Here is a 57671-nt window from a genome sequence, read left to right as displayed (position 1 = left end):
ATTACCATTCTGTACCTCAAGGGCATCGTACACGCGTGGTACGGCATCCTGAGGGAACTCGACGTCGACCACGGCGCCGATTACCTGGACAATCTTTCCAGTAGCCATCTTAAATCCTCTACGAAATAACCTGGTTAAACCGCGGCGGCCCCCGAGACGATCTCGGTGAGTTCCTGAGTAATGCTGGCCTGACGAGCTTTGTTGTATACCAACTGCAGCTCTTTAATCAGGCTGCCGCCATTATCGGTCGCGGCTTTCATCGCCACCATACGGGCGGCCTGCTCGCTGGCCAGGTTTTCTACCACGCCCTGATAAACCTGAGATTCCACATAACGACGCAGGAGGGTATCCAGCAGCGCTTTCGGATCGGGCTCATACAGGTAATCCCAGGACTTACGTTTCAGATCATCATCTTCTGAAGCCGGTAATGGCAGCAGCTGAGTGATGGTCGGAGCCTGAGACATGGTGTTAATAAATTTGTTGCTGACAACGTAAAGCTTGTCCAGACGGCCTTCATCGTAGGCCTGCAACATCACTTTTACCGGGCCGATCAGTTCGGACAGGGACGGGTTATCACCCATACCGGTCACCTGGGCCACAATATTGCCGCCCACGGAGTTAAAGAAAGACACGCCTTTAGAGCCGATCATTGCGAGGTCGCACTGAACGCCTTTATCGGACCATGCTTTCATATCCGCCAGCAGTTTTTTGAACAGGTTAATGTTCAAGCCACCGCACAGACCACGGTCGGTCGACACCACCAGGTAGCCCACGCGTTTAACGTCGCGTTCTTCCAGGTACGGGTGCTTATATTCCAGATTACCGTTCGCAAGGTGACCAATCACTTTGCGCATAGTATCTGCATATGGACGGCTGGCCGCCATGCGATCCTGCGTTTTACGCATTTTGGAGGCGGCGACCATCTCCATCGCTTTGGTGATCTTTTGCGTGTTCTGGACGCTTGCGATCTTACTACGTATCTCTTTTGCGCCGGCCATGAGCTTCTCCTCAATGCCTTGCGGCCTGCCCTAAGGCAAGCCGCCAGACTTTACCAGGACTGGGTTGCTTTGAAGGAGTCGAGGATGCCTTTCAGCTTGCCTTCGATCTCGTCGTTATAGCCACCGGTCTGGTTAATCTCTTGCATCAGCGGAGCGTGGTCACGGTCAACGTAAGCCAGCAGAGCGGCTTCGAAGCTACCGATTTTCGCCAGTTCCACATCTTCGAGGTAACCGCGTTCAGCAGCGAACAGTACCAGGCCCTGCTGTGCTACAGACATAGGTGCATACTGTTTCTGTTTCAGCAGTTCGGTCACTTTCTGACCGTGGCTCAGCTGCTTACGAGTCGCTTCGTCCAGATCGGATGCGAACTGAGAGAACGCAGCCAGTTCACGATACTGCGCCAGCGCGGTACGGATACCACCGGACAGTTTCTTGATGATCTTGGTCTGAGCAGCACCACCAACACGGGATACGGAGATACCCGGGTTAACCGCCGGACGAATACCGGAGTTGAACAGGTTGGTTTCCAGGAAGATCTGACCATCGGTAATGGAAATTACGTTGGTCGGAACGAATGCGGAAACGTCACCCGCTTGCGTCTCGATAATCGGCAGCGCAGTCAGGGAGCCGGTTTTACCTTTAACTTCACCATTGGTGAATTTCTCAACGTATTCCGCGTTAACGCGGGATGCGCGCTCCAGCAGACGGGAGTGGAGGTAGAACACGTCGCCCGGGAATGCTTCACGTCCTGGCGGACGACGGAGCAGCAGGGAAACCTGACGGTAAGCAACAGCCTGTTTAGACAGGTCATCGTAAACGATCAGCGCATCTTCACCGCGGTCGCGGAAGTATTCGCCCATTGCGCAACCGGCATACGGCGCCAGGTATTGCAGCGCAGCAGATTCAGAAGCGGTCGCCACAACAACGATAGTGTTGGACAGCGCGCCGTGCTCTTCCAGTTTACGCACCACGTTAGAGATGGTGGACGCTTTCTGGCCGATAGCTACGTATACGCATTTGATGCCGGAATCACGCTGGTTGATGATCGCATCGATTGCCATCGCGGTTTTACCGGTCTGACGGTCACCGATGATCAGCTCACGCTGGCCACGGCCGATTGGAATCATGGCATCAACAGATTTGTAACCGGTCTGCACCGGCTGGTCTACGGATTGACGATCGATAACGCCCGGAGCGATAACTTCGATTGGCGAGAAGCCATCGTGCTCAACAGGACCTTTACCGTCAATCGGCGCACCCAGGGTGTTCACCACGCGGCCTAACAGACCACGACCGACCGGAACTTCCAGAATACGGCCTGTACACTTAACCTTCATGCCTTCGGCGAGGTCAGCATACGGACCCATCACAACCGCACCAACGGAGTCGCGCTCCAGGTTCAGTGCGATAGCGTAACGGTTACCCGGCAGGGAAATCATTTCACCCTGCATACAATCGGCCAGGCCGTGGATGCGGATAACACCGTCACTTACAGAAACAATAGTACCTTCGTTGTGAGCTTCACTCACAACATTGAACTGAGCAATGCGCTGCTTGATCAGTTCGCTGATTTCGGTGGAATTCAGTTGCATGCTCCAGTCCCCTTAAGACTGCAAGACGTCTGCCAGGCGATCAAGACGGCCGCGTACGCTACCATCAATGACCATATCACCCGAGCGGATGATAACTCCTGCCATAACAGACTTATCGATTTTGCAATTCAGCTTAACTTTGCGTGACAGACGCTTTTCCATCGCGCCGGAGATCTTCGCAAGCTGTTCTTCACTCAGTTGGTTGGCAGAAATAACATCTACCTCTGCGATGGCCTCGCTGGCTGCACGCAGGTGAATGAACTGCTCAAGAACATCCGGGAGCACCTTCAAACGACCATTTTCAGCCATCACCCGAATCAGGTTCTGACCATTTTCGTCGAGTTGCTCGCCGCAGATAGCGATAAACGCATCTGAGAGCGTTTCCGGCGCCAGGGCACCGGAGAGAAGCTCTGCCATTTGTTCGTTTTTAGTCACTTCAGCGGCAAACGCCAGCATATCCTGCCAGCGCTCAACACTTTTGTGTTCGACGGCAAAGTCAAAAGCTGCTTTGGCGTAGGGGCGAGCTACCGTTACAAATTCAGACATCAGCCCCTCCCTCCTTACAGTTCAGCGACAAGTTTATCCACGATGTCGCTGTTAGCAGCTTCATCCACGGAACGTTCGATGATCTTCTCGGCGCCAGCAACAGCCAGGATAGCAACCTGCTTACGCAGTTCTTCGCGAGCACGTTTACGTTCGGCATCGATTTCAGCCTGCGCCTGTGCAACGATTTTAGTGCGTTCCTGTTCTGCTTCAGCTTTAGCTTCGTCCAGAATCTGAGAGCGACGCTTGTTCGCTTGCTCGATGATTACCTGGGCTTCCGCTTTCGCTTTTTTCAGCTGGTCGGTCGCGTTGGCCTGTGCAAGGTCCAAATCTTTCTTAGCGCGTTCTGCAGAAGCTAAACCGTCAGAAATTTCTTTCTGGCGCTTTTCGATGGCAGCCATTAACGGCGGCCATACGTACTTCATGCAGAACCATACGAAGATAACAAACGCGATGGCCTGGCCGAGGATTGTTGCGTTCATGTTCACAGCACAATACCTCTTAAATTAACTCTGTGGCTTAGGTTTCTTTCGAACAACTTACTACGCGACAGCAAACATCACGTACAGACCCAGACCTACAGCGATCATCGGGATAGCATCCACCAGACCCATAACGATAAAGAACTGAGTACGCAGCAGAGGAATCAGATCCGGTTGACGCGCTGCGCCTTCCAGGAATTTACCCCCGAGGATGCCGATACCGATCGCAGCACCGATTGCCGCCAGACCCATCATCACAGCGGCAGCCATGTACAGCAGATCCATATTCAGGTTTTCCATGACAGTCTCCAGTTTGTTTCAGTTAAAACGTAGTAGTGTTGGTAAAAATCAATGCTCTTCGGATGCCATCGACAGATAGACAATCGTCAGAACCATGAAGATGAAGGCTTGCAGCGTAATAATCAGGATGTGGAAAATGGCCCAAGGCACATTCAGAATCCACTGTGACCACCACGGCAACAGACCAGCAATCAGAATGAAAATCAGCTCACCGGCATACATGTTGCCGAACAGTCGCAGACCGAGAGAAACCGGTTTGGACAGCAGGCTTACCCCTTCAAGGATTAAGTTGACAGGAATGAACGCCCAGTGATTGAACGGCTGCATGGTCAGTTCTTTAACGAACCCACCAACGCCTTTCATTTTGATGCTGTAGAAAATAATCAGGATGAACACGCCAAGCGCCATCGACAGGGTGATGTTCACGTCCGCAGACGGAACCACGCGCAGTGCAGGCAGGCCGAAAATGTGTTCGCCGATATAAGGAATCAGGTCGATTGGCAGCAGGTCCATCAGGTTCATCAGGAATACCCAGACGAACACGGTAAGCGCCAGCGGCGCGATGACCTTGCTCTTGCCATGGTACATGTCTTTGACGCTGCCATGGACGAAGCCGATGATCATTTCGATGAAGGTTTGGAATTTCCCTGGTACGCCGCTGGTCGCTCTCTTAGCAACGCTACGGAACATGGCAAGGAACAGCAGACCGAGAACCACCGAGAAAAACATGGAGTCAATATTGAGCGTCCAGAAGGTGGCTGGGGGGTTGTGCGGATCCACCAGCGAGAATGTACGTAGGTCCAACTGAAGGTTGTTCAGATGGTGTCCTATGTAATCCTGCGGCGTCATATTTTCTGAAGCCATGATGCCTTTTACCCTTTGTTGTTAATTACAGCTGGAGCCAGAATTTGTACCACCAGCACCAAAACCCACGTCACTATCAGCGGCAAAAATACCACTTCAAAAACCGCCAGCGCCATCGCCAGTAGGGCGAAGGTCAGCAACACCTTGAATGCTTCACCGAAGGCGAAGGTCCAGGCCACTCGGCCTTGTGCTGGTGTATGCGCCTGATGGCGCCAGGCAAAAATCATAAACAACGCGTTTGGCAAAACGACCGCCAAACCTCCGCATATGGCGGAGATGCCCCAGAAGGGGTCTTTGAGGCTGAACAGCAGTCCGCTTGCTATTACTGCCAGTAACTGAATAAACAGAAGCTTTCGAGCAACGTTTCGACTCACGAGCGACATAGACATCACGTTTTTACTCCTGCTCCCTTCGAGGTATGCCGCGTGTCGTATAAAACGTTCTTTAAGACCAAGAGTCAAGCGTCAAAAAGCGGACAAATTATACGGTGACAACACGTGATTTCAAACATTAAGTAGCAAAATAGTGAATAAATGTTTAATTATTTTCTGAGCGGCAATTTTTCATGCATTTCGTCAATCAGTGAGGGATCAACCAGAAGTGCAAATAATGAGAAAACGCGGCCATTAAAGCGTGCATTAGATCACATAATAAACATTTTCGGTGCAATCGAATTAAATCTGTACAGAATCAGTAAGTTTTCATCTTTTTGATATTCAAGATAAAAAGTGAGGTCTTTTTGCAAAACAACCCCACATACAATAAAAACCTTTTATTGACATTTATAATAAAAATTTAACATCAATATGAACTGACAGTTCATCGATTTTTAGCACCCTGATATTTTCAAAGTTGACTATTCAGCCAGTAAACCACCACGCTAAAGTTAAACGCTAGAAAAGCCATAGTAAAAGCAAGGTTAAAAGTGGCCAGATAATACCCGCAGGTAACTTTGATTTTTGTAACATGCGCAGGCCACATTTTTTCCACATTTTTTGATAAAAATTATAAGGCGTTTGGCTTAATGACCACCAAATGTCTCTCCCCTTCCAGCTGGGGGACATGCAGTTCAATCACGTCACAAACCTGGTAACCTTCTGGCAGGTTTGCCATTTCACTTTCCTGCGCCTGTCCTTTCAACGCGTAGAAATGTCCGTGTGGCGCCGGCAGGTGGTGGCACCAGCTCACCATATCGTTCAGCGAGGCAAAAGCACGGCTAATGACCCCATCAAACGGCGGCTCTGCGGGAAACTCTTCCACACGGCTCTGCACAGGGGTGATGTTATCCAGTTTTAGCTCATGCTGGACCTGGCGCAGGAAGCGTACACGCTTGCCAAGGCTATCCAGTAATGTGAAATGAGATTCCGGGCGCACGATAGCCAGCGGAATCCCCGGCAGGCCAGGGCCGGTTCCCACATCGATAAAGCGGGAGCCCTGTAGATACGGCGCAACGATAATGCTATCGAGGATATGGCGAACCAGCATCTCGTTAGGATCGCGAACAGAGGTCAGGTTATAGGCTTTGTTCCACTTATCCAGCATCCCGACATACGCCACCAGCTGATTTTTCTTGTGATCGGTGAGCGAAATACCCGCTTCGTCCAGCAGACGAGAAAGTTTGTTGAGCACGGTGAATACCTTCTAAAAATAATGAGCCCGGAGGCGCTAACGCTTACCGGGCTGTGAATTATAAAGGCGATCGCTGATTTTGCATCCGCCAAATTAACGCGCTCTGACGGCTATCAGGCGCTGCGGCGCAGCATCCCCTGCTTTTTCAGCCACACCAGCAAAATAGAAATTGCCGCCGGAGTAATCCCGGAAATACGCGATGCCTGACCGATAGATGATGGTTTATGGTCGTTTAGCTTGGCAATAACCTCGTTGGACAAGCCGGATACCTGACGGTAATCGAGCGTTGCCGGCAGCAAAGTATTCTCGTTGCGTTGCTGTTTTTCGATCTCGTCCTGCTGACGAGCGATATAGCCTTCGTACTTAACCTGAATCTCAACCTGCTCGGCCGCCTGTTGATCCTGCAGGCCCGGCGCGAACGGAGAAAGCTGAACCAGCTGTTCGTAGGTCATTTCCGGGCGACGCAGCAGATCTTCGCCGCTGGCTTCACGCGATAACGGCGCGGTCAGATGAGCGTTCACTTCGGCTGCGCTTTCCGCCAGCGGGTTAACCCAGCTGGTTTTCAGGCGTTGGCGTTCACGCTCAATGCTTTCCAGTTTCTCGTTGAAACGCGCCCAGCGCTCATCGTCCACCAGCCCCAGCTCTCGTCCCTGTTCGGTCAGGCGCAGATCGGCGTTGTCTTCACGCAGCATCAGGCGATATTCAGCACGGGAGGTAAACATACGGTACGGTTCTTTGGTGCCGAGGGTGCACAGATCGTCCACCAGAACGCCAAGATAGGCCTGATCGCGACGCGGCGCCCACCCCTCTTTTTCCGCTGAGAAGCGGGCGGCATTAAGACCGGCAAGCAGACCCTGCGCGGCGGCTTCTTCATAGCCGGTAGTACCGTTGATCTGGCCGGCGAAGAACAGACCCTGAATGTATTTGCTTTCCAGCGTCGGCTTCAGGTCACGCGGGTCAAAGAAATCGTACTCAATGGCGTAGCCAGGGCGAACGATCTTCGCGTTTTCCATCCCCTGCATTGAGCGGACGATTTGCATTTGCACATCAAACGGCAGGCTGGTGGAGATACCGTTTGGATAAATTTCGTTTGAAGTCAGCCCTTCCGGTTCAAGGAAGATCTGATGCTGGTTGCGATCGGCAAAGCGCATGACTTTGTCTTCGATCGACGGGCAGTAACGTGGGCCGATACCTTCAATCACCCCGGCGTACATTGGGCTGCGATCGAGGTTGCTGCGGATCACATCATGGGTTTTCTCGTTGGTGTGAGTGATATAGCACGGTACCTGGCGCGGATGTTGATCCGCGGATCCCATAAACGAGAAGACCGGCATCGGGTTATCGCCGTGCTGTTGCGCCAGCACGCTAAAATCGATGGTGCGCGCGTCAATTCGCGGCGGAGTACCGGTTTTCAGGCGGCTTACGCGCAGCGGCAGTTCACGCAGACGGCGAGACAGCGGGATTGACGGCGGATCGCCGGCACGGCCGCCGCTGTAGTTGTCCAGACCGATGTGGATTTTGCCATCCAGGAAGGTGCCGACGGTCAGCACCACCGACTTAGCCCGGAACTTGAGGCCCATTTGGGTCACGGCGCCGACGACGCGATCGTTTTCGACAATCAGATCTTCTACTGCCTGCTGGAAGATCATCAGGTTTGGCTGGTTCTCCAGCGCGGTGCGTACCGCCTGACGATACAACACCCGGTCGGCCTGGGCGCGAGTCGCACGGACAGCCGGGCCTTTGCTACCGTTTAGTATCCTAAACTGAATACCTGCCTGATCGATCGCCTTCGCCATCAGACCACCGAGCGCATCCACTTCTTTTACCAGGTGTCCCTTCCCAATACCGCCAATCGCCGGGTTGCAGCTCATCTGCCCCAGCGTATCGATATTGTGTGTCAAAAGCAGGGTTTGTTGGCCCATTCGCGCTGCTGCCATCGCGGCCTCAGTGCCTGCATGACCCCCGCCAATGATGATGACGTCAAAAGGATCCTGATAAAACATGGTGATCTGCCTCGCATAACGCGGTTTGAAAATGGATTGAAGCCCGGGCCGTGGATTCTACTCAACTTTGCTCTTTCGAGAAAGGGGCCGGGATCCTGAGTATTAAAAAGAAGATCTTTTATTTAGAGATCTGTTCTATTGTGATCTCTTATTAGGATCGACTCTCTTTGTGGATAAGTCGGATCCACTATTTAAGATCAAACGCTTAAGAAGGATCACAATCTGTGAATGATCGGTGATCCTGTTCCGTATAAGCTGGGATCAGAATGAAGGGTTATGCACAGCTCAAAAAGCATACTCCGGTTATTCTTTGGATAACTACCGGTTGATCCAAGCTTTTGAGCAGGGTTATCCACAGAAGATGCTGCGGATCTTTACAAAACTCAGAGTAAATTTTTCCAGGATCCCACCCAAACCTCGGCTGGATCTTCAGGAATCTCGTGTTCGAGGACATTAATTTTCAGCGTTTCGCCGATCTGTTTTGCCCCGTTGGCCTTTAATGCCGCTTCCAGTTTGTCGATTGCGCCGCAAAAAGTGTCATATTCGCGGCTACCGATACCCACCGCGCCAAAGCGAACGGCAGAAAGATCGGCCTGCTTCTCCAGCAACGCTTCATAGAAAGGGACCAGGTTGTCCGGAATATCGCCGGCGCCATGGGTAGAAGAGATAACTAACCAGATCCCTTCAGCCTGCAGATCGTCAACCAGCGGACCGTGCTGGATATCAGTGCTGTAGCCCGCTTCTTCCAGCTTTTCCGCCAGATGTTCTGCTACATATTCCGCACTGCCCAGGGTGCTGCCGCTGATAAGTGTAATGTCTGCCATGATCGCCGATCGCTCGCTCAACTATTCTGAGTGGCGTATTGTACGCTGTGAGCGAGCTGGGATCTACCTGTGGAAAAATGTGGGATTAAAAAAAACGATCAGGGCTTGATGGTGCGCATGATCGGGTTCTGCAGCACGATCAGGGTTTCAGTGGACTGAATTTCATCGATTGTTTGGATCTTGTTGATAAGTACCTGCTGCAGGGCATCGATAGATTTACACATTACCTTAATAAAGATGCTGTAGTGGCCGGTGGTGTAGTAAGCCTCGGTCACCTCTTCCAGGCTCTCCAGCCGGGCGAGAGCGGAAGGATAGTCTTTGGCGCTCTTAAGAATAATGCCGATGAAACAGCCGACGTCATAACCGAGCTGTTTCGGGCTGACGTCGATTCTTGCCCCCGTAATAATGCCCGCCTGTTTCATTTTCTCTACGCGTACGTGAATCGTACCTGGGCTAACGCCGAACTGTTTGGCCAGTTCGGCGTAGGCGGTGCGCGCATTCGCCATTAAGGCATCAAGAATGCCGCGGTCCAGATTGTCGATCTGATAATTTTCCATTGTTTTTTCTTATGATGTTTGATGATTCTTACTATTTTAGCTTGTTAATTTAATGAATCAAAACTCAGGACGTCTTTTTATTGATTGATTATTGAATTCAGTGCCATTTCTGTTGCTTAATCAATATCAACAGGACGCAGGAGTGATAAAAAATGAAAACCGCATACATCGCAAAACAACGCCAGATTAGTTTCGTTAAATCCCATTTTTCCCGTCAGCTGGAAGAGAAGCTTGGCCTGATTGAAGTGCAGGCGCCGATCTTAAGCCGCGTAGGAGATGGGACGCAGGACAACTTGTCCGGCTGCGAGAAAGCGGTTCAGGTAAAAGTGAAAACACTGCCAGACGCCCAATTCGAAGTGGTTCATTCACTGGCGAAGTGGAAGCGTCAAACCCTGGGACAACACGACTTCAGCGCGGGCGAAGGGCTATACACGCACATGAAGGCCCTTCGCCCCGATGAAGACCGCCTCACCCCAATTCATTCCGTTTATGTTGACCAGTGGGACTGGGAACGCGTCATGGGCGACGGCGAACGCCATACCGGCACGCTGAAAGCGACGGTTGAGGCGATTTACGCTGGGATCAAAGCCACCGAGCTGGCGGTAAGTCAGGAATTTGGTCTGACGCCATTCCTGCCGGAACAGATCCACTTTATTCACAGTCAGGAACTGTTGAGCCGTTATCCGGATCTGGATGCTAAAGGCCGCGAGAGGGCGATCGCTAAAGAGCTTGGCGCCGTCTTCTTAATCGGTATCGGCGGTAAACTGTCTGACGGTAAGCGCCACGATGTTCGCGCGCCGGATTATGATGACTGGAGCTCGCCATCGGCGGAAGGTTTTGCCGGCCTGAACGGCGATATCCTGGTGTGGAACCCGGTGCTGGAAGACGCTTTTGAGCTTTCCTCTATGGGGATCCGCGTTGACGCCGAGGCGCTGAAGCGCCAGTTGGCGGTGACCGGCGATGAAGACCGTCTGCAGCTTGAATGGCACCAGGCACTGCTGCGCGGCGAGATGCCGCAGACCATTGGCGGCGGTATTGGCCAGTCGCGTTTAACCATGCTGTTGCTGCAGCTTGACCATATCGGCCAGGTACAGTGCGGCGTATGGCCCGCGCAGGTGCGGGAAAGCGTCGCCGCTCTGCTGTAAAGATTAACGCCGCCAGCGACGCAGCAGGCGGCTACGCAATCCGGTATCAAAGCGCCAGATATGATCGAAGATGCGCATGATGCCGGGTTTGCCGTGTACCGACATCGCCACCGCGTGAAAACGATGCTGATGTTTATGCTGCAGCTCCCCCACCTTGTTGACCACCTCATCCGGCAACCGCTGGGCGATAAAATCGGAAATCACCACCGCATCGGCATCGACCCACTGCGGGCTTTGCAAACGTTCAACGATCGCGCGAAAACAGCTGGCCAGATCGGTGCCGCCGCGAAAGCGCTGGCTTAAAAAACGGATCGCCTGCTCCAGCCCCTGCGGGCCGGTTAGCTCGTAGTGCACCACTTCGCTGGAGAACAGCATGATGTAGCAGCGGCGGTTATCCGCCAGCGCGACGCGCATCAGCGCCAGACAAAAGGCTTTGGCGCATTGCTCGTTAAAACCGCCCATCGAACCTGAGGTATCTACGCAGACAATAAATGGCCCGCGCGGCTGCTCATCAAAATCCTGCCGGGTTACCGGGCGTTCGGTGATTTTCTCCCGCCAGGCGTCGCCGTGCAGGCGATAAGTTAATAGCTGTTTTTCCACCAGCTTACGGTAGAACTCGAACTCCAGTTCGGTGATGCCGAGCGTTGCCAGCTCTGGCGGCAACAGACGTAGAATATCGTCGCTTTGCTGCAGGCCATCGACCTGCTCTGGTACCGTTGCCGGTTCACGAACCATCGCGCGGAAGGCCTCCATCGGCGCATCCTTCTTCGGCACCAGTTTGGCTTCCCGCGATCTGCCCAACTGCTCAGCCAGCTGCATCAGTTCCGGCTGTTGGCTGAGAAAATCGCCATAGCGCACGATCAGCTGGTAATCGCCGCGTTTAAGCTCGCCGGCGCTCATATCCCACAGGCGGCCGGCGGCGTTGTCGTTTTCCACCAGCACCGGCTCTAGCTGCCCGCTCAGCGTCATTCGTTCCTGCACCTCGCTGAGCAGCTGATCGCGCTCATCGTCTAATAAGTGCTGGTTGAGGGTGGTGGTCTGTACCACCAGACTTAAGCGCCAGCGTTGTAAGAACAGAGTATGTAGCGCTGGGGTGAAGGTTGCGTTATCGTCCACCAGCTGCTGCGCCTGGGCGGCAAAGGGCGACTGGAGCTTATGCAGCTTGCCGAGGATCTGCGGCAGCTGCACGATAAATTGCGATGTTGAAAGCAGCTGGGCCTGCTGATAGATCTGCACTTCGGCGTCCAGCTCGGGAGGGATCTGCGTCTCTTTGAGTCGGGCGCGAACCGCTTCTCGCCAGCGCGGAATATCGGCGGCGATGATATTTTTCAGCCGCGGAAATTTTTCAAAGAACACCGCCAGTTGAGGCGAGGCCAGCAGCGCCAGCAGCATCTCCTCGATCATCCCTTCTTCGCTGACCGCCAGCATGACATTCAGCATGTCGAGCGTCATGGCTGGCGCGCCTGTTTAATTTGCGCGCCGACGTCCTGCAGGCTGGCTTCGATACGCCCCAGCCAGTCGCCGGGAATAAACAGGCATTTTTGCTGTTCGCTAAAGCGGTTATGTTGCTGGTGCCACTCGTCATCCAGCGCTTCCAGCTGCTGGCGGATCTCGGCAGGCATATTTTCCTGAGATTCGCTGCCGGGCAGCGACAGGCGCGAGCCTTGCAGGCTGACGTCGCGCACCACCAGGTGTTGGCTGGCATCGACATCCATCGTTAATGGCTGGGCAAAACCGATACCGTTGAGCTTGCCGCGGATCTCGCCGCCTTTCTCCAGCCAGTTGATCAGCGCCTGGCGTTCAAAGGCGATATGGATAACTTCGAGATCGTGCAGTTTCAGCGGTTGCTGGAGAAGCAGCGTCAACGTCTCGCCCTCAACACCGTCTGGCAGTTCGTAATGCGGCTTACGGCTGAACATGCCGCCAACGCGCGTGACTTTAAGCGCGGTTTTATCGCTGTGCTGCTGCTGGATTTGAATACGGCGTTGGATGATGGCGCCTAGTTTAGTCAGCATCGCCTGCTGACCCCAGGCATGGCTGGTCATCAGTGACTCCAACTGCTGCGACATCAGATTCATGCTTTCGATGTTATGCCACAGGCAATCTTTCAGCAGGATCAGGTCGATAGGCGCGATGGCGTCGCGGCCGCTAAAGAAGGCGCTGGCCTGCAGCAGACGGATGGATTTTTTCCAGCGGCGATCGGAAACGTAAGGCGCATTAGGCAAGGCATCTAATTGTTGGCGCAGTTGGAAAACCAGCTCGAAGACGTTGTCCGGCAACTTCACGGTACCAATGTCATGCTGCCACTGGGTAAATTCATCGTTGCTGATTTGCAGGTTTTCAGGAACCGGATTGCTGTTTTCATCCTGCTGGCTGACCAGCATCGAGCGGAAGTTAGTTTTATCCTGTACTTTATCCAGCCACAGGCGGATCAGCATGCGGTCATATAAGGCTTCGAGGCTGTTGTCCGCTTCGGGCAGTTCGTTCGACGCCGCGACCAGCAGGCGCATTGGGATTTTCTCTTCATGGGCGCCGTTGCGGAAGTGGCGTTCGTTGATGGCCGTCAGCAGGGTATTTAGGATAGCTGGGCCGGCTTTCCAGATTTCATCCAGGAAGACGATTTCCGCCTCTGGCAGATAGCCTGCCGTTAAACGCTCATAGCGCCCTTCATCTTTGAGCGCCTGAATCGACAGCGGGCCGAAAACTTCTTCCGGCGTGGAGAAGCGGGTCATCAGATATTCAAAAGCGCGCGCCTGCCTGAAAGCGAACTTAAGGCGGCGGGCGATCAGGCTTTTCGCGATGCCGGGCGGCCCCAGCAGGAACACGCTCTCGCCGCTAAGCGCGGCCAACAGGCACAGGCGTATTGCGTGGCTGCGTTCAAAGAGCCCTTTTTCCAGGGCGGCGCTAAGTCGGGAAATTCTTTCTGCCAGTAAATGTGATTGAGCCATAATAGAGTTGCGTGCTTTGTCGTGTGTCGTTATTGCGTCGAGTATAGATGTTTGATTAGGGGTGGTAATAGCCTGAAGAATCGATTTATTTTCTTTGAGCTAAGTTAATATGGTGTCAGTTAGGGGTACGATTCAGCAAATAATCGTGCATACTGTGCGCTTTTTGTGGGCCAAGGGACTAGGCACACATTTGTTTTATAAACGAAAAGACTAGTCTATGAGCACTGATAATAAACAATCGCTGCCGGCAATAACGCTGGCGGCAATCGGCGTGGTTTACGGCGATATCGGTACCAGTCCACTGTATACCCTTCGCGAATGTCTGTCAGGCCAGTTTGGCTTTGGCGTTGAACGCGATGCGGTTTTTGGCTTTCTGTCGCTGATTTTCTGGCTGTTGATCTTTACCGTATCAATAAAATACATCACCTTCGTGATGCGGGCGGATAACGCCGGCGAGGGCGGGATCTTGACGCTGATGTCGCTGGCGGGGCGCAACACCTCGGCAAAGATGACCTCCGTATTGGTGATCCTCGGCCTGATTGGCGGTAGCTTCTTCTATGGTGAAGTGGTGATAACCCCGGCAATATCGGTGATGTCGGCGATAGAGGGGTTGGAAATTATCGCCCCACAGCTGGATACCTGGATTGTCCCCATCTCCATTATTGTGCTGACCCTGCTTTTTGCTATTCAAAAACACGGAACCGGGATGGTCGGCAAGCTGTTCGCGCCAATTATGCTGATCTGGTTCCTGTTGCTGGCGGTGCTTGGCGCGCGCAGTATCCTCGATAACCCGGAAGTTCTGCAGGCGCTGAACCCTTACTGGGCAGTGAACTTCTTCCTGCAGTACAAAACGGTATCCTTTATTGCGCTCGGCGCGGTGGTGCTGTCGATTACCGGTGTGGAAGCGCTGTATGCCGATATGGGTCACTTCGGCAAACTACCGATTCGCGTAGCGTGGTTCTCGGTAGTACTGCCATCACTGGTGCTTAACTATTTTGGCCAGGGCGCGCTGCTGTTGAAGCACCCGGAAGCCATTAAAAACCCGTTCTTCCTGTTGGCGCCGGAATGGGCGCTGATCCCGATGCTGATTATCGCGACCCTGGCGACGGTTATCGCCTCGCAGGCGGTGATTTCCGGGGTCTTCTCGCTGACTCGTCAGGCCGTGCGTCTGGGCTATCTGTCGCCAATGCGCATTATCCATACTTCGGAAATGGAGTCCGGGCAGATTTACATCCCGTTCATTAACTGGCTGCTGTACGTTTCTGTGGTCATCGTCATTGTCAGCTTCGAGCACTCTTCTAATCTGGCGGCGGCGTACGGTATTGCGGTAACGGGCACCATGGTGTTGACCTCCATTCTGTCGGCGACCGTGGCGCGCAAAAACTGGCACTGGAATAAGCTGTTTGTCGGCCTGATGCTGGTGGCCTTCCTGTGTATCGATATTCCGCTGTTCTCGGCGAACCTCGATAAAATCGTCTCCGGCGGTTGGTTGCCGTTATCACTGGGCCTGGTGATGTTTACGGTGATGACCACCTGGAAGAGCGAGCGTTTCCGCCTGCTGCGCCGGATGCATGAACATGGCAACTCGCTGGAAGCGATGATCTCCTCGCTGGAGAAATCACCGCCGGTGCGCGTGCCGGGTACCGCGGTCTATATGTCTCGCGCCCTGAACGTGATCCCTTTTGCGCTGCTGCATAACCTGAAACACAACAAGGTGCTGCATGAACGCGTGATCCTGCTGACCCTGCGCACCGAAGATGCCCCGTATGTGCATAACGTGCGCCGCGTGCAGATTGAGCAACTGTCGCCGTCGTTCTGGCGCGTTGTAGCAAGCTATGGCTGGCGTGAAACGCCGAACGTCGAAGAGGTGTTCCATCGCTGCGGCCTGGAAGGGCTGAGCTGCCGAATGATGGAAACGTCGTTCTTTATGTCCCACGAGTCGCTGATTATCGGCAAACGGCCATGGTATCTGCGCCTGCGCGGCAAACTATATCTGCTGTTGCAGCGTAACGCTCTGCGCGCGCCGGATCAGTTTGAAATCCCGCCGAACCGGGTTATCGAACTCGGTACTCAGGTAGAAATCTGATGTCAAAAAGCCCTTCAATAATGAAGGGCTTTTTTGTCTCTCACATCTCAATGCAATTTCCTGCCCACGCCTTGCGAAACGTTTCGATGGCGATCACATTTATCTCTTTTGATGATGGTTTTTTGCTCCTGCATTTACAATACTAATGTTAGCGAAACGTTTCGCTAGTGGAGCAAAAGAGAAAAAATGAAAAAAGGCACCGTACTTAACGCTGATATTTCTTCCGTTATCTCCCGCCTCGGTCATACCGATATGCTGGTTGTTTGCGACGCCGGATTGCCGGTTCCCCGCAGCAGCGCGCGAATCGATATGGCGCTTACTCAGGGCGTACCTTCATTTATGCAGGTTCTGGAGGTCGTAACGACGGAAATGCAGGTTGAGGCGGCGGTCATCGCGGAAGAGATTAAAACCCATAATCCGCAACTCCACGCGACGTTGCTCAATCATCTTGAGCAGCTGCAGCACCACCAGGGAAATACGATTGAAATTCGTTACACCAGTCATGAGCAGTTCAAAAAACAAACCGCAGATAGTCAGGCGGTAATTCGCAGCGGGGAGTGTTCCCCGTATGCGAATATTATTCTCTGTGCCGGCGTCACTTTCTGAGGTCGCCGCCATGGAAGCTTTATTACAGCTGAAAGGGATCGATAAAGCGTTCCCTGGCGTCAAAGCGCTCTCCGGCGCGGCGCTGAATGTCTATGCTGGCCGGGTAATGGCGCTGGTAGGGGAAAATGGCGCCGGTAAATCGACAATGATGAAGGTACTCACCGGTATCTATACCCGTGATGCCGGTTCTTTGCTGTGGTTAGGTAAAGAAACGACCTTTAACGGCCCAAAATCCTCACAGGAAGCCGGTATCGGCATCATTCACCAGGAACTCAACCTGATCCCGCAATTAACGATTGCCGAGAACATCTTCCTTGGCCGCGAGTTCGTTAACCGCTTTGGCAAAATCGACTGGAAAAAGATGTATGCCGAAGCGGACAAGCTGCTGGCGAAGCTGAATTTACGTTTTAACAGCCAGAAGCTGGTGGGCGATCTGTCGATTGGCGATCAGCAAATGGTGGAAATCGCCAAAGTGCTGAGCTTCGAATCGAAGGTCATCATTATGGATGAGCCTACCGATGCCCTGACCGATACCGAGACCGAATCGCTGTTCCGCGTCATCCGCGAATTGAAATCGCAGGGGCGCGGCATTGTCTATATTTCCCACCGCATGAAAGAGATCTTCGAAATCTGCGATGACGTCACCGTATTTCGCGACGGGCAATTTATTGCCGAGCGTGAAGTGGCTTCGCTGGATGAAGACCGACTGATCGAGATGATGGTTGGCCGTAAGCTGGAAGATCAATATCCGCATCTCGATAAGGCGCCCGGCGCGGTACGTCTGAAGGTCGATAATCTCTGCGGTTCCGGGGTGGAAAACGTGACGTTTACCCTGCGTCAGGGCGAAATCCTCGGCGTTGCCGGGCTGATGGGCGCCGGGCGCACTGAACTGATGAAGGTGCTGTACGGCGCGCTGCCGCGCAGCAGCGGTTCCGTGACGCTGGACGGCCATGAAGTCGTCACCCGTTCGCCGCAGGATGGCCTGGCGAACGGCATTGTCTATATCTCTGAAGACCGTAAGCGTGATGGACTGGTGCTTGGGATGTCGGTCAAAGAAAACATGTCATTAACCGCGCTGCGCTACTTCAGCAGGGCGGGCGGTAGCCTTAAGCATAAAGATGAACAGCAGGCGGTCAGCGATTTCATTCGGCTTTTTAATGTGAAGACGCCTTCGATGGAGCAGGCAATTGGCCTGCTTTCTGGGGGGAACCAGCAAAAAGTCGCTATCGCTCGCGGGCTGATGACCCGGCCGAAAGTGCTGATCCTCGACGAACCAACCCGTGGCGTCGACGTCGGGGCGAAGAAAGAGATCTACCAGCTGATTAACCAGTTTAAAGCCGATGGCCTGAGCATCATCCTTGTCTCTTCTGAGATGCCGGAAGTGCTGGGCATGAGCGATCGCATCATTGTGATGCATGAAGGGCATCTCGGCGGTGAATTCACACGCGAGCAGGCCACCCAGGAAGTATTGATGGCTGCCGCTGTGGGCAAGCTTAACCGTGTGAATCAGGAGTAAAAAAGATGACTACCCAGGCTGTTACTGGTCGCCGCTATTTCACTAAAGCGTGGCTGATGGAGCAAAAATCGCTGATCGCCCTGCTGGTGCTGATCGCGATCGTTTCGACCATGAGCCCTAACTTTTTTACCGTTAATAACCTGTTCAATATTCTGCAGCAAACTTCCGTTAACGCCATCATGGCGGTCGGGATGACGCTGGTCATTCTGACATCGGGGATCGACCTGTCCGTCGGTTCTCTGCTGGCATTGACCGGCGCCGTCGCGGCGTCTATCGTCGGTATCGAAGTGAATGCGCTGGTGGCCGTTGCCGCCGCGCTGGCGCTCGGTGCGGCTATTGGCGCGGTGACCGGGGTAATTGTCGCGAAAGGTCGCGTGCAGGCGTTTATCGCCACCCTGGTGATGATGCTGCTGCTGCGCGGCGTGACGATGGTTTATACCAACGGTAGCCCGATCAACACCGGCTTTAGCGATAACGCCGATCTGTTTGGCTGGTTCGGTATCGGACGCCCGCTTGGGATCCCGACGCCGGTATGGATTATGGCGATTGTCTTCCTGGCGGCCTGGTACATGCTGCACCATACTCGCCTGGGCCGTTATATTTATGCCCTGGGCGGTAACGAAGCGGCGACGCGGCTTTCCGGCATCAGCGTGAATAGAGTGAAAATCATCGTCTATGCGCTGTGCGGGATGTTGGCTTCACTGGCCGGGATCATCGAAGTGGCGCGTCTTTCCTCTGCACAGCCGACGGCGGGGACGGGCTATGAATTAGACGCGATTGCTGCGGTCGTACTTGGCGGCACTAGCCTGGCCGGTGGTAAAGGTCGTATCGTCGGCACGCTGATTGGCGCGTTGATTCTTGGCTTCCTGAACAATGGTCTGAACCTTTTAGGCGTTTCTTCCTATTACCAGATGATCGTCAAAGCGGTGGTGATTTTGCTGGCGGTACTGGTAGATAACAAAAAGCAGTAACTGAGAACTCTACAGGACATCTTAACTATGAATATGAAAAAACTGGCGACCCTGGTCTCTGCTGTTGCTCTAAGCGCGACCGTTAGCGCAAACGCGATGGCGAAAGATACCATCGCACTGGTTATCTCTACCCTGAATAACCCCTTCTTCGTTTCTCTGAAAGACGGCGCGCAGAAAGAAGCCGATAAGCTGGGCTACAACCTGGTGGTGCTGGATTCCCAGAATAACCCGGCGAAAGAGCTGGCGAACGTACAGGACTTAACGGTTCGCGGCGCCAAACTGCTGCTGATTAACCCAACCGACTCCGATGCTGTCGGCAATGCGGTGAAGATGGCGAACCAGGCTAAAATCCCGGTTATTACCCTGGACCGCCAGGCTTCAAAAGGCGATGTGGTGAGTCATATTGCTTCCGATAACGTGCTGGGCGGTAAAATGGCCGGCGACTATATCGCGAAGAAAGTCGGGGAAAATGCGAAAGTCATTGAGCTGCAAGGCATTGCCGGTACCTCTGCGGCGCGCGAGCGCGGCGAAGGTTTCAAACAGGCCGTGGCGGCGCATAAGTTCAACGTACTGGCCAGCCAACCCGCTGACTTCGACCGTACCAAAGGTCTGAACGTGATGCAGAACCTGCTGACGGCGCATCCGGACGTGCAGGCGGTGTTTGCGCAGAACGACGAAATGGCGCTGGGCGCGCTGCGTGCGCTGCAGACTGCTGGAAAATCTGATGTGATGGTGGTTGGATTTGACGGCACTCCGGATGGCGAAAAAGCAGTAAATAGTGGCAAACTGGCAGCGACCATCGCCCAGTTGCCGGAGCAGATCGGCGTTAAAGGCGTCGAAACCGCTGATAAAGTGCTGAAGGGTGAAAAAGTGGATGCCAGCTATCCGGTTGAGCTGAAACTGGTCATTAAGCAGTAAAATGCGATTCGGGCCGGCAACGGTCCGAGGGACAACATAAAAAAGAAAAGCAGGGCATGCGCCACCGGAGTCCGGTGGCGCGCTTTCCCGGGAACAAAGATGATGAAAACCGCAGGTAAACTTGTCGTCCTTGGCAGCATCAATGCCGATCACATTCTTAACCTTGAATCCTTCCCTACTCCAGGTGAAACCGTTACCGGAAACCACTATCAAGTGGCTTTCGGCGGTAAAGGCGCCAATCAGGCTGTCGCTGCCGGGCGTAGCGGCGCGGATATTGCCTTCATTGCTTGTACTGGCGATGACGATATCGGCGAACGCGTTCGCCGCCAGCTGGCGAGCGATAACATCGACGTGGCGCCGGTGCGTGCCGTTGCTGGCGAATCAACCGGCGTGGCGTTGATCTTCGTTAACGCGGAAGGCGAGAATGTCATCGGTATTCATGCCGGCGCAAATGCTGCGCTTTCTGTTTCTCAGGTTGAGGCGGAAAAAGAACGAATTGCCAGCGCGCAGGCATTGTTAATGCAGCTGGAGTCGCCGCTGGAGAGCGTGATGGCCGCTGCGAAAATCGCTCATCAGCATCAGACTACCGTGGTGCTTAACCCTGCCCCGGCGCGCGAACTTTCAGATGAACTATTGGCGCTGGTGGATGTCATTACGCCGAATGAAACCGAAGCGGAAAAGCTGACCGGTATTCGCGTTGAAAGCGACGACGATGCCGCGAAAGCCGCCGGTGCGCTTCATGCGAAAGGGATTGGTACGGTGATGATTACTCTCGGCAGCCGCGGCGTGTGGTTAAGCTGCGAGGGCGAAAGCCGCCGGGTCCCCGGATTTAAAGTTCAGGCCATCGATACGATCGCCGCTGGCGACACTTTTAATGGCGCATTTGTCACCGCGCTGCTGGAAGGCCGTGAAGTGGCAGACGCCATCCGTTTTGCCCATGCCGCCGCCGCGATTGCTGTCACCCGTAAGGGAGCGCAACCGTCTGTGCCGTGGCGCAAAGAGATCGACGAATTCTTGCGTCAACAGGGGTAATGCTTGGCTACCATGAAGGATGTGGCCCGCGTCGCGGGCGTTTCCACCTCGACCGTTTCTCACGTCATTAATAAAGACCGCTTTGTCAGCGAGGCGATTACCGCCAAAGTTGATGCGGCGATCAAAAGTCTTAACTACGCACCTTCGGCGCTGGCGCGTAGCCTCAAGTTAAATCAGACGCGAACCATCGGCATGTTGATCACCGCCAGTACTAACCCGTTTTATTCGGAGCTGGTGCGCGGCGTGGAACGCAGCTGTTTCGAGCGCGGCTACAGCCTGGTTTTATGTAATACCGAAGGCGATGAGCAGCGGATGAATCGCAATCTGGAAACGCTGATGCAAAAACGCGTCGATGGTCTGCTGCTGCTGTGCACCGAAACGCATCAACCTTCCCAGGAGATCATGCAGCGTTATCCGTCGGTGCCGACGGTGATGATGGACTGGGCGCCGTTCGACGGCGACAGCGATCTCATTCAGGATAATTCGTTGCTCGGTGGCGATATGGCGACCCAGTATCTGATCGATCGCGGTCATACCCGTATTGCCTGCATTGCCGGGCCGCTGGATAAGACGCCGTCGCGACTGCGCCTGGAAGGCTACCATGCGGCGATGGCGCGCGCCGGGCTGGATGTCGCCGAAGGTTATGTCATTACCAGCGATTTTGAATTTGGCGGCGGTTTTACCGCGATGCAGCAACTGCTGGCGTTAACGCCACGGCCGCAGGCGGTATTTGTCGGTAATGATGCGATGGCGGTCGGCGCGTATCAGGCGCTGTATCAGGCCGGGTTGCGTATTCCGCAGGATATGGCGCTGGTGGGGTATGACGATATTGAACTGGCGCGCTATATGACCCCGCCGCTCACCACTATTCATCAACCCAAAGATGAACTGGGAGAGCTGGCTATCGATGTGCTGATTCACCGCATGGCGGATCCCGGGCAAAAACAGCAGCGCGTGCAGCTTACCCCCGAACTGGTGGTTCGCGGTTCAGCTTAGTGCTTGTGACGCTCCGTTATCAGGTTGCGGCCATCTTTAGCTCTGAGCAGCATAAACATCAGCGCTGATACCACGGTGATCGCACCCATCGTGATAAAGGTATAGTGGAATTGTTCGATGGTGCTGGCGTTATCAAATCCTTCATAAAAACGCAGGACTGCCGCGCTGATGGCCACGCCAAGGCTAATGGACAGCTGCTGGGTTACCGCGAGTAGGCTGTTGCCGCTACTGGCATTGTCATCGGTTAAATCAGCAAGCGTAATGGTGTTCATCGAGGTGAACTGCGTGGACATCGCCATCCCCAGCACAAATAGCGGCAGTAGTAGCAGCCACAGCGGCATTCCTGGCGACTGCAACGCAAACTGCGCGATCATCAAACCAATAAAGATAGTGACCCCCACCAACGTTTTGCGATAACCAAACCAGCGTAGTATCTGTGTGACGGTCGACTTGGCGATAATCGAGCCAATGGCCGTCGGCGCAATCATGCAGCCGGCGATAATGGCCGGGTAGCCGAAACCGACCTGTAGCATCAGAGGCATCAGGAACGGTACGCAGCCGGTTCCTAACCGTGTGGCCAGGTTGCCGGCGATCCCGACAGAGAAGGTATGGGTCTTAAATAAGGAGAGTGAAATCAGCGGCGTGGGATGGCGACGAGCATGGCGAATATAGGCCAGCATGAGCACGACGCTCAGGGCGATGACGGACAGCGCCATCCAGCTGGCAACGATTTTCTCGCCAAAGAGTTCAATACCGCTGGAGAACAGCACCAGACTTAACCCAAAAAGAACAAAGCCGCTGGTATCGAAACGACGGCGGGGCGTGGTGAAGTCCGGCATATATTTGCGGGCGTAGAGAATGCCGATGATACCAATCGGGATGTTAATCAAGAAAATCCAGTGCCAGCTGGCCCAGGTGACTAACACGCCGCCGAGTACAGGACCGAGAATGGGGCCGACCAGGCCAGGCATGGTAACGAAGTTGAGTACCGGCAGCAGTTCGCTACGCGGATAGGCGCGTAACAGCGCCAGACGCGCAACCGGCATCATCATTGCGCCGCCGATCCCCTGGATGACGCGGAAGACAACCAGTTCGGGTAGCGAAGTGGAAAGCGCGCAGGCAAGGGAACCTAAGGTAAACAGGCTGACGGCAATGATAAAGACTTTGCGGGTGCCGAAGCGGTCGGCCAACCAACCGCTCACCGGGATCAGCATCGCTACCGTCAGGGTGTAGCTGATAATGGCGGATTGCATCGCCAGCGGGGAGTGACCAAGGCTATGCGCAATAGCGGGAAGCGCGGTATTAAGAATAGTGGCGTCCAGCGCCTGCATAAAGAAAGCCATGGCCGCAATCCACGGCAGTCCGGCCATACTCCGCCCTTTCTTCCCGGTCATGCCTTTTCCTTCTTTATTTACCTGTGTGGTTTGGGGTATTCAACAATGTCTGGCAGGCAAGCTGCGCGCGCGGACCATCGCTTTCCTGAATGGCGTCAACAATAGCCTGGTGCAGGTCCAGTTTAACGACTTCATTTTGCGTAATCGAGGTGAAATAGGTTTGATATACCGAATGGAATAACGACGCGAAAGAGGTGAGAAACGGGTTGCCGCTCATCGCATAAATATGTTCATGCCAGGCCATATCGACTTCAATCCAGCGTTCGCGGATAAAATGTCTTTTCAGCTCGATCATTTCTTCCATTAACGTATTGAGCTGCGCTTTCTGCTCGGAGGTACCGGCAATCGCCGCCAGAAAACAGGCCTGAGGCTCCAGGCTGCTACGCATCACCAGGAAATGGCTAACCACTTCTTCGAAATTATCTTCCGTCAGCCACCAGGCGAGTAGTTCTTTATCCAGAAAGTTCCAGCTGCTGCGCGCCAGAACGCGAGTACCGATACGCGGACGCGGAAGCAGCATGCCTTTAGCCGCCAGCGTTTTTACCGCTTCTCGTACTGCCGTCCGGCTGACGCCAAACTGTTCGCCCAGCTCCATTTCACCGGGAAGGATGCTCTCTGGCGGATATTCGTCAGTGAGGATTTTTTGGGCGATCTTCTCCGCGATGACCCAGGAGATGTTTTTTTGTGCCGCCAGCTGCTGTGCGCTTATAGACATGAATGCCGTTCCTTTCTCTTTTCTACTTCATCAGTATGCCACCTGACGGCTTATTTCGGTGGTTAAAACAGCAAAAGGGCCATTTTTTACGATTTCAACATCCGCTTTGGCGAAAAAAGAGACGGTTGAAAAGTTTTTTGAAAACAGGGCTTGTCAACGTCTCAGAACTCCCTATAATGCGCCTCCACTGACACGGAACAACGGCAAGCAAGCCGCCGGGTCAGCAGGGTTTCAGCAGTAAAATACGACGCTGAAAACCGACAGAGAAAAGTGAAAATAAACGCTTGACTCTGAATGAGGAAAACGTAATATACGGGACCTCGCAACGGTGAGCTGAAAGCCGCGTTGCAACTGCTCTTTAACAATTTATCAGACAATCTGTGTGGGCACTCAAAGTGACATGGATTCTTAACGTCCTCGGACGAAAAATGAATACCAAGTCTCTGAGTGAACATGCGTAATTCATTACGAAGTTTAATTCACGAGCATCAAACTTAAATTGAAGAGTTTGATCATGGCTCAGATTGAACGCTGGCGGCAGGCCTAACACATGCAAGTCGAGCGGTAGCACAGAGAGCTTGCTCTCGGGTGACGAGCGGCGGACGGGTGAGTAATGTCTGGGAAACTGCCTGATGGAGGGGGATAACTACTGGAAACGGTAGCTAATACCGCATAACGTCGCAAGACCAAAGTGGGGGACCTTCGGGCCTCATGCCATCAGATGTGCCCAGATGGGATTAGCTAGTAGGTGGGGTAATGGCTCACCTAGGCGACGATCCCTAGCTGGTCTGAGAGGATGACCAGCCACACTGGAACTGAGACACGGTCCAGACTCCTACGGGAGGCAGCAGTGGGGAATATTGCACAATGGGCGCAAGCCTGATGCAGCCATGCCGCGTGTATGAAGAAGGCCTTCGGGTTGTAAAGTACTTTCAGCGAGGAGGAAGGCGTTAAGGTTAATAACCTTAGCGATTGACGTTACTCGCAGAAGAAGCACCGGCTAACTCCGTGCCAGCAGCCGCGGTAATACGGAGGGTGCAAGCGTTAATCGGAATTACTGGGCGTAAAGCGCACGCAGGCGGTCTGTCAAGTCGGATGTGAAATCCCCGGGCTCAACCTGGGAACTGCATTCGAAACTGGCAGGCTAGAGTCTTGTAGAGGGGGGTAGAATTCCAGGTGTAGCGGTGAAATGCGTAGAGATCTGGAGGAATACCGGTGGCGAAGGCGGCCCCCTGGACAAAGACTGACGCTCAGGTGCGAAAGCGTGGGGAGCAAACAGGATTAGATACCCTGGTAGTCCACGCCGTAAACGATGTCGACTTGGAGGTTGTGCCCTTGAGGCGTGGCTTCCGGAGCTAACGCGTTAAGTCGACCGCCTGGGGAGTACGGCCGCAAGGTTAAAACTCAAATGAATTGACGGGGGCCCGCACAAGCGGTGGAGCATGTGGTTTAATTCGATGCAACGCGAAGAACCTTACCTACTCTTGACATCCAGAGAACTTAGCAGAGATGCTTTGGTGCCTTCGGGAACTCTGAGACAGGTGCTGCATGGCTGTCGTCAGCTCGTGTTGTGAAATGTTGGGTTAAGTCCCGCAACGAGCGCAACCCTTATCCTTTGTTGCCAGCGGTCCGGCCGGGAACTCAAAGGAGACTGCCAGTGATAAACTGGAGGAAGGTGGGGATGACGTCAAGTCATCATGGCCCTTACGAGTAGGGCTACACACGTGCTACAATGGCATATACAAAGAGAAGCGACCTCGCGAGAGCAAGCGGACCTCATAAAGTATGTCGTAGTCCGGATTGGAGTCTGCAACTCGACTCCATGAAGTCGGAATCGCTAGTAATCGTAGATCAGAATGCTACGGTGAATACGTTCCCGGGCCTTGTACACACCGCCCGTCACACCATGGGAGTGGGTTGCAAAAGAAGTAGGTAGCTTAACCTTCGGGAGGGCGCTTACCACTTTGTGATTCATGACTGGGGTGAAGTCGTAACAAGGTAACCGTAGGGGAACCTGCGGTTGGATCACCTCCTTACCTTAAAGAACCTGCCTTTGTAGTGCTCACACAGATTGTCTGATGAAAATACAGCAGTAAGTAATCTCTGCAGGCTTGTAGCTCAGGTGGTTAGAGCGCACCCCTGATAAGGGTGAGGTCGGTGGTTCAAGTCCACTCAGGCCTACCAAATTCGCTCTCGTGCTTTGTTGTGGCAAAGCTCGCATACTTCAGTATGCTTCGCTTCACCACGCCGCGCCCGAAAACGAATTAAGGTTAAAAGAGATTCATTCGATGGGGCTATAGCTCAGCTGGGAGAGCGCCTGCTTTGCACGCAGGAGGTCTGCGGTTCGATCCCGCATAGCTCCACCATTCTTACTGCAAAAACAAGAAAACTTCAGAGTGTACCTGAAAAAGGTTCACTGCGAAGTTTTGCTCTTTAAAAATCTGGATCAAGCTGAAAATTGAAACGACACACAGTTAATGTGTGTTCGAGTCTCTCAAATTTTCGCAATCAGAAGTGAAACATCTTCGGGTTGTGAGGTTAAGCGACTAAGCGTACACGGTGGATGCCCTGGCAGTCAGAGGCGATGAAGGACGTGCTAATCTGCGAAAAGCGTCGGTAAGGTGATATGAACCGTTACAGCCGGCGATGTCCGAATGGGGAAACCCAGTGCAATTCGTTGCACTATCGTTAACTGAATACATAGGTTAACGAGGCGAACCGGGGGAACTGAAACATCTAAGTACCCCGAGGAAAAGAAATCAACCGAGATTCCCCCAGTAGCGGCGAGCGAACGGGGAGCAGCCCAGAGTCTGAATCAGCTTGTGTGTTAGTGGAACGGTCTGGAAAGTCCGACGGTACAGGGTGATAGTCCCGTACACCAAAATGCACAGGCTGTGAACTCGAAGAGTAGGGCGGGACACGTGGTATCCTGTCTGAATATGGGGGGACCATCCTCCAAGGCTAAATACTCCTGACTGACCGATAGTGAACCAGTACCGTGAGGGAAAGGCGAAAAGAACCCCGGCGAGGGGAGTGAAAAAGAACCTGAAACCGTGTACGTACAAGCAGTGGGAGCACCTTTATGGTGTGACTGCGTACCTTTTGTATAATGGGTCAGCGACTTATATTCTGTAGCAAGGTTAACCGTATAGGGGAGCCGCAGGGAAACCGAGTCTTAACTGGGCGTTAAGTTGCAGGGTATAGACCCGAAACCCGGTGATCTAGCCATGGGCAGGTTGAAGGTTGGGTAACACTAACTGGAGGACCGAACCGACTAATGTTGAAAAATTAGCGGATGACTTGTGGCTGGGGGTGAAAGGCCAATCAAACCGGGAGATAGCTGGTTCTCCCCGAAAGCTATTTAGGTAGCGCCTCGTGAATTCATCTTCGGGGGTAGAGCACTGTTTCGGCTAGGGGGTCATCCCGACTTACCAACCCGATGCAAACTACGAATACCGAAGAATGTTATCACGGGAGACACACGGCGGGTGCTAACGTCCGTCGTGAAGAGGGAAACAACCCAGACCGCCAGCTAAGGTCCCAAAGTCACAGTTAAGTGGGAAACGATGTGGGAAGGCACAGACAGCCAGGATGTTGGCTTAGAAGCAGCCATCATTTAAAGAAAGCGTAATAGCTCACTGGTCGAGTCGGCCTGCGCGGAAGATGTAACGGGGCTAAACTGTGCACCGAAGCTGCGGCAGCGACACTATGTGTTGTTGGGTAGGGGAGCGTTCTGTAAGCCTGCGAAGGTGACCTGTGAGGGTTGCTGGAGGTATCAGAAGTGCGAATGCTGACATAAGTAACGATAATGCGGGTGAAAAGCCCGCACGCCGGAAGACCAAGGGTTCCTGTCCAACGTTAATCGGGGCAGGGTGAGTCGACCCCTAAGGCGAGGCCGAAAGGCGTAGTCGATGGGAAACAGGTTAATATTCCTGTACTTGGTGTTACTGCGAAGGGGGGACGGAGAAGGCTATGTTAGCCGGGCGACGGTTGTCCCGGTTTAAGCATGTAGGCGGAGGTTCCAGGTAAATCCGGTACCTTTTAACGCTGAGGTGTGATGACGAGGCACTACGGTGCTGAAGTAACAAATGCCCTGCTTCCAGGAAAAGCCTCTAAGCATCAGGTAACATCAAATCGTACCCCAAACCGACACAGGTGGTCAGGTAGAGAATACCAAGGCGCTTGAGAGAACTCGGGTGAAGGAACTAGGCAAAATGGTGCCGTAACTTCGGGAGAAGGCACGCTGATATGTAGGTGAAGCCCCTGCGGGTGGAGCTGAAATCAGTCGAAGATACCAGCTGGCTGCAACTGTTTATTAAAAACACAGCACTGTGCAAACACGAAAGTGGACGTATACGGTGTGACGCCTGCCCGGTGCCGGAAGGTTAATTGATGGGGTTATCCGTAAGGAGAAGCTCTTGATCGAAGCCCCGGTAAACGGCGGCCGTAACTATAACGGTCCTAAGGTAGCGAAATTCCTTGTCGGGTAAGTTCCGACCTGCACGAATGGCGTAATGATGGCCAGGCTGTCTCCACCCGAGACTCAGTGAAATTGAACTCGCTGTGAAGATGCAGTGTACCCGCGGCAAGACGGAAAGACCCCGTGAACCTTTACTATAGCTTGACACTGAACATTGAGCCTTGATGTGTAGGATAGGTGGGAGGCTTTGAAGCGTGGACGCCAGTCTGCGTGGAGCCAACCTTGAAATACCACCCTTTAATGTTTGATGTTCTAACGTTGGCCCCTAATCGGGGTTGCGGACAGTGTCTGGTGGGTAGTTTGACTGGGGCGGTCTCCTCCCAAAGAGTAACGGAGGAGCACGAAGGTTAGCTAATCCTGGTCGGACATCAGGAGGTTAGTGCAATGGCATAAGCTAGCTTGACTGCGAGCGTGACGGCGCGAGCAGGTGCGAAAGCAGGTCATAGTGATCCGGTGGTTCTGAATGGAAGGGCCATCGCTCAACGGATAAAAGGTACTCCGGGGATAACAGGCTGATACCGCCCAAGAGTTCATATCGACGGCGGTGTTTGGCACCTCGATGTCGGCTCATCACATCCTGGGGCTGAAGTAGGTCCCAAGGGTATGGCTGTTCGCCATTTAAAGTGGTACGCGAGCTGGGTTTAGAACGTCGTGAGACAGTTCGGTCCCTATCTGCCGTGGGCGCTGGAGAATTGAGGGGGGCTGCTCCTAGTACGAGAGGACCGGAGTGGACGCATCACTGGTGTTCGGGTTGTCATGCCAATGGCATTGCCCGGTAGCTAAATGCGGAAGAGATAAGTGCTGAAAGCATCTAAGCACGAAACTTGCCCCGAGATGAGTTCTCCCTGAGACTTTAAGTCTCCTGAAGGAACGTTAAAGACGATGACGTTGATAGGTCGGGTGTGTAAGCGTAGCGATACGTTGAGCTAACCGATACTAATGAACCGTGAGGCTTAACCTTACAACGCCGAAGATGTTTTGGCGATTTGAGACGATTTTCAGCGTGATACAGATTAATCAGTGCGTCGTAATGACGGGCTGGTAAAACAGAATTTGCCTGGCGGCGATAGCGCGGTGGTCCCACCTGACCCCATGCCGAACTCAGAAGTGAAACGCCGTAGCGCCGATGGTAGTGTGGGGTCTCCCCATGTGAGAGTAGGGAACTGCCAGGCATCAAATTTGCAGTAAAACCGGGGCATTAAACCGGTAGATGTAGAAAAAATTCGGTGGAGCGGTAGTTCAGTCGGTTAGAATACCTGCCTGTCACGCAGGGGGTCGCGGGTTCGAGTCCCGTCCGTTCCGCCACTTATTCATATTAAGCCTGCTATATTAGCGGGCTTAATAGCGAGAAAGATTTAGGGGCGTAGCTCAGTTGGTAGAGCACCGGTCTCCAAAACCGGGTGTCGCGAGTTCGAGTCTCTCCGCCCCTGCCATATATAATCCTTTGCTTCGGCAAAGGATTTTTTTTGTCTTTAATTTCTTCCCTCACACTGCCTTTCTTGCCTTTTGGTCACTCCATCCATGGAGTCAGATCGCTATTCCAGGATGCTGCTTTTCAGGATCTCGCGAATATGTGCCTGCTTATCGCTATTTTGTAGCCAGATGGCATACAGAGGACGTGAAAGCGTCGCGCTATCGGTCACCGTGTGCAGGCCGGTTTTCTGCTGTGCCCAACTAACGGGTAACCAGGTACAACCGTTCAGCGTACTGAGTTGCTGATAAGCCAGTTCGGCGGAGCTCGTTGTCAACAGCGGCACATCATCGCTACCGATCAAACCCGCTTCGTTTTGCTGGAAGTCTGGTCCCCATTCCAGGCGCAGGTAGTTCAAATCATTCTTATTTTTTCCCGGCGCGGCACAATAGAGCGCCAGGGTGAAATGACCCAATAACTGGCTGCTTAATTCATCCATCTTCGGTGATTCAGTGGTGATCAGGAGATCGAGCTGGCGTTCATGCAACTGCTTTACTAATGACTGGCGCTGGGCTATCCGCGCCTCAAATTGCAGGTTATAGGGATCGTTGTAGAGTGTCCCCAGCCAACCGTTCAACAGGCATTCCCACAGCGATGCGCTGGCGCCGATCGAAAATTCATTATGGCGAGAAGAGTGGGCGACCTCCTTACGCGCGGCCTGCCAGGTATTCATCAACGTTTCGGCATAGGGCAACAGTTTCTCGCCGGCTGACGTCAGGCGAATATTGTTACGATGGCGGGTAAATAGATTCACGCCCAACTGGTTCTCCAGCTGACGAATGCGGAAGCTAACCGCTGATTGTGTTAAATAAAGCGCTTCCGCTGCCCGTCCAAAGTGGCGAGTTCTGCTCACTTCAAGGAAAGTTTTGAGCAATTCCGTGTCCACACTCTTCTCCGCAAAATTATTTGTCGTGATGATTTAAATGTTTTGTTTGACGCTCTGTCAAGCGTAACTAATACTCCGCGCCATAAATAGCTCGGCCAAAGAATCAGGAGCGTGTAGGATGGCGGAAAGCTTTACGACGACTAATCGTTTTTTCGACAATAAAAATTATCCACGCGGGTTCTCCCGTCACGGTGATTTCACCATCAAAGAGGCGCAACTGCTTGAACGTCATGGTTACGCCTTTAATGAGCTGGAATTGGGCAAACGCGAGCCTGTTACCGAAGATGAAAAACAGTTCGTTGCGGTATGTCACGGCGAACGTGAGCCAGTAACCGACGCGGAACGCGTTTGGATTAAGTATATGGCGCGAATCAAACGTCCGAAGCGTTTTCATACCTTATCTGGCGGCAAGCCGCAGGTTGAAGGCGCTGAAGACTACACTGAAAGCGATGATTAAAAAAAAGGGCGAAAGCCCTTTTTTTTTATGCCATCAGCGTCTGCAGGTGATTTAACATGCGGTCGATAGCCCGGTAGCTTAGCGCCTCCTGCAAATGATGACGTTCAATATCCCTATCCTCATTAAGATCGGCGATAGTACGCGCAACTTTCAGTAAACGTTGCCATGCGCGGATTGAAAGCCCTAATAGTGAGAGCGTCTGTTCCAGCCATATCGCGTCGTCTTCTTTCAGCTTGCACCAGACTTTTATCTCCCCGCTATCCAGTTGCGCGTTCAGTTTATTCTGCCGTGCGAGCTGTCTGTCGCGCGCCGCTAATACCCGTAATCGGATGGTGGCGCTTCGCTCTTCGCCGCCGCCACCCCGGCTTAATACGCCCGGCGGAGGGAGCGGAATTTCAAGCGAAAGATCGAAGCGGTCGAGAAATGGCCCTGATAATCGGCCCAGGTAGCGTAGGGTCTGTTCCGGCGTGGCCCGATTATGCTGACCCTGATAATGTCCTGTTGGGCTGGGGTTCATGGCGGCAATCAGCTGAAATCTTGCGGGATAATCAATCTTAGCCCGAGTGCGGGAAAGATGAATTTTTCCTGATTCGATGGGCTCTCGTAGTGCATCCAGAACCCGACGTTCGAATTCGGGTAGTTCATCAAGAAACAGAATACCGTTATGTGCAAGGGAGATCTCTCCAGGGGCCGGGATTGAGCCGCCGCCGACCATCGCCGCTAGCGAAGCGCTATGGTGAGGGGCGCGAAAAGGCCGCCGACGCCACTGGCGCGTGACGTAATGAGCATTGACGAGGCTGAGAATAGCCGCGCTTTCCAGCGCTTCCTGGTTGGTTAGCGGCGGTAAAAGCCCCGGTAAACGGCTGGCGAGCATCGTCTTTCCTGTCCCCGGCGGACCCATCAAGAGCAAATTGTGACCGCCAGCTGCGACTATCTCCAGCGCGCGTTTTCCCTGCTGTTGGCCAATGACATCGCCGAGATCGTCATAATCATTGTCGTCTGTCGCGATTTCGCCAGCTGGCGGCTGCAGAGTATGTTTCCCCTCCAGAAACGCGCAAACTTTCTGCAGGTGTCCGGCTATAAGGCACTCATTGCCGCCAATCAAACCGACCTCTTCGGCATTATCTCCGGCAACGATGATCTTCCTCCCGGCTTTTATTGCCTCCATAGCGCTGGATATAGCCCCTGGAACGCCGCGTAACGCGCCTGTAAGGGCTAATTCGCCAATAAACTCATACTGATTAAGTTTCGGTGCGGCAAGCTGCTGCGAAGCGACCAGGAGCGCGAGAGCAATAGGTAAATCATATCTCCCTCCTTCTTTGGGCAGATCGGCGGGTGCGAGATTGATGGTTATCTTCTTCGCTGGAAAGCTGTAGCCGCTGTTAATAATGGCGCTACGCACCCGATCGCGGGCTTCCTTTACCGTGGTTTCCGGTAGACCGACCATCGTCAAGCCGGGGAGTCCGTTGCTGATATGGACTTCGACAGTAATTAGCGGCGCGCTGACCCCGAGCGCCGCGCGGGTATAGACAATTGCGAGTGACATAACGCCTCCTGAGCGGAATGATTATGTCTATTCAAACGGTTTCATAAACCTGTGAATATTTAACTTTACGTTGCCTGTTCCAGACAATTACCTGCAAAGTTTTGCATTTTCATTGTCTTGGGAGTACGCGCGCAAATCCGTCATGAAGCCGTTTTAATGCCGTGAAACACTGCAGCAAACGCGAGAATAAGCTGAATTTTTTTCATTTTATTTTTTTCTTTTTAAAAACAACTGGTTTAATAAAAATCGTTAGCAAGATCAGAAAATGGAACATAAAAAAATCTTGTGCTTAATGTGATGTCTGTGGTAACTCTTTAGGTATTCCTTCGAACAAGAAGCCAGAAAGAACAGAAAATGACAGCCCTTCTACGAGTGATTAGCCTGGTCGTGATTAGCGTGGTGGTGATTATTATCCCACCGTGCGGGGCTGCACTTGGACGAGGAAAGGCTTAGAAATCAAGCCTTAACGAACTAAGACCCCCGCACCGAAAGGTCCGGGGGTTTTTTTATAACTTAAAAAACATAAGCGAGGAGCAGAAGATGGGTTTTAGCATAAAATTCTGTTTCTCCCGATCTATGACGGGGAAGTAACTATGAACGGGGCGCAGTGGGTGGTACATGCTTTGCGAACACAGGGTGTCGATACGGTATTTGGCTATCCGGGTGGCGCGATTATGCCGGTTTACGATGCATTGTATGACGGCGGCGTGGAACACCTGTTGTGTCGACACGAGCAGGGCGCCGCAATGGCCGCTATCGGTTATGCCCGCGCGACCGGCAAAACCGGAGTCTGCATCGCCACTTCCGGCCCTGGCGCCACCAACCTGATCACCGGTTTGGCGGATGCGTTACTTGATTCCGTGCCTGTTGTTGCGATCACCGGCCAGGTGGCGGCGCCGTTTATCGGCACCGATGCTTTTCAGGAAGTGGACGTTCTCGGTTTGTCGCTGGCCTGCACCAAACACAGTTTCCTGGTGCAGTCGTTGGAAGAGCTGCCGCGCGTGATCGCGGAGGCTTTCCAGGTGGCAAACTCAGGCCGTCCTGGCCCGGTACTGGTTGATATCCCTAAGGATATCCAGCTGGCTAAAGGCGAATTAGATCCGCATTTCTCTACCGTTCCTGACGATGTTGAGTTTCCTCACGCAGAAGTCGAGCAGGCGTTAGCGATGCTTGCGAAGTCCCATAAGCCGATGCTGTACGTGGGCGGCGGCGTCGGAATGGCGCAAGCGGTACCGGCCGTGCGCGAATTTCTGGCGGTGACGCAGATGCCTGTCACCTGCACCCTGAAAGGGTTGGGCGCCGTTGCCGCGGATTATCCGTATTACCTTGGCATGCTCGGTATGCATGGCACCAAGGCGGCAAATCTGGCGGTGCAGGAGTGCGATTTACTGATTGCCGTCGGCGCCCGTTTTGATGACCGGGTGACCGGCAAGCTGAATACCTTTGCCCCGCACGCCAAAGTAATCCATATGGATATTGACCCGGCCGAGCTGAACAAACTGCGCCAGGCGCACGTCGCCTTAACTGGAGATTTAAACGCCATGCTGCCAGCGTTGCAGCAGCCGTTGGCCATCGATGCGTGGCGCGAGCACAACGCGCAGCTGCGCGCGGAGCACGCCTGGCGCTACGATCATCCCGGCGAAGCAATCTACGCGCCGCTGTTGCTCAAGCAGCTTTCCGATCGCAAACCGGCGGATTGCGTCGTGACGACCGATGTCGGCCAGCACCAAATGTGGTCGGCCCAGCACATGACCTATACCCGTCCGGAAAATTTCATCACTTCCAGCGGCCTGGGCACCATGGGCTTCGGCCTGCCGGCAGCCGTCGGCGCGCAGGTGGCCCGCCCGGACGATACGGTTATCTGTATCTCCGGCGATGGCTCTTTCATGATGAACGTGCAGGAGCTGGGCACCGTTAAGCGCAAGCAGTTACCGTTGAAAATCGTGCTGCTGGATAACCAACGTTTAGGTATGGTTCGCCAGTGGCAGCAGCTGTTCTTCCAGGAGCGTTACAGCGAAACCACGCTTACCGATAATCCTGATTTTCTTACGCTGGCCAGCGCTTTCGGCATTCCAGGCCAGCACATCACCCGTAAAGACCAGGTTGAAGCGGCACTCGACACCATGCTTTCGAGCCAGGGGCCATACCTGCTTCATGTCTCAATCGATGAACTTGAGAATGTCTGGCCGTTGGTGCCGCCCGGCGCCAGTAATGCAGAAATGCTGGAGAAATTATCATGATGCAACATCAGGTCGCTTTACAGGCTCGCTTCAACCCCGAAACCTTAGAACGCGTGCTGCGCGTGGTGCGCCATCGCGGTTTTCAAATCTGCTCAATGAATATGGAAACCGCGTCGGATGCGCAAAACATAAATATCGAACTGACCGTTGCCAGCCAGCGGCCCGTCGAATTACTGTTTAGTCAGTTACGCAAACTGGTCGACGTCGCCTGCGTCGAGATCCAGCAACCCACATCACAACAAATCCGCGCCTGAGCGCAGAGGAATAAAAAAAATGACGACGAAGAAAGCTGATTACATTTGGTTCAATGGCGAGATGACTCCATGGGGCGAGGCGAAAGTACACGTCATGTCCCACGCGCTGCACTACGGGACTTCGGTATTCGAAGGTATCCGCTGCTACGATTCTCACAAAGGGCCAGTGGTGTTCCGCCATCGTGAACACATGCAGCGTCTGCATGATTCAGCCAAAATCTACCGTTTCCCGGTTTCTCAGAGCGTTGACGAGCTGATGGAAGCCTGCCGCGAAGTTATCCGTACCAATAAACTGACCAGCGCTTATATCCGTCCGCTGGTGTTTGTTGGCGATGTTGGCATGGGCGTTAACCCGCCGGACGGTTACAAAACCGACGTTATCATCGCGGCGTTCCCGTGGGGTGCATACCTTGGCGCAGAAGCGCTGGAGCAGGGGATCGATGCGATGGTTTCTTCCTGGAACCGCGCGGCGCCTAACACCATCCCAACCGCAGCGAAAGCGGGCGGCAACTATCTCTCCTCTCTGCTGGTCGGCAGCGAAGCGCGTCGTCACGGTTATCAGGAAGGTATCGCGCTGGACGTTAACGGCTATATCTCCGAAGGCGCAGGCGAAAACCTGTTTGAGGTGAAAGATGGCGTGCTGTTTACTCCGCCGTTTACCTCTTCCGCGCTGCCGGGTATCACCCGCGACGCCATCATCAAGCTGGCGAAAGATCTCGGTATCGAAGTCCGCGAGCAGGTGCTGTCCCGCGAATCTCTGTACCTGGCGGATGAAGTGTTCATGTCCGGTACCGCTGCGGAAATCACGCCGGTACGCAGCGTTGACGGTATCCAGGTCGGCGCAGGCCGCCGCGGTCCGGTGACCAAACGCATTCAGGAAGCCTTCTTTGGCCTCTTCACCGGTGAAACGGAAGATAAATGGGGCTGGCTGGATCCGGTAAGTAAGTGATTAAAAATGGGACGGCACGCACCGTCCCATTGCATAAACAGAGATGGGAGTAAAAAGAGCATGCCTAAGTACCGTTCCGCCACCACCACACATGGCCGCAATATGGCGGGCGCCCGCGCGCTGTGGCGCGCAACCGGGATGACCGATGCCGATTTCGGCAAACCAATCATCGCCGTTGTTAACTCCTTTACCCAGTTTGTTCCAGGGCACGTGCATCTGCGCGATCTCGGCAAACTGGTTGCCGAGCAGATTGAAGCTGCGGGCGGCGTCGCTAAAGAATTCAACACCATCGCGGTGGATGATGGGATCGCCATGGGTCACGGGGGTATGCTCTATTCACTGCCATCCCGCGAGCTCATCGCCGATTCAGTCGAGTACATGGTTAACGCCCACTGCGCCGATGCCATGGTCTGTATCTCCAACTGTGACAAAATCACCCCGGGGATGCTGATGGCCTCCCTGCGGTTGAATATTCCGGTGATCTTTGTTTCCGGCGGCCCGATGGAAGCCGGGAAAACTAAGCTGTCTGACAAAATCATCAAGTTGGATCTGGTTGATGCCATGATTCAGGGGGCAGACCCGAAAGTCTCTGACGATCAGAGCGAACAGGTGGAGCGTTCCGCCTGTCCGACCTGCGGTTCGTGCTCGGGGATGTTCACCGCGAACTCAATGAACTGCCTGACCGAAGCATTAGGCCTGTCGCAGCCGGGTAATGGTTCTCTGCTGGCGACCCATGCCGACCGTAAAGCGCTGTTTCTCAACGCCGGTAAACGTATCGTTGAACTGACCAAACGCTACTACGAGCAGGACGACGCTTCCGCGCTGCCGCGCAATATCGCCAGCAAGGCGGCATTTGAAAACGCCATGACTCTCGATATCGCAATGGGCGGCTCAACCAATACCGTACTGCACCTGCTGGCGGCGGCGCAGGAAGCTGAAATCGACTTCGCTATGAGTGATATCGACAAGCTGTCCCGCAAAGTGCCGCAGCTGTGTAAGGTGGCGCCGAGTACGCAAAAATACCATATGGAAGACGTGCACCGCGCCGGTGGCGTGCTGGGTATTCTCGGCGAGCTGGATCGCGCGGGGTTACTCAACCGCGATGTTAAAAACGTCCTTGGCCTGACGCTGCCGCAGACCCTGGAACAGTACGATGTGATGGTGACCCAGGACGACGCGGTGAAAAAAATGTTCCGCGCCGGTCCGGCGGGGATCCGTACTACCCAGGCGTTCTCGCAGGATTGCCGCTGGGATACGCTGGATGACGATCGCGCTGAGGGATGTATCCGTTCTCTGGAACATGCCTACAGTAAAGACGGTGGCCTGGCAGTACTGTACGGTAACTTTGCCGAAAACGGCTGTATCGTCAAAACCGCTGGCGTCGACGATAGCATCCTGAAATTTACCGGCCCGGCGAAAGTTTATGAAAGCCAGGACGAAGCGGTTGAGGCGATCCTCGGCGGCAAAGTCGTGGAAGGCGACGTCGTGGTTATTCGCTATGAAGGGCCTAAAGGCGGGCCGGGAATGCAGGAGATGCTCTATCCGACCACCTTCCTCAAGTCCATGGGTCTTGGCAAAGCGTGCGCGTTGATCACCGATGGCCGTTTCTCCGGCGGCACCTCCGGGCTTTCCATCGGCCACGTATCGCCGGAAGCCGCGAGCGGCGGCAACATCGCTATCATCGAAGATGGCGACATGATTGCTATCGATATTCCGAACCGCGGTATCCAACTGCAGCTCAGCGATGCCGAAATCGCCGCCCGTCGCGAAGCGCAAGAAGCGCGTGGCGATAAGGCGTGGACGCCGAAAGACCGCGAGCGCCAGGTCTCCTTCGCGCTGCGCGCTTACGCCAGCCTCGCGACCAGTGCCGACAAGGGCGCCGTGCGCGATAAATCAAAACTTGGGGGTTAATCATGGCCGAGTCGCAACCCCTATCCGCCGCCCCTGAGGGGGCGGAGTATCTCCGGGCGGTACTGCGCGCGCCGGTTTATGAAGCGGTGCAGAAAACCCCGCTGCAAAAAATGGACAAGCTCTCTTCGCGTCTCGATAACGTTATCCTGGTGAAACGCGAAGACCGCCAGCCGGTGCATAGCTTTAAGCTGCGCGGCGCCTACGCGATGATGTCCGGCCTGACGGCGGAACAAAAATCAAATGGCGTGATCACCGCTTCGGCGGGTAATCATGCGCAGGGCGTGGCGTTTTCCGCTTCCCGGCTGGGTGTTAAGGCGCTGATCGTGATGCCGGTAGCGACCGCCGATATCAAAGTCGATGCCGTTCGCGGCTTTGGCGGCGAAGTGCTACTGCACGGCGCCAACTTTGACGAAGCGAAAGCCCGCGCGATCGAGCTGGCGCAGCAGCAGGGTTTTACCTGGGTGCCGCCGTTCGATCACCCGATGGTTATCGCCGGTCAGGGAACGCTGGCGCTGGAGCTGCTGCAGCAGGATGCCCACATTGACCGCGTATTCGTCCCGGTTGGCGGCGGCGGTCTGGCGGCAGGCGTGGCGGTGCTGATCAAGCAGCTGATGCCGCAGATTAAAGTGATAGCGGTGGAAGCGGAAGACTCGGCGTGTCTGAAAGCGGCGCTGGATGCCGGTCACCCGGTGGATCTGCCGCGCGTCGGTTTGTTCGCTGAAGGCGTGGCGGTGAAGCGCATCGGCGATGAAACGTTCCGTGTATGCCAGGAGTATCTGGACGACATCATCACCGTCGATAGCGATGCTATCTGCGCGGCGATGAAAGATCTGTTCGAAGATGTGCGGGCGGTAGCGGAGCCCTCCGGCGCGCTGGCGCTGGCAGGGATGAAAAAGTATATCGCCCAGCATAACATCCGCGGTGAGCGTCTGGCTCACATCCTGTCCGGCGCCAACGTCAACTTCCACGGACTGCGCTACGTTTCTGAGCGTTGCGAGCTCGGGGAGCAACGCGAAGCGCTGCTGGCGGTGACGATACCGGAAGAGAAAGGCAGCTTCCTTAAGTTCTGTCAGCTACTAGGCGGCCGTTCGGTTACCGAGTTCAACTACCGTTTTGCCGATGCCAAAGATGCCTGTATTTTCGTTGGCGTGCGGCTGAGCCGCGGGTTGGATGAGCGCAAAGAGATCCTCGATCTGCTAAGCGAAGGCGGCTACAGCGTGGTCGATCTTTCCGATGACGAAATGGCGAAACTGCACGTGCGCTATATGGTCGGCGGACGACCGTCTAAACCGCTGCAGGAGCGCCTGTTTAGCTTCGAGTTCCCGGAATCGCCTGGCGCGCTGCTCAAGTTTCTGCACACCCTGGGCACCCACTGGAATATTTCGTTGTTCCACTATCGCAGCCACGGCACCGATTTTGGCCGCGTTCTGGCGGCGTTTGAGCTTGGCGAGCATGAGCCGGACTTCGAAACCCGTCTTAATGAACTGGGCTACGAGTGTCATGACGAAACCCATAACCCGGCGTTCCGCTTTTTCCTCGCGGGCTAGTGGTTAGGCAGTATTTTCCAGAACGCATCAATAAGCGGCTCGTACAGCCGCTTTTTTTGTGCGCAGACGCCCAGCTCAAATGGCGTTTTCTCATCGCTGCGATCGAGGATCATCACGCGATTACGTACCGGCTCGGGGCTGTTTTCCAGCACCACTTCCGGCAGTAGCGCCACGCCGCAGCCGAGGGCGACCATAGATACCATGGCTTCATGGCCGCCGACGGTGGCGTAAATGGATGGATTGCTGATTTTATGGCGGCGGAACCACAGCTCGATGCGGCGGCGCACCGGTCCCTGATCGGCCATGATAAACGGCACCGTTGCCCAGTCGGGATGCTCGACCGTGACCTGATTGCGCACCGGGCAGGGTAACGCCGGGGCAATCAGCACCACCGCAAGATTTTCCAGCATCGAAAACGCCACCGAGCCCGGCAGCGTCTCCGGCTTACCAGCAATGGCCAGATCGGCTTCTCCAGTGACCACTTTTTCCATCGCATCAGCGGCGTCGCCGGTCGATAACTTTATCTCTACCGAAGGATGCGCGGCGCGAAAGCGGTCGAGAATCGGTGGCAGATGGCTGTAAGCGGCGGTCACGGAGCAGAAAATATGTAGCTCGCCGGAGAGTGACGGCCCCTGCTGGTCGATGGCGTGGCGCAGTTGCTGATACTGCAATAAAGTCTGCTGGGCAAAGGTGCGGAGTTCTTCGCCGGCCTCGGTTAGGGTCACGGTGCGATTATCGCGAACGAACAGCGGCTGGCCGAGGTCCTCTTCCAGGCGTTGAATCTGCCGCGAAAGCGTGGAGGGACTGACATGCATAGCCCGCGCGCTGCGGCCAAAATGGCGGCTTTCCGCCAGATGCAGAAAGGTTTTCAGATCGCGTAAATCCATGGCTCAATCCCCTGAGAATAACGTTGCAGTTATTGCAATGTGATGTTGTGAATATATCAATTTTCGCAACGAAATTCCTGTCATATAGTGGGTTCATTCTCGCAAAACGCGAACCGAACAATAAGCACGACAACACAACATCACGAGGTATCACCATGGCTAACTACTTCAACACACTGAATCTGCGCCAGCAGCTGGCTCAGCTGGGCAAATGCCGCTTTATGGGGCGCGATGAATTTGCCGATGGCGCAAGCTATCTTCAGGGTAAAAAAGTAGTCATCGTCGGCTGTGGCGCGCAGGGCTTGAACCAGGGGCTGAACATGCGTGACTCCGGTCTGGATATCTCCTATGCGCTGCGTAAAGAAGCGATCGCCGAGAAGCGCGCATCCTGGCGTAAAGCGACGGAAAACGGCTTCAAAGTGGGTACCTATGAAGAGCTGATCCCGCAGGCTGACCTGGTCGTCAACCTGACTCCGGACAAACAGCACTCTGACGTTGTGCGTTCCGTACAGCCGCTGATGAAAGACGGCGCGGCGCTGGGTTACTCCCACGGCTTCAACATCGTTGAAGTGGGCGAGCAGATCCGCAAAGACATCACCGTGGTGATGGTGGCGCCTAAGTGCCCGGGTACCGAAGTTCGTGAAGAGTACAAACGCGGTTTCGGCGTACCGACGCTTATCGCCGTCCACCCGGAAAACGATCCGAAAGGCGAAGGCATGGCGATTGCCAAAGCCTGGGCAGCGGCGACCGGCGGCCATCGTGCGGGCGTTCTGGAATCCTCCTTCGTGGCGGAAGTGAAATCTGACCTGATGGGCGAGCAGACCATCCTCTGCGGCATGCTGCAGGCGGGTTCTCTGCTGTGCTTCGATAAGCTGGTGGCTGAAGGTACCGATCCGGCCTACGCGGAAAAACTGATTCAGTTCGGTTGGGAAACCATCACCGAAGCGCTGAAGCAAGGCGGTATCACCCTGATGATGGATCGCCTGTCTAATCCGGCGAAACTGCGCGCTTACGCACTGTCCGAACAGCTGAAAGAGATCATGGCGCCGCTGTTCCAGAAACATATGGATGACATCATCTCCGGCGAATTCTCTTCCGGCATGATGGCTGACTGGGCGAACGACGACAAAAAACTGCTGACCTGGCGTGAAGAGACCGGTAAAACCGCGTTCGAAACCGCGCCGCAGTATGAAGGTAAAATCGGCGAGCAGGAGTACTTCGATAAAGGCGTACTGATGATTGCAATGGTGAAAGCGGGCGTTGAACTGGCCTTCGAAACCATGGTTGATTCCGGCATCATCGAAGAGTCCGCTTACTACGAATCGCTGCACGAGCTGCCGCTTATCGCCAACACAATCGCCCGTAAGCGTCTGTATGAAATGAACGTGGTTATCTCCGATACCGCAGAATACGGTAACTATCTGTTCTCTTATGCATGCGTACCGTTGCTGAAAGAGTTCATGACCACTCTGCAGACCGGCGACCTGGGCAAAGCGATTGCCGAAGGCGCGGTAGATAACGCTCAGCTGCGCGACGTGAACGAAGCGATTCGCAGCCACGCTATCGAAGCGGTGGGTAAAAAACTGCGCGGGTATATGACCGATATGAAGCGTATCGCGGTTGCCGGCTAATAAAACAAAAGGTGCGGGCGGATGCCCTCACCCCAACCCTCTCCCACAGGGAGAGGGGGCAAACATTAAAGGCCTTCTCTTTGAGAAGGCCTTGTTGTTTATTTCCGGTACAGCACTTTGATGATGTGGTAACCGAACTGGGTATGCAGCGGGCCGGTTGGCTCCAGTTCCGGGCAGGAGAAAACCACTTTATCGAATGCCGGAACCATCTGGCCCTGGCGGAATTCGCCCAGATCGCCGCCGCGTTTTCCTGACGGGCAGATAGAGTGTTTTTTCGCCAGCTTGCCGAAGTCGGCGCCGTTTTTGAGCTGCTCAAGCAGATCGAGAGCCAGTTTCTCTTCTTTTACCAGGATATGCAGTGCTGCCGCTGTTTTAGCCATGATTGCGCCTTGATTGAGTTGGGATAAATCAGGGCGCCATAGTAACACGCGCTAGCGGCGATACAGCACCTGATGATATGGTAGCCAAATTTGGTTTGTACCGGGCCATAGGGTTTGAGCAGCGGACAGCTGAACACGGCTTTATCAAACGGAGCGACCATCGCGCCCTGCTGGAACTCCCCCAAATCGCCGCCATGGCGTCCGGACGGACATTTTGAGTAGCGCTTCGCCAGATGATCGAAGCTGACGCCCCGTTCCAGCTTGGCGAGGATCTCGTGTGCCAGTTTTTCTTCTTTGACCAGAATATGCAGGGCCGCTGCGCTTTTTGCCATTACCGAAGCCTCAGGATGAATTGCGTGGCTGACACTTTACCATCAGCCGGTAAATCTCGGCCTCGCTTTCTGCTACAATCCACACCCCGTTCGAAGATTGAGCAATATTCCCATGCGTTTAAACCCTGGCCAACAACAAGCCGTCGAATTCGTTACCGGACCGTGCCTGGTGCTGGCGGGCGCCGGTTCCGGTAAGACCCGCGTTATTACGAATAAAATCGCCCACCTGATCCGCGGCTGCGGCTATCAGGCGCGCCATATCGCGGCCGTCACCTTTACTAACAAGGCCGCGCGCGAAATGAAAGAGCGCGTCGGGCAAACGCTGGGGCGCAAAGAGGCGCGCGGGCTGATGATTTCCACCTTCCACACCCTGGGGCTGGATATCATCAAACGCGAATACGCCGCGCTGGGAATGAAATCCAACTTTTCTTTGTTCGATGATACCGACCAGGTCGCGCTGCTGAAAGAACTCACCGAAGGGTTGATCGAAGATGACAAAGTGGTGTTGCAGCAGCTGATCTCGACGATCTCCAACTGGAAAAACGATCTGAAAACGCCGGCGCAGGCGGCGGCTGGCGCGAAAGGCGAACGGGACCGCATCTTCGCCCACTGCTATGGGCTCTATGATGCGCATATGAAGGCCTGCAACGTCCTCGATTTTGACGACCTGATCCTGCTGCCGACGCTGCTGCTGCAGCGTAATGAAGAGGTGCGCGAGCGCTGGCAGAATAAGATCCGTTACCTGCTGGTGGATGAGTATCAGGATACCAACACCAGCCAGTATGAGCTGGTGAAGCTGCTGGTGGGGCAGCGCGCGCGCTTTACCGTGGTGGGTGATGATGACCAGTCGATCTACTCATGGCGCGGCGCGCGGCCGCAGAACCTGGTGCTGCTAAGCCAGGATTTTCCGGCGCTGCAGGTGATCAAGCTTGAACAGAACTACCGTTCATCAGGGCGTATTCTGAAGGCCGCCAATATTTTGATCGCCAATAACCCACACGTCTTTGAAAAGCGGCTGTTCTCTGAACTTGGCTACGGCACCGAGCTGAAAGTGCTCTCCGCCAATAACGAAGATCATGAAGCGGAGCGCGTCGCTGGCGAACTGATAGCCCATCACTTTATTAATAAAACCAACTACAAAGATTACGCCATCCTTTATCGCGGTAATCACCAGTCGCGGGTTTTTGAAAAGATGCTGATGCAAAACCGCATCCCGTACAAAATCTCGGGCGGCACGTCGTTCTTTTCGCGCCCGGAAATTAAAGATTTGCTGGCCTATCTGCGCGTACTTACCAACCCGGATGACGACAGCGCCTTCCTGCGCATCGTCAATACGCCGAAACGCGAGATTGGCCCGGCGACCTTGCAAAAGCTGGGCGAATGGGCGATGAGCCGTAACAAAGGCTTATTCACCGCCAGCTTTGATATGGGGTTAAGCCAGACGCTGACCGGGCGCGGGTATGAATCTCTCACTCGTTTCACCCATTGGCTGCGGGAAATTCAGCAACTGGCCGAGCGTGAACCGGTCAATGCCGTGCGGGATTTAATTCGCGGGATTGATTATGAGTCCTGGCTATATGAAACCTCGCCGAGCCCGAAAGCCGCGGAAATGCGGATGAAAAACGTCAACCAGCTGTTCACCTGGATGACCGAGATGCTGGAAGGCAGTGAGATAGACGAGCCGATGACGCTGACGCAGGTGGTTACCCGCTTTACCCTGCGCGATATGATGGAACGCGGCGAATCGGATGAAGAGCTGGATCAGGTGCAGTTGATGACCCTGCATGCCTCAAAAGGGCTGGAGTTCCCGTATGTTTACCTGGTAGGAATGGAAGAGGGATTGCTGCCGCATCAGAGCAGTATTGATGAAGATAACGTCGATGAAGAACGGCGGCTGGCCTACGTCGGTATCACCCGCGCCCAGAAAGAACTGACTTTCACGTTGTGCAAAGAGCGCCGACAGTATGGCGAGCTGGTGCGCCCGGAACCGAGCCGTTTCCTGCTCGAGCTCCCGCAAGACGATCTGATTTGGGAGCAGGAGCGAAAAGTCATCTCTGCGGAAGAACGCATGCATAAAGGCCAGGCCAACGTCGCGAATATCAAGGCGATGCTGGCGAAGGCGAAAAAGGGCTAACGCTTCAGGCGACAAACTGCTGCCAGGCGGTGGAAAATGGCATCACCAGCAGCAGTGACGGTAGCATGTTGGCGGTAGGGAAATGGCGCATACCGCAAAGCCGAAAACCGGTCGCCAGCATAATAATTCCGCCGCAAGCAGTAAAATCAGCGATCATCGATGGGCTTATCAACGTCATAATAAACGTGGCGGCGAAGAACAGAATCACGAAGATGATCAGCTGGGGAATAAAAATCGCGGTGATAATGTAGCCCAGCGTCGAAGCGAAAATGGCGGCGGTGAAAAAGTCGAGTATCGACTTGGTCAGCAGAATGGTCGGGTCGCCGGTCATCCCTTCGGTTAGGGCGCCAAAAATACCGGTACCGCTGGCGCAGAACAGGATCAGCACCGCGATAAACTGGTTCATAAAATCCTCCGCTTCTACGCCTGCGTTGTTTTGGCCTGGAAAAATGCGCTCGATGGGCGTTCGCAGCTGTGTTCCCGCCCGCTCAATCCACTTCTCAATATTCAACAGGCCGCCAATAATCGTGCCGATGATAACGGCCAGCGCAATGGGTGGCAGATTGATGAGTTTGTTAAGGAAGAACACGCCCATACTGATAGAGATTAAACCGGAAATAAGCGGTAGCGTTTTTTTAAAGTGATCCGGGATAAATCGGTTGAGTGAGGCGCCTGCAATCGCGCCGACGAGTAATGAACCGCTGCAAACAAAAATACCTACCGGCATAGTATATTCTCCATGTAATAAAATCAGGGCCTGAGAACAGGCCCTGTCGATTTATTTTTTATTATTTGATATTAAATACGCGGCTGGCATTGCCCCAGGCTATTTTTTCTTTCAGCCCTTCATCCATTTCTAACGGATCAAACCAGTCGCAGGCCTGATGAATATCTTCATAAGGGTAATCTACGGAGAACATCACGCGATCGGCACCCATTACTTCAATCGCATTATTTAGCGAGTGAGTATTAAAATGACCGCTGGTGGTGACAATAAAGTTATTTTGCAGATAGTGCATTAACGGTTTTTCCGCCTTACCCAAACCGCAGCCGAAACGCTGACGATAGAGGCGATGCTGAGTGCGCGGCAGCATGTGTACCAGCCCTTCACCGAGGTGTCCCAGCACCAGGTTAAGATTCGGATAACGGTCGAACAGGCCGCTCATCATCAGGCGAATAGCGTGAACGGCGGTTTCCTGCGCAAAGCCCCAGGCGGAACCGATCAGGCTTTCGTAACCGGTATAAATCCCGCGCGCCGGGCCTTCCAGCGGTTCACGCGGATGCAGGTACACCGGCACGTTTAGCTCGTTAACTTTATCCCAGAATACCAACATGGATTCATCATCAAGATACAGGCCATGTTCGTTATCTTTGACGTTGGTATAGCCGTTAATCAGCGCGCCTTTCATGCCCAGTTTTTTCACCGCGCGCTCCAGCTCTTCCGCCGCTGCTTCCGGGTTTTGTAACGCCAGCGTGGCGAACGCGCTAAATTTATCTGGATTCGGTTTTACATAATTATCAACAATAAAATCATTAGTGTCGCGAGCGAAAGAGACCGCTTTAGCTTTATCTAAAATAGATTGCGCGCCGGGCGAAGTCAGAGAAAGAATGACGTGGTCAATATTACGTTGCGCCATCTCTTCGAGCTGAATGCTGCGGTCAAGCAGACGGCGTTCAACGTCTTGCATATATTCGCTACCGTTACGATTAGCTTCGCCGGTCGAATCCCACAAACGATTATTTTCAGGAGTAGATACATGTTCTTCTAAAGCGATTTTTCCGCGCATGATAGGTTCCTCTATTTATTCGGTCGATATGAACTGATGCGAGGAGATTAAAATGTTTGACGTATTGACAGCAATAAACCAAATAGAATACGGCGTATCAGGAATACTAATACAGCCGATTCTTTGATGATTTAAATGTTAATAGAACCACCTGAGGCGGCAAGGGCTACAATCTGCGTGCGCAGCCAGATATGCCCGGGATCGCGGTGCAGGCGCTGGTGCCAGACCTGGCGAATCGCGATGTTAGCCAGTGAGAAAGGCAGTGGCCAGCTGCGGCAGGGGTAACGTCTGGTGATATGGCGCGCCAGCTGTTCTGGCACCACCGCCAGCATCTCGCTGCCGGCAACCAGCTCGCCCGCGCCTAAAAAGCTGGGCAGCGTCAATGCGATGCGCCGCGGCATACTGTGTTCCGCCAGTAGTTTATCAATGTCGCCGTGGGCGGTGCCGTTGACGCGAACCGCAAGGTGCTTTTCCTGACGCCAGTCTTCGGCGCTGAACCGATGACGAATGCGCGGGTGATTTTCCGCTGCCAGACACACATACGATTGATCGAACAAGTGCTGCTGATAGACGCTATCCGGCAACTGGGTAAGATATCCGATCGCCAAATCGCATTTCCCGGATTCCAGCGCGCTAAGCGTTTGATCGTCAATATTCAGCACCGTAAAAGTGATGTCGCTGGCTTCCAGCCGCTGGAGCTGGCTTTGCAGCAAAGGAAGAAGCGTCATCTGGCTGATATCGGTCATGCCGATGGTGAAGTTACGGTTGCTCTCCTGCGGAATAAATTCCGGCTTAGCCGCCAAATCGGTATCGACCATTTGCAGCAGAGTAAAAATGGTGGGGGCGATAGCGTCCGCGCGCGGCGTTGGCGCCATTCGTTGACCAACGCGCACAAACAGCGGGTCGTCAAAGTGCTCGCGTAGCTTTTTTAGCAGCAGGCTACCGGTTGGCTGGCTGATATCGAGCGCTTCCGCCGCCGGAGAGACATTCCCCAATCGGTAGAGCGCGGAGAAAAAGCGTAGTGATTTGAAATCCAGTTCTTCCCGCATGCGCCCTCCTGGCCGGAAATTACCTCGCCGCGTCGTCGTCGATCAGCAGCGCCCAGTGGACATAACTTTGCCACTGGCACTCTTGCTCGACCATTTCCCGGCCCAGCGGGTGTTCTTCCAGCCAGTCATCCGGCAGCGTCAGCGTCAGTTTTTCGTCGTCGGCGGTAAGCTGGATGGTTGGCAGGAGATCGTCGCGCCGGCGGCTGGCAAACAGAATCGCCAGTCGCAGCAGGCGACACAGATGTTCGGCAACGCGCGGCGGTACCGCGTTTTGCTGATGGAGCGAAGAAAGATCGATGGCGTTAGTCTGGTTGAGCAGCAGCGTGGCGATGAGCTTCTTTTGCGCCGGGGTAAAACCGGGCAGGTCGAGGTTATTGACCAGATAGGCGGCGTGCTGCGGCGCGCGTTTGAAATCGACGCTCAGGCCAATTTCATGCAGCGCGCAGGCGCTGACGAGTAAATCGCGGCTTAGCGGATCCAGCTCCCAGCTGCTGTCCAGTTGATCCACCAGATGGGTGGCCAGATTCGCTACCCGTTGCGCCTGCTCGGTATCGATCATAAAACGTCGCTGAATATTACGCAGCGTGCGGCTACGAATATCCTGATCGACGGAAAGGTGCAGCATGCCGTAGACCAGCCCTTCGCGTAATGCGCCGCCTGCCAGCGTCATGCACTGAATATTCAGTTCGCTAAAGATAGCAATCAGAATGGCCAGGCCGCTCGGAAAAACCAGTGCGCGTTCGAGCGTCAGCCCTTCGATTTCCAGCTCTTCAAGCCGACCGCACTGGATAGCGCGCTGCCTAAGCTGCTGCAGTTTGCTGAGGGTGATGCGTTCATCCATTCCCTGCGCCATCATGATTTCCTGCAGCGCCTGCACGGTCCCTGAGGCGCCAACGCACACTTTCCAGCCGTGGTAGCGCAGGACATCAGCGATCGGACGCAGCACATCGCGCGCCGCCGCTTCAGCGAGATCGAAGTTTTCTTTAGTCAGGCTACGGTCGGCGAAGTAGCGTTCAAGCCAGGTGACGCAGCCCATCGACAGGCTGAACAGAGAAGTGGTTTGCGCGCCGGTGCCGGTCACCAGTTCGGTGCTGGCGCCGCCGATATCCACCACCAGGCGCTGATCGGCGCCGCCGGTGGTATGGGCTACACCCTGGTAGATCAGGCGGGCTTCTTCTTCACCGCTAATCACCTGGACGGGGCAACCGAGGATTTCCTGCGCTTTCGCCAGAAACTCGCCGGCGTTGACCGCCAGCCGCAGGGTGGCGGTGGCGACGACGCGAATTTGCGCTGAAGGAATATCCTGCAAACGCTCGGCAAACAGGCGTAAGCACTGCCAGCCGCGCTCCATCGCTTCCGCGGAGAGCGCATTATCGCTATTCAGGCCAGCGGCCAGACGCACCTTGCGCTTAATGCGGCTCAGCGTTTGAATACTGCCGGCCACCTCGCGCACCACCAACATATGAAAACTATTGGAGCCAAGGTCGATGGCGGCATACAGCGAGGTGGAACTCATACTCTTCATCTTTCAGGCCGCTCCTGTGTCGACTGGGCGTCGTTGCCCATTCCACTTACCTGAACGCATTGCCTGGGATTATCTCCATGGCGCATCCTGAAAGATTTCGCGTATGGCATAGATGTTAACCTGAACGACGACGATTACGTGGCGGGCCGTTACGGCGCGGGCCATTACCTGGGCGGGTGCGCGTCAAACGCAACGGCTTAGGTAAGTCGGTCATGAGCGCGTCCGGATTGTACTTGCTGACTGGGATCGAATGGCCGATATAGGTTTCGATTGCCGGCAGGTTCAGCGCGTACTCTTCGCAGGCCAGGCTAATAGAATGCCCGCTGGCGCCCGCGCGGCCGGTACGGCCGATACGGTGGACATAGTCTTCGCAGTCATCCGGCAGGTCATAGTTAAAGACATGGGTGACGGCTGGGATATGCAGGCCGCGAGCGGCTACGTCGGTTGCAACCAGAATATCGAGATCGCCGCGGGTGAACTCTTCGAGAATACGCAGGCGTTTTTTCTGCGCTACGTCGCCGGTCAGCAGGCCGACGCGATGTCCGTCTGCGGCCAGATGGCCCCAGATATCTTCGCAGCGATGCTTGGTGTTGGCGAAAACGATAGCGCGGTCGGGCCACTCTTCTTCCAGCAGCGTCTGCAGCAGGCGCATTTTTTCGTCGTTGGAAGGGTAGAACAGCTCTTCTTTAATACGGTGGCCGGTTTTCTGTTCCGGTTCGACTTCAACGTACTCGGCGTTGTTCATCTGTTCGAACGCCAGTTCGCGTACGCGATAAGACAGCGTAGCGGAGAACAGCATGTTCAGGCGCTGAGTGGCTGGCGGCATGCGGCGGAATAGCCAGCGGATATCTTTAATAAAGCCGAGATCGTACATGCGATCGGCTTCGTCCAGCACGACAACCTGAATGGCGCCGAGGTTAATATGGTTTTGTTTGGCGTAATCGATCAGGCGACCGGTGGTGCCGATCAGAATATCGACGCCGCTTTCCAGCACTTTCAGCTGTTTATCGTAGCCGTCGCCGCCATAAGCCAGGCCCAGTTTCAGGCCCGTTGCCTGCGCCAGCGGTTCGGCGTCTGCGTGAATCTGCACCGCCAGCTCGCGCGTCGGCGCCATGATCAGCGCGCGCGGTTGGTTAACCTGGCGGTCTGCGATGGCCGGGTGAGAGAGAAGATAATGAAACGTTGACGTCAGAAACGCCATCGTTTTACCGGTACCGGTTTGCGCCTGCCCGGCGACATCGCGACCTTCCAGCGTTAGCGGAAGGGCGAGAGCCTGAATGGGTGTGCAATTATGAAACCCTTTTTTTTCAAGGGCTTCGACAACTGCCGGGTGCAGGGCGAAGTCGGAAAACTTCTGTTCTGTCAAATGTGTTTTGCTCATAGTGTGGTAGAATATCAGCTAACTATTGCATTAAGAAAGCGTATCCGGTGAAATAACGTCAACCTTTCGTTGGCGATATACGAAATTATTCAAGGTGCGTCTCCGGCTACTGAACGGATCCCGGAAAGCTTAGACTACTAAGCGCAACGGGGGCGGTAAATCTGCCGCAGGTAGATTTGCAGACAGTGCGCTTAAGCATCGGCGGTGGTGGTCCATGGTGGATCCATTTCCGCAGGTAGCTTATAAAAGAGGCATCCTGAAGAATAGCGTGCATAACGTAGCATCAACACGTCGTTGATGACTGCGACACCAACACACCAGGCTTATTCCTGTGGAGTTATATATGAGCGATAAAATTATTCACCTGACTGACGACAGTTTTGACACGGACGTACTCAAGGCTGACGGGCTGACCCTCGTCGATTTCTGGGCAGAGTGGTGTGGTCCGTGCAAAATGATCGCCCCGATTCTGGATGAGATCGCTGAAGAGTATCAAGGCAAACTGACCGTGGCTAAACTGAACATCGATCAGAACCCGGGCACGGCGCCGAAGTACGGCATCCGCGGCATCCCGACGCTGCTGCTGTTCAAGAACGGCGAAGTCGCGGCGACCAAAGTCGGCGCGCTGTCCAAAGGCCAACTGAAAGAGTTCCTCGACGCCAACCTGGCGTAATCGGTTTGCCATTCCGGCGTCCGGATTCCTATTTTTTGTGGAACTCTGGACGCCCGGCCTGAGTCGTGCTAAGTTAATTCCAGACTTCGTTTTAAACATACCTATTGTTTGAATCTTGTTTTACCCAAAGCGTCCCGCAGACTATGCGCGTGAGGCTAATAATTCTGGGCTTATCACTCATTCCGTCTTGTCGTTTCAGTTCTGCGTTCTTTCCTGTGACCAGGCAACGTACAGACACGAGATGAAGCCGCTAACAGGCATGGATGTTCCTGCCATACCATTCACAACATTAAGTTCGAGATTTACCCCGAGTTTAAGAACCCACACCACTATGAATCTTACCGAATTAAAGAATACGCCGGTTTCTGAGCTGATTACTCTCGGCGAAAATATGGGGCTGGAAAACCTGGCTCGTATGCGTAAGCAGGATATTATTTTTGCCATCCTTAAGCAGCATTCAAAGAGTGGCGAAGATATCTTTGGCGATGGCGTACTGGAGATACTGCAGGATGGATTTGGATTCCTCCGCTCAGCAGACAGCTCCTACCTCGCCGGTCCAGACGACATCTACGTATCCCCCAGCCAAATCCGCCGCTTCAACCTCCGCACTGGTGACACCATTTCCGGTAAGATTCGTCCTCCTAAAGAGGGTGAACGTTACTTCGCGCTGCTGAAAGTTAACGAAGTTAACTACGACAAGCCGGAAAACGCGCGTAATAAGATTCTGTTCGAGAACTTAACGCCGCTGCACGCGAATTCGCGCCTGCGTATGGAGCGTGGTAATGGTTCTACCGAAGACTTAACCGCTCGCGTACTGGATCTGGCATCGCCGATTGGTCGCGGCCAGCGTGGCCTGATCGTCGCGCCGCCGAAAGCCGGTAAAACCATGCTGCTGCAGAACATCGCGCAGAGCATCGCGTACAACCATCCTGACTGCGTGCTGATGGTGTTGCTTATCGACGAACGTCCGGAAGAAGTAACCGAGATGCAGCGTCTGGTTAAAGGCGAAGTTGTTGCTTCTACCTTTGACGAACCCGCATCTCGCCACGTGCAGGTTGCCGAAATGGTTATCGAGAAAGCGAAACGTCTGGTTGAGCACAAAAAAGACGTTATCATCCTGCTCGACTCCATCACCCGTCTGGCCCGTGCCTACAACACCGTGGTTCCGGCTTCCGGTAAAGTACTGACCGGTGGTGTGGACGCCAACGCCCTGCATCGTCCGAAGCGCTTCTTCGGTGCGGCGCGTAACGTGGAAGAGGGCGGCAGCCTGACCATCATCGCTACCGCGCTTATCGATACCGGCTCTAAAATGGATGAAGTTATCTACGAAGAGTTCAAAGGCACCGGTAACATGGAACTGCACCTCTCCCGTAAGATTGCGGAAAAACGCGTCTTCCCGGCTATCGACTACAACCGTTCCGGTACCCGTAAAGAAGAGCTGCTGACCACCCAGGAAGAGCTGCAGAAAATGTGGATCCTGCGCAAAATCATCCATCCAATGGGTGAAATCGACGCAATGGAGTTCCTCATTAATAAGCTGGCGATGACCAAAACTAACGACGACTTCTTCGATATGATGAAGCGTTCGTAAGACGGAATACGCCGAAAAAACGCCACGCGATTGCGTGGCGTTTTGTTTTGTAGCTTTGTATGATCCAGGCGGGAAAAGCGCCGCTAGCGTTGCCGTATGATATGCGCGGCGGGTAAGGCAGAAAGGACTTTAACAGTCTAAAATATATACAATAAATTTGTAATGTTCTGCTTTTCCCCTTCAGGAGTGGAGACATCATCGTTATACTCCCCGGATTAACTATGCTGAGAGCACATGTGTTGTGAATTTACTCACTGCTATTACTGAATTAATCAGTGTTTTCTTATTCACGACCCTCTTTATATTTGTTGCCCGTAAAGCAGCGAAAAAAATTGGGTTAGTGGATAAGCCAAACTATCGGAAACGGCATCAAGGTTTGATTCCGTTAGTTGGTGGTATCTCAGTTTATGCCGGTATTTGTTTTACCTTTGCGATTGCCGATTATTATATCCCTCATGCCACGCTGTATCTGGCCTGCGCGGGCGTGCTGGTGTTGGTCGGCGCATTAGATGACCGATTTGATATCAGCGTAAAAATTCGTGCGGTTATTCAGGCCGCGATAGCCGTTATCATGATGACGGCGGGTAATCTGCATCTCAGCAGTCTCGGCTATATTTTCGGTTCGTGGGAGTTAGTCCTCGGCCCCTTTGGTTTTTTCCTCACCCTTTTCGCCGTTTGGGCGGCAATCAACGCCTTCAATATGGTAGATGGCATTGACGGACTGCTCGGCGGGTTATCGTCCGTCTCCTTTGCCGCAACCGGCATCATCCTGTGGTTTGACGGCCAGTACAGCCTGGCAATGTGGTGTTTTGCGATGATTGCCGCCATTCTGCCCTATATTTTACTTAATCTCGGCGCGCTTGGACGTCGCTATAAAGTGTTTATGGGTGATGCCGGCAGCACCATGATTGGCTTCACCATTATCTGGATCCTGCTGGAAACGACGCAGGGCAAAACGCATCCCATCAGCCCGGTGACGGCGCTGTGGATTATTGCGATTCCATTGATGGATATGGTGGCGATTATGTATCGCCGCCTGAGAAAGGGGATGAGCCCATTCTCGCCAGACCGTCAGCATATTCATCATTTGATCATGCGTGCCGGGTTTACTTCCCGGCAGGCCTTTGTCCTGATTACGCTGGCTGCCGCTTTATTGGCGCTGGTCGGCGTAGTGGCGGAATACACCCGTATTGTTCCTGAATGGGTGATGTTAATACTCTTTTTGTTTGCTTTTTTACTTTATGGCTACTGCATTAAGCGCGCATGGAAAGTGGCGCGTCTGGTTAAGCGCATTAGACGCAGAATTCGGCGACACAGCGGCAATAATCCAAATTTAACCAAGTAAAACTGGGGACGTGATGACTCAACCATTACCGGGAGCACAAGCAGTGAACGTTGAGAACGAACTGGATATTCGCGGGCTGTTTCGCGCCTTATGGGCAGGAAAAGGCTGGATAGTCGGCATCGCCGTGCTATTCGCGCTGATCGTTCTTATTTATTCCTTTTTTGCTCGCCAGGAGTGGAGCGCGACGGCAATTACCGACCGGCCGACCGTCAATATGCTGGGTGGATACTATTCGCAACAGCAGTTCTTACGTAACCTGGATATCAAAGCCGATCTGGCTTCGGTAGACCAACCTTCCGCCATGGATGAGGCATACAAAGAGTTTATTATGCAACAGGCGTCATGGGATACCCGCCGTGACTTCTGGCTGCAGACCGACTACTACAAGCAGCGTCAGTCAGGCAACGCGCGCGCGGATGCCGCGATGCTTGACGATCTGATTAACGATATTCAGTTTATCCCGGGCGACCCGCTGAAAAGCGTCAATGACAGCATCAAGCTGACGGCGGAGACCGCGCCAGATGCCAATAATCTGCTGCGTCAGTACGTCGCTTTCGCCAGTCAGCGTGCCGCCGGTCATCTTAATGATGAGCTGAAGGGCGCCTGGGCGGCGCGTACCGTACAGATGAAAGCGCAGGTGAAGCGTCAGGAAGAGGTGGCGAGCGAGATCTACAACCGCCGCGTGCAGAGCGTCGAGCAGGCGTTGAAAATCGCCCAGCAGCATAACATTTCACGCAGCGAGACCGATGTTCCGGCGGAGCAGCTGCCGGCCTCCGAACTCTTCTTACTTGGCCGGCCGATGCTGCAGGCGCGCCTCGAAAATCTGCAGGCCGTAGGGCCGGAATACGATCTCGACTATGACCAGAACCGCGCCATGCTGAACACGCTAAACGTTGGCCCGACGCTGGATCCACGTTTTCAGACTTACAGATATTTGCGTACGCCGGAAGAACCTGTAAAACGCGATAGCCCGCGGCGCGTATTTCTGATGATCATGTGGGGGATTGTGGGCGCGCTCATCGGCGCAGGCGTGGCGTTAGCACGTCGTCGTGTCCAGTGAATGGGGCCTGTGATGAAGGCTCCGCGCCATCATCACCTAATCGAAGAGAATCGATGTGAAAGTACTAACTGTATTTGGCACGAGACCAGAAGCCATCAAGATGGCGCCGCTGGTCCATGCGCTGGCAAAGGATCCTCATTTTGAGGCAAAGGTTTGCGTAACCGCGCAGCATCGGGAGATGCTCGATCAGGTGTTGAAACTGTTTTCGATTACGCCGGACTACGATCTGAACATTATGCAGCCGGGGCAGGGATTAACCGAGATTACCTGCCGTATTCTGCAAGGTTTAAAGCCGGTACTGGAGTCGTTTAAGCCGGACGTGGTGCTGGTACATGGCGATACCACGACGACGATGGCGGCCAGTCTGGCGGCGTTTTATCAGCGTATCCCGGTGGGCCACGTAGAAGCGGGCCTGCGTACCGGCGATCTGAACTCGCCGTGGCCGGAAGAGGGCAACCGCACGCTGACCGGGCGCCTGGCGATGTACCATTTCGCCCCGACCGCCACCTCGCGCGATAACCTGCTGCGGGAAAATATTGACGCAGAACGTATTACCGTCACCGGTAATACGGTGATCGATGCGCTGTTTTGGGTTCGCGATCGTGTCCTTGGCGATGAGGCGCTGCGCAATGAACTGATGCAGCGCTACCCGTTCCTCGAAGCGGATAAGAAATTAATTCTGGTGACCGGCCACCGTCGCGAGAGCTTTGGTCTCGGCTTCGAGCACATTTGCCATGCGCTGGCGGATATCGCCAGCCATCATCCTGATGTGCAGATTGTTTACCCGGTTCACCTGAACCCGAATGTCAGTGAACCGGTTAACCGTATTCTCGGCCATGTCGCCAACGTGAAATTAATTGAACCGCAGGATTACCTGCCGTTCGTCTGGCTGATGAATCGCGCGTGGCTGATTCTGACCGATTCCGGCGGGATTCAGGAAGAGGCGCCGTCGCTGGGTAAACCGGTACTGGTGATGCGCGAAATGACGGAACGTCCGGAGGCGGTCGCCGCCGGCACCGTGCGGCTGGTCGGCACTGACAGACAGCGTATCGTTGATGAAGTCACCCGGCTGCTGCAGGATGATGCCGCCTGGCAGGCGATGAGCCGGGCCCATAATCCTTACGGCGATGGACAGGCATGCGATCGTATTTTATCCGCCCTTAAAAATAATCAGGTAACGCTATGAGTTTTTCTACCATTTCAGTGATTGGCCTTGGATACATTGGTCTGCCAACCGCTGCCGCATTTGCGTCCCGGCAACGGCGGGTGGTTGGCGTGGACATCAATCAACACGCCGTAGAGACCATTAACCGTGGTGAGATTCATATCGTCGAGCCGGATTTAGCGAGCGTCGTAAAAACGGCGGTTGAACAGGGATATTTAAGCGCCACCACCGTGCCGGTGGAGTCTGACGCCTACCTGATTGCCGTCCCGACGCCGTTTAAAGGCGGACATGAGCCAGATATGGCCTTTGTCGAATCCGCCGCTAAATCTATTGCGCCGACCCTGAAGAAAGGGGCATTGGTGATCCTGGAATCCACTTCGCCGGTCGGTTCGACCGAACAGATGGCCGAGTGGCTGGCGGCGATGCGCCCCGATCTCAGCTTCCCACAGCAGGTGGGCGAGGCGGCTGACGTTAATATCGCCTACTGTCCAGAGCGCGTGCTGCCGGGGCAGGTGATGGTTGAACTCATTAAAAACGACCGCGTAATTGGCGGTATGTCGCCGGTCTGTTCGGCGCGCGCCAGTGAGCTATATAAAATTTTCCTTGAAGGCGAATGCGTAGTGACTAACTCGCGCACTGCGGAAATGTGCAAGCTGACGGAAAACAGCTTCCGCGACGTCAACATCGCCTTTGCTAACGAACTATCGCTGATTTGCGCCGATCAGGGGATCAACGTCTGGGAACTGATCCGCCTGGCGAACCGCCATCCGCGCGTCAATATTCTGCAGCCGGGTCCGGGCGTCGGCGGCCACTGTATCGCCGTCGATCCGTGGTTTATCGTGGCGCAAAACCCGCAGCAGGCGCGTCTGAT

49 protein-coding genes, 4 tRNA genes, 3 rRNA genes and 1 pseudogene (2 of these 57 cut by a window edge) are annotated in these 57671 nt (G+C 54.2%); 31 read left to right on the top strand and 26 right to left on the bottom strand.

Annotation, left to right across the window (positions count from 1 at the left end; all coding sequences use genetic code 11):
• The 12 genes from atpD to asnC form a co-directional block, all read right to left on the bottom strand.
• On the bottom strand, positions 1 to 108 hold the start of the coding sequence (atpD, locus tag ABLV66_RS25290; protein WP_015369008.1) for a F0F1 ATP synthase subunit beta. 1275 nt of this gene lie to the left of the window's left edge; only the first 108 of its 1383 coding nucleotides appear in the window; its start codon is at positions 106 to 108; the stop codon falls past the left edge of the window.
• Between the two features lie 26 nt (positions 109 to 134).
• On the bottom strand, positions 135 to 998 hold the full coding sequence (gene atpG, locus ABLV66_RS25285) for a F0F1 ATP synthase subunit gamma (protein ID WP_015369007.1): 864 nt from the start codon (positions 996 to 998) through the stop codon (positions 135 to 137).
• Between the two features lie 50 nt (positions 999 to 1048).
• A complete protein-coding gene (gene atpA / locus ABLV66_RS25280) occupies positions 1049 to 2590 on the bottom strand; it encodes a F0F1 ATP synthase subunit alpha (RefSeq protein ID WP_015369006.1) in 1542 nt (513 codons plus the stop codon).
• A 12-nt stretch (positions 2591 to 2602) separates the two neighbouring features.
• The gene (gene atpH, locus ABLV66_RS25275; RefSeq protein ID WP_015369005.1) at positions 2603 to 3136 is read right to left on the bottom strand and encodes a F0F1 ATP synthase subunit delta; all 534 of its coding nucleotides are present in this window, start codon (positions 3134 to 3136) and stop codon (positions 2603 to 2605) included.
• A gap of 14 nt (positions 3137 to 3150) precedes the next feature.
• Complete coding sequence (gene atpF / locus ABLV66_RS25270; RefSeq protein ID WP_004107293.1) at positions 3151 to 3621, bottom strand: F0F1 ATP synthase subunit B; 471 nt, start codon at positions 3619 to 3621, stop codon at positions 3151 to 3153.
• A 54-nt stretch (positions 3622 to 3675) separates the two neighbouring features.
• Complete coding sequence (gene atpE, locus ABLV66_RS25265; protein ID WP_000429386.1) at positions 3676 to 3915, bottom strand: F0F1 ATP synthase subunit C; 240 nt, start codon at positions 3913 to 3915, stop codon at positions 3676 to 3678.
• A gap of 48 nt (positions 3916 to 3963) precedes the next feature.
• Positions 3964 to 4779: a F0F1 ATP synthase subunit A gene (atpB, locus tag ABLV66_RS25260; protein WP_015369004.1), complete on the bottom strand. Its 816-nt coding sequence runs from the start codon at positions 4777 to 4779 to the stop codon at positions 3964 to 3966.
• A gap of 8 nt (positions 4780 to 4787) precedes the next feature.
• The gene (atpI, locus tag ABLV66_RS25255; RefSeq protein WP_015703918.1) at positions 4788 to 5168 is read right to left on the bottom strand and encodes a F0F1 ATP synthase subunit I; all 381 of its coding nucleotides are present in this window, start codon (positions 5166 to 5168) and stop codon (positions 4788 to 4790) included.
• Positions 5169 to 5784: 616 nt separating this feature from the next.
• Positions 5785 to 6408 (bottom strand): 16S rRNA (guanine(527)-N(7))-methyltransferase RsmG, encoded by a 624-nt coding sequence (gene rsmG, locus ABLV66_RS25250; RefSeq protein WP_348877241.1) that lies wholly within the window; start codon positions 6406 to 6408, stop codon positions 5785 to 5787.
• 113 nt (positions 6409 to 6521) lie between these two features.
• Positions 6522 to 8411, bottom strand: a complete 1890-nt coding sequence (mnmG, locus tag ABLV66_RS25245; protein ID WP_015369000.1) for a tRNA uridine-5-carboxymethylaminomethyl(34) synthesis enzyme MnmG — start codon at positions 8409 to 8411, stop codon at positions 6522 to 6524.
• Positions 8412 to 8794: 383 nt separating this feature from the next.
• Positions 8795 to 9235: an FMN-binding protein MioC gene (mioC, locus tag ABLV66_RS25240; protein ID WP_047044568.1), complete on the bottom strand. Its 441-nt coding sequence runs from the start codon at positions 9233 to 9235 to the stop codon at positions 8795 to 8797.
• A 98-nt stretch (positions 9236 to 9333) separates the two neighbouring features.
• Positions 9334 to 9792 (bottom strand): transcriptional regulator AsnC, encoded by a 459-nt coding sequence (asnC, locus tag ABLV66_RS25235; protein WP_015368998.1) that lies wholly within the window; start codon positions 9790 to 9792, stop codon positions 9334 to 9336.
• Between the two features lie 152 nt (positions 9793 to 9944).
• Here asnC and asnA point away from each other — a divergent pair, with 152 nt between their 5' ends.
• A complete protein-coding gene (gene asnA / locus ABLV66_RS25230; RefSeq protein WP_047044566.1) occupies positions 9945 to 10937 on the top strand; it encodes an aspartate--ammonia ligase in 993 nt (330 codons plus the stop codon).
• Positions 10938 to 10940: 3 nt separating this feature from the next.
• Here asnA and viaA read toward each other — a convergent pair whose 3' ends face one another.
• Together viaA and ravA are read right to left on the bottom strand one after the other, a co-directional pair.
• Positions 10941 to 12389 carry an ATPase RavA stimulator ViaA gene (gene viaA / locus ABLV66_RS25225; RefSeq protein ID WP_015368996.1) on the bottom strand — a complete coding sequence of 483 codons (1449 nt, stop codon included), beginning with the start codon at positions 12387 to 12389 and terminating at the stop codon, positions 10941 to 10943.
• Positions 12386 to 13885 carry an ATPase RavA gene (ravA, locus tag ABLV66_RS25220; RefSeq protein WP_348877242.1) on the bottom strand — a complete coding sequence of 500 codons (1500 nt, stop codon included), beginning with the start codon at positions 13883 to 13885 and terminating at the stop codon, positions 12386 to 12388. The genes viaA and ravA overlap by 4 nt, the downstream gene beginning before the upstream one ends.
• Before the next feature lie 217 nt (positions 13886 to 14102).
• Between ravA and kup the strand changes: the two genes are divergently transcribed.
• The 7 genes from kup to rbsR all read left to right on the top strand — a co-directional run bounded on the left by kup (position 14103) and on the right by rbsR (position 22010).
• A complete protein-coding gene (kup, locus tag ABLV66_RS25215) occupies positions 14103 to 15971 on the top strand; it encodes a low affinity potassium transporter Kup (protein WP_045396012.1) in 1869 nt (622 codons plus the stop codon).
• Positions 15972 to 16157: 186 nt separating this feature from the next.
• Complete coding sequence (gene rbsD / locus ABLV66_RS25210) at positions 16158 to 16577, top strand: D-ribose pyranase (RefSeq protein WP_348877243.1); 420 nt, start codon at positions 16158 to 16160, stop codon at positions 16575 to 16577.
• A 10-nt stretch (positions 16578 to 16587) separates the two neighbouring features.
• Positions 16588 to 18093 carry a ribose ABC transporter ATP-binding protein RbsA gene (gene rbsA, locus ABLV66_RS25205; protein ID WP_015368992.1) on the top strand — a complete coding sequence of 502 codons (1506 nt, stop codon included), beginning with the start codon at positions 16588 to 16590 and terminating at the stop codon, positions 18091 to 18093.
• A gap of 5 nt (positions 18094 to 18098) precedes the next feature.
• The gene (rbsC, locus tag ABLV66_RS25200; protein WP_015368991.1) at positions 18099 to 19064 is read left to right on the top strand and encodes a ribose ABC transporter permease; all 966 of its coding nucleotides are present in this window, start codon (positions 18099 to 18101) and stop codon (positions 19062 to 19064) included.
• Positions 19065 to 19091: 27 nt separating this feature from the next.
• On the top strand, positions 19092 to 19982 hold the full coding sequence (gene rbsB / locus ABLV66_RS25195) for a ribose ABC transporter substrate-binding protein RbsB (RefSeq protein ID WP_045396020.1): 891 nt from the start codon (positions 19092 to 19094) through the stop codon (positions 19980 to 19982).
• 99 nt (positions 19983 to 20081) lie between these two features.
• Positions 20082 to 21014 carry a ribokinase gene (gene rbsK / locus ABLV66_RS25190; RefSeq protein WP_315712000.1) on the top strand — a complete coding sequence of 311 codons (933 nt, stop codon included), beginning with the start codon at positions 20082 to 20084 and terminating at the stop codon, positions 21012 to 21014.
• A gap of 3 nt (positions 21015 to 21017) precedes the next feature.
• Positions 21018 to 22010, top strand: a complete 993-nt coding sequence (gene rbsR / locus ABLV66_RS25185; RefSeq protein WP_072251486.1) for a ribose operon transcriptional repressor RbsR — start codon at positions 21018 to 21020, stop codon at positions 22008 to 22010.
• On the opposite strand, the gene mdtD is transcribed toward rbsR, so the two are convergent.
• Together mdtD and ABLV66_RS25175 are read right to left on the bottom strand one after the other, a co-directional pair.
• Positions 22007 to 23404, bottom strand: coding sequence for a multidrug transporter subunit MdtD (mdtD, locus tag ABLV66_RS25180; RefSeq protein WP_045396023.1), 1398 nt, complete (start codon positions 23402 to 23404; stop codon positions 22007 to 22009). The genes rbsR and mdtD overlap by 4 nt on opposite strands.
• 13 nt (positions 23405 to 23417) lie before the next feature.
• The gene (locus ABLV66_RS25175; protein WP_348877244.1) at positions 23418 to 24119 is read right to left on the bottom strand and encodes a FadR/GntR family transcriptional regulator; all 702 of its coding nucleotides are present in this window, start codon (positions 24117 to 24119) and stop codon (positions 23418 to 23420) included.
• A 496-nt stretch (positions 24120 to 24615) separates the two neighbouring features.
• On the opposite strand from ABLV66_RS25175, the gene ABLV66_RS25170 reads away from it, so the two are divergent.
• The 7 genes from ABLV66_RS25170 (at position 24616) to ABLV66_RS25140 (ending at position 30032) form a co-directional block, all read left to right on the top strand.
• Positions 24616 to 26155 (top strand): 16S ribosomal RNA (locus tag ABLV66_RS25170).
• Between the two features lie 71 nt (positions 26156 to 26226).
• Positions 26227 to 26303, top strand: a tRNA-Ile gene (locus tag ABLV66_RS25165).
• A 106-nt stretch (positions 26304 to 26409) separates the two neighbouring features.
• A tRNA-Ala gene (locus ABLV66_RS25160) sits at positions 26410 to 26485 on the top strand.
• A gap of 170 nt (positions 26486 to 26655) precedes the next feature.
• Positions 26656 to 29560 (top strand): 23S ribosomal RNA (locus tag ABLV66_RS25155).
• A 95-nt stretch (positions 29561 to 29655) separates the two neighbouring features.
• A 5S ribosomal RNA gene (rrf, locus tag ABLV66_RS25150) occupies positions 29656 to 29771 on the top strand.
• Together the 16S, 23S and 5S rRNA genes with 4 tRNA genes alongside form the textbook arrangement of a ribosomal RNA operon.
• A 56-nt stretch (positions 29772 to 29827) precedes the next feature.
• Positions 29828 to 29904 (top strand) — tRNA-Asp (locus ABLV66_RS25145).
• Between the two features lie 52 nt (positions 29905 to 29956).
• A tRNA-Trp gene (locus ABLV66_RS25140) sits at positions 29957 to 30032 on the top strand.
• A gap of 102 nt (positions 30033 to 30134) precedes the next feature.
• On the opposite strand, the gene hdfR is transcribed toward ABLV66_RS25140, so the two are convergent.
• Complete coding sequence (hdfR, locus tag ABLV66_RS25135; protein ID WP_045395539.1) at positions 30135 to 30956, bottom strand: HTH-type transcriptional regulator HdfR; 822 nt, start codon at positions 30954 to 30956, stop codon at positions 30135 to 30137.
• A 118-nt stretch (positions 30957 to 31074) separates the two neighbouring features.
• Here hdfR and ABLV66_RS25130 point away from each other — a divergent pair, with 118 nt between their 5' ends.
• Positions 31075 to 31413, top strand: a complete 339-nt coding sequence (locus ABLV66_RS25130) for a MaoP family protein (protein ID WP_045362345.1) — start codon at positions 31075 to 31077, stop codon at positions 31411 to 31413.
• Between the two features lie 25 nt (positions 31414 to 31438).
• Here the strand turns inward: ABLV66_RS25130 and ABLV66_RS25125 are convergent, their stop codons facing one another.
• Complete coding sequence (locus tag ABLV66_RS25125) at positions 31439 to 32959, bottom strand: YifB family Mg chelatase-like AAA ATPase (RefSeq protein WP_348877215.1); 1521 nt, start codon at positions 32957 to 32959, stop codon at positions 31439 to 31441.
• Positions 32960 to 33313: 354 nt separating this feature from the next.
• On the opposite strand from ABLV66_RS25125, the gene ilvL reads away from it, so the two are divergent.
• The 6 genes from ilvL to ilvA all read left to right on the top strand — a co-directional run bounded on the left by ilvL (position 33314) and on the right by ilvA (position 39860).
• Positions 33314 to 33412, top strand: a complete 99-nt coding sequence (ilvL, locus tag ABLV66_RS25120; protein ID WP_001311244.1) for an ilv operon leader peptide — start codon at positions 33314 to 33316, stop codon at positions 33410 to 33412.
• A 140-nt stretch (positions 33413 to 33552) separates the two neighbouring features.
• Positions 33553 to 35199 (top strand): acetolactate synthase 2 catalytic subunit, encoded by a 1647-nt coding sequence (gene ilvG / locus ABLV66_RS25115; RefSeq protein ID WP_047078519.1) that lies wholly within the window; start codon positions 33553 to 33555, stop codon positions 35197 to 35199.
• Positions 35196 to 35453, top strand: coding sequence for an acetolactate synthase 2 small subunit (gene ilvM, locus ABLV66_RS25110; protein WP_015368897.1), 258 nt, complete (start codon positions 35196 to 35198; stop codon positions 35451 to 35453). The genes ilvG and ilvM overlap by 4 nt, the downstream gene beginning before the upstream one ends.
• A gap of 19 nt (positions 35454 to 35472) precedes the next feature.
• Positions 35473 to 36402: a branched-chain amino acid transaminase gene (locus ABLV66_RS25105; protein ID WP_008807980.1), complete on the top strand. Its 930-nt coding sequence runs from the start codon at positions 35473 to 35475 to the stop codon at positions 36400 to 36402.
• A gap of 60 nt (positions 36403 to 36462) precedes the next feature.
• The gene (gene ilvD, locus ABLV66_RS25100) at positions 36463 to 38313 is read left to right on the top strand and encodes a dihydroxy-acid dehydratase (RefSeq protein WP_348877216.1); all 1851 of its coding nucleotides are present in this window, start codon (positions 36463 to 36465) and stop codon (positions 38311 to 38313) included.
• A 2-nt stretch (positions 38314 to 38315) separates the two neighbouring features.
• Positions 38316 to 39860 carry a threonine ammonia-lyase, biosynthetic gene (ilvA, locus tag ABLV66_RS25095; RefSeq protein WP_015368895.1) on the top strand — a complete coding sequence of 515 codons (1545 nt, stop codon included), beginning with the start codon at positions 38316 to 38318 and terminating at the stop codon, positions 39858 to 39860.
• Here ilvA and ilvY read toward each other — a convergent pair.
• Complete coding sequence (gene ilvY, locus ABLV66_RS25090) at positions 39857 to 40747, bottom strand: HTH-type transcriptional activator IlvY (RefSeq protein WP_015703964.1); 891 nt, start codon at positions 40745 to 40747, stop codon at positions 39857 to 39859. The genes ilvA and ilvY overlap by 4 nt on opposite strands.
• Before the next feature lie 155 nt (positions 40748 to 40902).
• Here ilvY and ilvC point away from each other — a divergent pair, with 155 nt between their 5' ends.
• Positions 40903 to 42378 (top strand): ketol-acid reductoisomerase, encoded by a 1476-nt coding sequence (ilvC, locus tag ABLV66_RS25085; protein ID WP_015703965.1) that lies wholly within the window; start codon positions 40903 to 40905, stop codon positions 42376 to 42378.
• Between the two features lie 98 nt (positions 42379 to 42476).
• Here the strand turns inward: ilvC and ppiC (ABLV66_RS25080) are convergent, their stop codons facing one another.
• On the bottom strand, positions 42477 to 42758 hold the full coding sequence (gene ppiC / locus ABLV66_RS25080; protein ID WP_002883180.1) for a peptidylprolyl isomerase PpiC: 282 nt from the start codon (positions 42756 to 42758) through the stop codon (positions 42477 to 42479).
• Positions 42759 to 42809: 51 nt separating this feature from the next.
• Positions 42810 to 43090: pseudogene (ppiC, locus tag ABLV66_RS25075) on the bottom strand (peptidylprolyl isomerase PpiC).
• 112 nt (positions 43091 to 43202) lie between these two features.
• Here ppiC (ABLV66_RS25075) and rep point away from each other — a divergent pair.
• Positions 43203 to 45224, top strand: a complete 2022-nt coding sequence (gene rep, locus ABLV66_RS25070) for a DNA helicase Rep (RefSeq protein WP_015368891.1) — start codon at positions 43203 to 43205, stop codon at positions 45222 to 45224.
• A 4-nt stretch (positions 45225 to 45228) separates the two neighbouring features.
• Here the strand turns inward: rep and ABLV66_RS25065 are convergent, their stop codons facing one another.
• From ABLV66_RS25065 to rhlB, 5 genes are all read right to left on the bottom strand, one after another.
• On the bottom strand, positions 45229 to 45951 hold the full coding sequence (locus ABLV66_RS25065; RefSeq protein WP_063414949.1) for a DUF554 domain-containing protein: 723 nt from the start codon (positions 45949 to 45951) through the stop codon (positions 45229 to 45231).
• A gap of 61 nt (positions 45952 to 46012) precedes the next feature.
• Positions 46013 to 47011 (bottom strand): amidohydrolase family protein, encoded by a 999-nt coding sequence (locus tag ABLV66_RS25060; RefSeq protein ID WP_348877217.1) that lies wholly within the window; start codon positions 47009 to 47011, stop codon positions 46013 to 46015.
• A 131-nt stretch (positions 47012 to 47142) separates the two neighbouring features.
• A complete protein-coding gene (locus tag ABLV66_RS25055) occupies positions 47143 to 48060 on the bottom strand; it encodes a LysR family transcriptional regulator (RefSeq protein ID WP_047066620.1) in 918 nt (305 codons plus the stop codon).
• Positions 48061 to 48079: 19 nt separating this feature from the next.
• Entirely contained in the window at positions 48080 to 49585 is a 1506-nt protein-coding gene (gppA, locus tag ABLV66_RS25050) for a guanosine-5'-triphosphate,3'-diphosphate diphosphatase (protein WP_348877218.1), read from the bottom strand.
• Positions 49586 to 49700: 115 nt separating this feature from the next.
• Positions 49701 to 50966: an ATP-dependent RNA helicase RhlB gene (gene rhlB / locus ABLV66_RS25045; protein ID WP_015368886.1), complete on the bottom strand. Its 1266-nt coding sequence runs from the start codon at positions 50964 to 50966 to the stop codon at positions 49701 to 49703.
• Between the two features lie 343 nt (positions 50967 to 51309).
• Between rhlB and trxA the strand changes: the two genes are divergently transcribed.
• The 7 genes from trxA to wecC all read left to right on the top strand — a co-directional run.
• Positions 51310 to 51639 carry a thioredoxin TrxA gene (gene trxA, locus ABLV66_RS25040; protein WP_002883224.1) on the top strand — a complete coding sequence of 110 codons (330 nt, stop codon included), beginning with the start codon at positions 51310 to 51312 and terminating at the stop codon, positions 51637 to 51639.
• Between the two features lie 143 nt (positions 51640 to 51782).
• On the top strand, positions 51783 to 51884 hold the full coding sequence (locus ABLV66_RS25035) for a rho operon leader peptide (protein WP_131631697.1): 102 nt from the start codon (positions 51783 to 51785) through the stop codon (positions 51882 to 51884).
• Positions 51885 to 51970: 86 nt separating this feature from the next.
• Positions 51971 to 53230, top strand: coding sequence for a transcription termination factor Rho (gene rho / locus ABLV66_RS25030; protein WP_002883293.1), 1260 nt, complete (start codon positions 51971 to 51973; stop codon positions 53228 to 53230).
• 241 nt (positions 53231 to 53471) lie between these two features.
• Positions 53472 to 54575, top strand: a complete 1104-nt coding sequence (wecA, locus tag ABLV66_RS25025; RefSeq protein WP_015368885.1) for a UDP-N-acetylglucosamine--undecaprenyl-phosphate N-acetylglucosaminephosphotransferase — start codon at positions 53472 to 53474, stop codon at positions 54573 to 54575.
• Between the two features lie 13 nt (positions 54576 to 54588).
• The gene (wzzE, locus tag ABLV66_RS25020) at positions 54589 to 55635 is read left to right on the top strand and encodes an ECA polysaccharide chain length modulation protein (RefSeq protein ID WP_047045682.1); all 1047 of its coding nucleotides are present in this window, start codon (positions 54589 to 54591) and stop codon (positions 55633 to 55635) included.
• Between the two features lie 55 nt (positions 55636 to 55690).
• Positions 55691 to 56821 (top strand): non-hydrolyzing UDP-N-acetylglucosamine 2-epimerase, encoded by a 1131-nt coding sequence (wecB, locus tag ABLV66_RS25015; protein WP_072048022.1) that lies wholly within the window; start codon positions 55691 to 55693, stop codon positions 56819 to 56821.
• Positions 56818 to 57671: the 5' portion of a UDP-N-acetyl-D-mannosamine dehydrogenase gene (gene wecC, locus ABLV66_RS25010; protein ID WP_047066626.1), read on the top strand. It continues 409 nt past the right edge of the window; only the first 854 of its 1263 coding nucleotides appear in the window; its start codon is at positions 56818 to 56820; its stop codon lies beyond the right edge, outside the window. Before wecB ends, wecC begins: the two co-directional genes overlap by 4 nt.

This window comes from Klebsiella sp. CN_Kp073 (assembly GCF_040065495.2).
Classification (GTDB): Bacteria; Pseudomonadota; Gammaproteobacteria; order Enterobacterales; family Enterobacteriaceae; genus Klebsiella; species Klebsiella aerogenes.
This window is presented reverse-complemented; position numbering and strand designations above follow the sequence as displayed.

Excerpts from the sequence above, each read along its gene's own strand:
- atpG (WP_015369007.1), bottom strand. The coding sequence starts at position 998 with ATGGCCGGCGCAAAAGAGATACGTAGTAAGATCGCAAGCGTCCAGAAC.
- atpA (WP_015369006.1), bottom strand. The coding sequence starts at position 2,590 with ATGCAACTGAATTCCACCGAAATCAGCGAACTGATCAAGCAGCGCATT.
- atpH (WP_015369005.1), bottom strand. The coding sequence starts at position 3,136 with ATGTCTGAATTTGTAACGGTAGCTCGCCCCTACGCCAAAGCAGCTTTT.
- atpE (WP_000429386.1), bottom strand. The coding sequence starts at position 3,915 with ATGGAAAACCTGAATATGGATCTGCTGTACATGGCTGCCGCTGTGATG.
- atpB (WP_015369004.1), bottom strand. The coding sequence starts at position 4,779 with ATGGCTTCAGAAAATATGACGCCGCAGGATTACATAGGACACCATCTG.
- atpI (WP_015703918.1), bottom strand. The coding sequence starts at position 5,168 with ATGTCTATGTCGCTCGTGAGTCGAAACGTTGCTCGAAAGCTTCTGTTT.
- mnmG (WP_015369000.1), bottom strand. The coding sequence starts at position 8,411 with ATGTTTTATCAGGATCCTTTTGACGTCATCATCATTGGCGGGGGTCAT.
- mioC (WP_047044568.1), bottom strand. The coding sequence starts at position 9,235 with ATGGCAGACATTACACTTATCAGCGGCAGCACCCTGGGCAGTGCGGAA.
- asnC (WP_015368998.1), bottom strand. The coding sequence starts at position 9,792 with ATGGAAAATTATCAGATCGACAATCTGGACCGCGGCATTCTTGATGCC.
- asnA (WP_047044566.1), top strand. The coding sequence starts at position 9,945 with ATGAAAACCGCATACATCGCAAAACAACGCCAGATTAGTTTCGTTAAA.
- viaA (WP_015368996.1), bottom strand. The coding sequence starts at position 12,389 with ATGACGCTCGACATGCTGAATGTCATGCTGGCGGTCAGCGAAGAAGGG.
- ravA (WP_348877242.1), bottom strand. The coding sequence starts at position 13,885 with ATGGCTCAATCACATTTACTGGCAGAAAGAATTTCCCGACTTAGCGCC.
- kup (WP_045396012.1), top strand. The coding sequence starts at position 14,103 with ATGAGCACTGATAATAAACAATCGCTGCCGGCAATAACGCTGGCGGCA.
- rbsD (WP_348877243.1), top strand. The coding sequence starts at position 16,158 with ATGAAAAAAGGCACCGTACTTAACGCTGATATTTCTTCCGTTATCTCC.
- rbsA (WP_015368992.1), top strand. The coding sequence starts at position 16,588 with ATGGAAGCTTTATTACAGCTGAAAGGGATCGATAAAGCGTTCCCTGGC.
- rbsC (WP_015368991.1), top strand. The coding sequence starts at position 18,099 with ATGACTACCCAGGCTGTTACTGGTCGCCGCTATTTCACTAAAGCGTGG.
- rbsB (WP_045396020.1), top strand. The coding sequence starts at position 19,092 with ATGAATATGAAAAAACTGGCGACCCTGGTCTCTGCTGTTGCTCTAAGC.
- rbsK (WP_315712000.1), top strand. The coding sequence starts at position 20,082 with ATGATGAAAACCGCAGGTAAACTTGTCGTCCTTGGCAGCATCAATGCC.
- mdtD (WP_045396023.1), bottom strand. The coding sequence starts at position 23,404 with ATGACCGGGAAGAAAGGGCGGAGTATGGCCGGACTGCCGTGGATTGCG.
- ABLV66_RS25175 (WP_348877244.1), bottom strand. The coding sequence starts at position 24,119 with ATGTCTATAAGCGCACAGCAGCTGGCGGCACAAAAAAACATCTCCTGG.
- ABLV66_RS25130 (WP_045362345.1), top strand. The coding sequence starts at position 31,075 with ATGGCGGAAAGCTTTACGACGACTAATCGTTTTTTCGACAATAAAAAT.
- ABLV66_RS25125 (WP_348877215.1), bottom strand. The coding sequence starts at position 32,959 with ATGTCACTCGCAATTGTCTATACCCGCGCGGCGCTCGGGGTCAGCGCG.
- ilvL (WP_001311244.1), top strand. The coding sequence starts at position 33,314 with ATGACAGCCCTTCTACGAGTGATTAGCCTGGTCGTGATTAGCGTGGTG.
- ilvG (WP_047078519.1), top strand. The coding sequence starts at position 33,553 with ATGAACGGGGCGCAGTGGGTGGTACATGCTTTGCGAACACAGGGTGTC.
- ilvM (WP_015368897.1), top strand. The coding sequence starts at position 35,196 with ATGATGCAACATCAGGTCGCTTTACAGGCTCGCTTCAACCCCGAAACC.
- ABLV66_RS25105 (WP_008807980.1), top strand. The coding sequence starts at position 35,473 with ATGACGACGAAGAAAGCTGATTACATTTGGTTCAATGGCGAGATGACT.
- ilvD (WP_348877216.1), top strand. The coding sequence starts at position 36,463 with ATGCCTAAGTACCGTTCCGCCACCACCACACATGGCCGCAATATGGCG.
- ilvA (WP_015368895.1), top strand. The coding sequence starts at position 38,316 with ATGGCCGAGTCGCAACCCCTATCCGCCGCCCCTGAGGGGGCGGAGTAT.
- ilvY (WP_015703964.1), bottom strand. The coding sequence starts at position 40,747 with ATGGATTTACGCGATCTGAAAACCTTTCTGCATCTGGCGGAAAGCCGC.
- ilvC (WP_015703965.1), top strand. The coding sequence starts at position 40,903 with ATGGCTAACTACTTCAACACACTGAATCTGCGCCAGCAGCTGGCTCAG.
- ppiC (WP_002883180.1), bottom strand. The coding sequence starts at position 42,758 with ATGGCTAAAACAGCGGCAGCACTGCATATCCTGGTAAAAGAAGAGAAA.
- rep (WP_015368891.1), top strand. The coding sequence starts at position 43,203 with ATGCGTTTAAACCCTGGCCAACAACAAGCCGTCGAATTCGTTACCGGA.
- ABLV66_RS25065 (WP_063414949.1), bottom strand. The coding sequence starts at position 45,951 with ATGCCGGTAGGTATTTTTGTTTGCAGCGGTTCATTACTCGTCGGCGCG.
- ABLV66_RS25060 (WP_348877217.1), bottom strand. The coding sequence starts at position 47,011 with ATGCGCGGAAAAATCGCTTTAGAAGAACATGTATCTACTCCTGAAAAT.
- ABLV66_RS25055 (WP_047066620.1), bottom strand. The coding sequence starts at position 48,060 with ATGCGGGAAGAACTGGATTTCAAATCACTACGCTTTTTCTCCGCGCTC.
- gppA (WP_348877218.1), bottom strand. The coding sequence starts at position 49,585 with ATGAAGAGTATGAGTTCCACCTCGCTGTATGCCGCCATCGACCTTGGC.
- rhlB (WP_015368886.1), bottom strand. The coding sequence starts at position 50,966 with ATGAGCAAAACACATTTGACAGAACAGAAGTTTTCCGACTTCGCCCTG.
- trxA (WP_002883224.1), top strand. The coding sequence starts at position 51,310 with ATGAGCGATAAAATTATTCACCTGACTGACGACAGTTTTGACACGGAC.
- ABLV66_RS25035 (WP_131631697.1), top strand. The coding sequence starts at position 51,783 with ATGCGCGTGAGGCTAATAATTCTGGGCTTATCACTCATTCCGTCTTGT.
- rho (WP_002883293.1), top strand. The coding sequence starts at position 51,971 with ATGAATCTTACCGAATTAAAGAATACGCCGGTTTCTGAGCTGATTACT.
- wzzE (WP_047045682.1), top strand. The coding sequence starts at position 54,589 with ATGACTCAACCATTACCGGGAGCACAAGCAGTGAACGTTGAGAACGAA.